The sequence below is a fragment of the Methylobacter sp. Wu1 genome (assembly GCF_036553575.1).
Taxonomy (GTDB): Bacteria; Pseudomonadota; Gammaproteobacteria; order Methylococcales; family Methylomonadaceae; genus Methylobacter.
Genome location: NZ_JAZHOC010000076.1, coordinates 57,672 through 115,342 on the forward strand (window position 1 = coordinate 57,672; position 57,671 = coordinate 115,342).

General features: G+C 52.8%; 49 protein-coding genes (2 of these 49 cut by a window edge). 19 read left to right on the top strand and 30 right to left on the bottom strand.

The window, feature by feature from the left end; all coding sequences use genetic code 11:
• Positions 1-572: the 5' portion of a methyltransferase domain-containing protein gene (locus tag V2P20_RS17830; RefSeq protein WP_331820694.1), read on the bottom strand. The gene continues 229 nt to the left of window position 1, outside the view; 572 of the gene's 801 nt are visible here — the first part of the coding sequence; the start codon lies at positions 570-572; its stop codon lies beyond the left edge, outside the window.
• Positions 573-754: 182 nt separating this feature from the next.
• Between V2P20_RS17830 and V2P20_RS17835 the strand changes: the two genes are divergently transcribed.
• On the top strand, positions 755-1,651 hold the full coding sequence (locus V2P20_RS17835) for a LysR family transcriptional regulator (RefSeq protein WP_331820696.1): 897 nt from the start codon (positions 755-757) through the stop codon (positions 1,649-1,651).
• A 268-nt stretch (positions 1,652-1,919) separates the two neighbouring features.
• Here V2P20_RS17835 and V2P20_RS17840 read toward each other — a convergent pair whose 3' ends face one another.
• From V2P20_RS17840 to V2P20_RS17850, 3 genes are all read right to left on the bottom strand, one after another.
• A complete protein-coding gene (locus V2P20_RS17840) occupies positions 1,920-2,957 on the bottom strand; it encodes a hypothetical protein (protein WP_331820698.1) in 1,038 nt (345 codons plus the stop codon).
• A gap of 192 nt (positions 2,958-3,149) precedes the next feature.
• Positions 3,150-4,226, bottom strand: coding sequence for a hypothetical protein (locus V2P20_RS17845; RefSeq protein WP_331820700.1), 1,077 nt, complete (start codon positions 4,224-4,226; stop codon positions 3,150-3,152).
• Positions 4,227-4,422: 196 nt separating this feature from the next.
• Positions 4,423-4,932 carry a hypothetical protein gene (locus tag V2P20_RS17850; RefSeq protein ID WP_331820702.1) on the bottom strand — a complete coding sequence of 170 codons (510 nt, stop codon included), beginning with the start codon at positions 4,930-4,932 and terminating at the stop codon, positions 4,423-4,425.
• A gap of 306 nt (positions 4,933-5,238) precedes the next feature.
• On the opposite strand from V2P20_RS17850, the gene V2P20_RS17855 reads away from it, so the two are divergent.
• The 5 genes from V2P20_RS17855 (at position 5,239) to V2P20_RS17875 (ending at position 9,630) form a co-directional block, all read left to right on the top strand.
• A complete protein-coding gene (locus V2P20_RS17855) occupies positions 5,239-6,099 on the top strand; it encodes a DUF2092 domain-containing protein (RefSeq protein ID WP_331820704.1) in 861 nt (286 codons plus the stop codon).
• Positions 6,096-6,905, top strand: a complete 810-nt coding sequence (locus tag V2P20_RS17860) for a hypothetical protein (RefSeq protein WP_331820706.1) — start codon at positions 6,096-6,098, stop codon at positions 6,903-6,905. Before V2P20_RS17855 ends, V2P20_RS17860 begins: the two co-directional genes overlap by 4 nt.
• A 129-nt stretch (positions 6,906-7,034) precedes the next feature.
• Positions 7,035-7,745, top strand: coding sequence for a DUF4410 domain-containing protein (locus tag V2P20_RS17865; protein ID WP_331820708.1), 711 nt, complete (start codon positions 7,035-7,037; stop codon positions 7,743-7,745).
• Positions 7,746-7,749: 4 nt separating this feature from the next.
• Entirely contained in the window at positions 7,750-8,724 is a 975-nt protein-coding gene (locus V2P20_RS17870) for a transporter (protein WP_331820709.1), read from the top strand.
• A 78-nt stretch (positions 8,725-8,802) separates the two neighbouring features.
• Positions 8,803-9,630, top strand: coding sequence for a hypothetical protein (locus V2P20_RS17875; RefSeq protein WP_331820711.1), 828 nt, complete (start codon positions 8,803-8,805; stop codon positions 9,628-9,630).
• A gap of 455 nt (positions 9,631-10,085) precedes the next feature.
• Here the strand turns inward: V2P20_RS17875 and V2P20_RS17880 are convergent, their stop codons facing one another.
• The 7 genes from V2P20_RS17880 to V2P20_RS17910 all read right to left on the bottom strand — a co-directional run bounded on the left by V2P20_RS17880 (position 10,086) and on the right by V2P20_RS17910 (position 17,088).
• On the bottom strand, positions 10,086-11,282 hold the full coding sequence (locus V2P20_RS17880) for a PepSY-associated TM helix domain-containing protein (RefSeq protein WP_331820712.1): 1,197 nt from the start codon (positions 11,280-11,282) through the stop codon (positions 10,086-10,088).
• A gap of 426 nt (positions 11,283-11,708) precedes the next feature.
• Positions 11,709-14,156, bottom strand: coding sequence for a TonB-dependent receptor (locus V2P20_RS17885; protein WP_331820714.1), 2,448 nt, complete (start codon positions 14,154-14,156; stop codon positions 11,709-11,711).
• Between the two features lie 363 nt (positions 14,157-14,519).
• A complete protein-coding gene (locus V2P20_RS17890) occupies positions 14,520-14,804 on the bottom strand; it encodes a type II toxin-antitoxin system RelE/ParE family toxin (protein ID WP_331820716.1) in 285 nt (94 codons plus the stop codon).
• Positions 14,801-15,079 (bottom strand): antitoxin of toxin-antitoxin stability system, encoded by a 279-nt coding sequence (locus V2P20_RS17895; protein WP_331820718.1) that lies wholly within the window; start codon positions 15,077-15,079, stop codon positions 14,801-14,803. The genes V2P20_RS17890 and V2P20_RS17895 overlap by 4 nt, the downstream gene beginning before the upstream one ends.
• Positions 15,080-15,138: 59 nt before the next feature.
• Positions 15,139-16,104, bottom strand: a complete 966-nt coding sequence (locus V2P20_RS17900; protein ID WP_331820720.1) for a FecR domain-containing protein — start codon at positions 16,102-16,104, stop codon at positions 15,139-15,141.
• Positions 16,105-16,110: 6 nt separating this feature from the next.
• Complete coding sequence (locus tag V2P20_RS17905; protein ID WP_331820722.1) at positions 16,111-16,614, bottom strand: sigma-70 family RNA polymerase sigma factor; 504 nt, start codon at positions 16,612-16,614, stop codon at positions 16,111-16,113.
• 312 nt (positions 16,615-16,926) lie between these two features.
• Positions 16,927-17,088 carry a hypothetical protein gene (locus V2P20_RS17910; protein WP_331820724.1) on the bottom strand — a complete coding sequence of 54 codons (162 nt, stop codon included), beginning with the start codon at positions 17,086-17,088 and terminating at the stop codon, positions 16,927-16,929.
• Between the two features lie 361 nt (positions 17,089-17,449).
• Here V2P20_RS17910 and V2P20_RS17915 point away from each other — a divergent pair, with 361 nt between their 5' ends.
• Positions 17,450-18,622 carry a patatin-like phospholipase family protein gene (locus V2P20_RS17915; protein WP_331820726.1) on the top strand — a complete coding sequence of 391 codons (1,173 nt, stop codon included), beginning with the start codon at positions 17,450-17,452 and terminating at the stop codon, positions 18,620-18,622.
• 547 nt (positions 18,623-19,169) lie between these two features.
• Complete coding sequence (locus tag V2P20_RS17920; protein WP_331820728.1) at positions 19,170-19,448, top strand: Lpp/OprI family alanine-zipper lipoprotein; 279 nt, start codon at positions 19,170-19,172, stop codon at positions 19,446-19,448.
• Positions 19,449-19,720: 272 nt separating this feature from the next.
• On the opposite strand, the gene V2P20_RS17925 is transcribed toward V2P20_RS17920, so the two are convergent.
• Complete coding sequence (locus V2P20_RS17925) at positions 19,721-20,905, bottom strand: hypothetical protein (protein WP_331820730.1); 1,185 nt, start codon at positions 20,903-20,905, stop codon at positions 19,721-19,723.
• Positions 20,906-21,472: 567 nt separating this feature from the next.
• Here V2P20_RS17925 and V2P20_RS17930 point away from each other — a divergent pair.
• The 3 genes from V2P20_RS17930 (at position 21,473) to V2P20_RS17940 (ending at position 25,687) form a co-directional block, all read left to right on the top strand.
• Positions 21,473-22,921 (top strand): carotenoid oxygenase family protein, encoded by a 1,449-nt coding sequence (locus V2P20_RS17930; RefSeq protein ID WP_331820732.1) that lies wholly within the window; start codon positions 21,473-21,475, stop codon positions 22,919-22,921.
• 172 nt (positions 22,922-23,093) lie between these two features.
• Positions 23,094-23,996, top strand: a complete 903-nt coding sequence (locus tag V2P20_RS17935) for a hypothetical protein (protein ID WP_331820734.1) — start codon at positions 23,094-23,096, stop codon at positions 23,994-23,996.
• Positions 23,997-24,268: 272 nt separating this feature from the next.
• Complete coding sequence (locus tag V2P20_RS17940) at positions 24,269-25,687, top strand: glycosyltransferase (RefSeq protein ID WP_331820736.1); 1,419 nt, start codon at positions 24,269-24,271, stop codon at positions 25,685-25,687.
• Between the two features lie 66 nt (positions 25,688-25,753).
• On the opposite strand, the gene V2P20_RS17945 is transcribed toward V2P20_RS17940, so the two are convergent.
• From V2P20_RS17945 to V2P20_RS17955, 3 genes are all read right to left on the bottom strand, one after another.
• The gene (locus V2P20_RS17945) at positions 25,754-27,388 is read right to left on the bottom strand and encodes a hypothetical protein (RefSeq protein WP_331820737.1); all 1,635 of its coding nucleotides are present in this window, start codon (positions 27,386-27,388) and stop codon (positions 25,754-25,756) included.
• 194 nt (positions 27,389-27,582) lie between these two features.
• Complete coding sequence (locus V2P20_RS17950; RefSeq protein WP_331820739.1) at positions 27,583-28,098, bottom strand: aspartate carbamoyltransferase; 516 nt, start codon at positions 28,096-28,098, stop codon at positions 27,583-27,585.
• Between the two features lie 313 nt (positions 28,099-28,411).
• Positions 28,412-28,756, bottom strand: a complete 345-nt coding sequence (locus V2P20_RS17955) for a hypothetical protein (RefSeq protein ID WP_331820741.1) — start codon at positions 28,754-28,756, stop codon at positions 28,412-28,414.
• Between the two features lie 578 nt (positions 28,757-29,334).
• Between V2P20_RS17955 and V2P20_RS17960 the strand changes: the two genes are divergently transcribed.
• From V2P20_RS17960 to V2P20_RS17975, 4 genes are all read left to right on the top strand, one after another.
• Entirely contained in the window at positions 29,335-29,949 is a 615-nt protein-coding gene (locus V2P20_RS17960) for an Hsp20/alpha crystallin family protein (RefSeq protein ID WP_331820743.1), read from the top strand.
• A gap of 425 nt (positions 29,950-30,374) precedes the next feature.
• Positions 30,375-31,766: a DUF6861 domain-containing protein gene (locus V2P20_RS17965; protein WP_331820745.1), complete on the top strand. Its 1,392-nt coding sequence runs from the start codon at positions 30,375-30,377 to the stop codon at positions 31,764-31,766.
• Positions 31,767-32,240: 474 nt separating this feature from the next.
• Positions 32,241-32,660 carry a hypothetical protein gene (locus V2P20_RS17970; RefSeq protein ID WP_331820747.1) on the top strand — a complete coding sequence of 140 codons (420 nt, stop codon included), beginning with the start codon at positions 32,241-32,243 and terminating at the stop codon, positions 32,658-32,660.
• Between the two features lie 106 nt (positions 32,661-32,766).
• Positions 32,767-33,165 carry a hypothetical protein gene (locus V2P20_RS17975; protein WP_331820749.1) on the top strand — a complete coding sequence of 133 codons (399 nt, stop codon included), beginning with the start codon at positions 32,767-32,769 and terminating at the stop codon, positions 33,163-33,165.
• 264 nt (positions 33,166-33,429) lie between these two features.
• Here the strand turns inward: V2P20_RS17975 and V2P20_RS17980 are convergent, their stop codons facing one another.
• The 4 genes from V2P20_RS17980 to norR form a co-directional block, all read right to left on the bottom strand.
• A complete protein-coding gene (locus V2P20_RS17980; protein ID WP_331820751.1) occupies positions 33,430-33,807 on the bottom strand; it encodes a DUF4186 domain-containing protein in 378 nt (125 codons plus the stop codon).
• 91 nt (positions 33,808-33,898) lie between these two features.
• On the bottom strand, positions 33,899-36,031 hold the full coding sequence (locus V2P20_RS17985) for a molybdopterin oxidoreductase family protein (RefSeq protein WP_331820753.1): 2,133 nt from the start codon (positions 36,029-36,031) through the stop codon (positions 33,899-33,901).
• Positions 36,032-36,405: 374 nt separating this feature from the next.
• The gene (locus V2P20_RS17990; protein ID WP_331820755.1) at positions 36,406-36,576 is read right to left on the bottom strand and encodes a hypothetical protein; all 171 of its coding nucleotides are present in this window, start codon (positions 36,574-36,576) and stop codon (positions 36,406-36,408) included.
• Positions 36,577-36,780: 204 nt separating this feature from the next.
• A complete protein-coding gene (norR, locus tag V2P20_RS17995) occupies positions 36,781-38,313 on the bottom strand; it encodes a nitric oxide reductase transcriptional regulator NorR (protein ID WP_331820757.1) in 1,533 nt (510 codons plus the stop codon).
• A 12-nt stretch (positions 38,314-38,325) separates the two neighbouring features.
• Between norR and V2P20_RS18000 the strand changes: the two genes are divergently transcribed.
• The 4 genes from V2P20_RS18000 to V2P20_RS18015 all read left to right on the top strand — a co-directional run bounded on the left by V2P20_RS18000 (position 38,326) and on the right by V2P20_RS18015 (position 43,010).
• Positions 38,326-38,658, top strand: coding sequence for a hypothetical protein (locus tag V2P20_RS18000; RefSeq protein WP_331820759.1), 333 nt, complete (start codon positions 38,326-38,328; stop codon positions 38,656-38,658).
• Between the two features lie 132 nt (positions 38,659-38,790).
• Positions 38,791-40,371 (top strand): DHA2 family efflux MFS transporter permease subunit, encoded by a 1,581-nt coding sequence (locus V2P20_RS18005; protein ID WP_331820761.1) that lies wholly within the window; start codon positions 38,791-38,793, stop codon positions 40,369-40,371.
• On the top strand, positions 40,371-41,816 hold the full coding sequence (locus V2P20_RS18010; protein ID WP_331820763.1) for an efflux transporter outer membrane subunit: 1,446 nt from the start codon (positions 40,371-40,373) through the stop codon (positions 41,814-41,816). Before V2P20_RS18005 ends, V2P20_RS18010 begins: the two co-directional genes overlap by 1 nt.
• A 6-nt stretch (positions 41,817-41,822) precedes the next feature.
• Positions 41,823-43,010: an efflux RND transporter periplasmic adaptor subunit gene (locus tag V2P20_RS18015; RefSeq protein ID WP_331820765.1), complete on the top strand. Its 1,188-nt coding sequence runs from the start codon at positions 41,823-41,825 to the stop codon at positions 43,008-43,010.
• A 382-nt stretch (positions 43,011-43,392) separates the two neighbouring features.
• Here the strand turns inward: V2P20_RS18015 and V2P20_RS18020 are convergent, their stop codons facing one another.
• The 11 genes from V2P20_RS18020 to V2P20_RS18070 form a co-directional block, all read right to left on the bottom strand.
• The gene (locus V2P20_RS18020) at positions 43,393-43,725 is read right to left on the bottom strand and encodes a hypothetical protein (protein ID WP_331820767.1); all 333 of its coding nucleotides are present in this window, start codon (positions 43,723-43,725) and stop codon (positions 43,393-43,395) included.
• A gap of 18 nt (positions 43,726-43,743) precedes the next feature.
• A complete protein-coding gene (locus tag V2P20_RS18025; RefSeq protein ID WP_331820769.1) occupies positions 43,744-45,258 on the bottom strand; it encodes an FAD-dependent oxidoreductase in 1,515 nt (504 codons plus the stop codon).
• A gap of 187 nt (positions 45,259-45,445) precedes the next feature.
• Positions 45,446-46,174, bottom strand: a complete 729-nt coding sequence (truC, locus tag V2P20_RS18030) for a tRNA pseudouridine(65) synthase TruC (protein WP_331820771.1) — start codon at positions 46,172-46,174, stop codon at positions 45,446-45,448.
• The gene (locus tag V2P20_RS18035) at positions 46,171-46,443 is read right to left on the bottom strand and encodes a GIY-YIG nuclease family protein (protein WP_331820773.1); all 273 of its coding nucleotides are present in this window, start codon (positions 46,441-46,443) and stop codon (positions 46,171-46,173) included. The genes truC and V2P20_RS18035 overlap by 4 nt, the downstream gene beginning before the upstream one ends.
• Complete coding sequence (locus V2P20_RS18040; RefSeq protein WP_331820775.1) at positions 46,443-47,138, bottom strand: VIT family protein; 696 nt, start codon at positions 47,136-47,138, stop codon at positions 46,443-46,445. Before V2P20_RS18040 ends, V2P20_RS18035 begins: the two co-directional genes overlap by 1 nt.
• Positions 47,139-47,254: 116 nt before the next feature.
• Positions 47,255-48,580, bottom strand: a complete 1,326-nt coding sequence (locus tag V2P20_RS18045) for a sensor histidine kinase (RefSeq protein WP_331820777.1) — start codon at positions 48,578-48,580, stop codon at positions 47,255-47,257.
• 38 nt (positions 48,581-48,618) lie between these two features.
• Positions 48,619-49,077 carry a hypothetical protein gene (locus V2P20_RS18050; protein ID WP_331820779.1) on the bottom strand — a complete coding sequence of 153 codons (459 nt, stop codon included), beginning with the start codon at positions 49,075-49,077 and terminating at the stop codon, positions 48,619-48,621.
• Between the two features lie 64 nt (positions 49,078-49,141).
• Entirely contained in the window at positions 49,142-51,076 is a 1,935-nt protein-coding gene (locus V2P20_RS18055) for a heavy metal translocating P-type ATPase (RefSeq protein WP_331820781.1), read from the bottom strand.
• Between the two features lie 35 nt (positions 51,077-51,111).
• On the bottom strand, positions 51,112-51,678 hold the full coding sequence (locus V2P20_RS18060) for a cytochrome b/b6 domain-containing protein (RefSeq protein WP_331820783.1): 567 nt from the start codon (positions 51,676-51,678) through the stop codon (positions 51,112-51,114).
• Between the two features lie 154 nt (positions 51,679-51,832).
• Positions 51,833-55,351: an EAL domain-containing protein gene (locus tag V2P20_RS18065; protein WP_331820785.1), complete on the bottom strand. Its 3,519-nt coding sequence runs from the start codon at positions 55,349-55,351 to the stop codon at positions 51,833-51,835.
• A gap of 115 nt (positions 55,352-55,466) precedes the next feature.
• Positions 55,467-57,671, bottom strand: the 3' portion of a protein-coding gene (locus V2P20_RS18070) for an EAL domain-containing protein (RefSeq protein WP_331820787.1). It continues 1,179 nt past the right edge of the window; 2,205 of the gene's 3,384 nt are visible here — the last part of the coding sequence; its start codon lies off the right edge, out of view; the stop codon is at positions 55,467-55,469.

Consider the following 57,671-nt stretch of genomic DNA (forward strand, 5'->3'; position numbering starts at 1 on the left):
GGATCAAAGCCGATGTGAATCAACTGTTCCTTGAGCGGATCGATTTGGTGGCAGGAAACCGGATCGAATAGAAACCGGGGGGTGTCCGACGGAAAGTATTGCTTGAGGACTTCGAAGCTCAAGCTGGCGAAGGGATTGTAGCGTTCGGAGTCCCAGACGCGGAACAGGTAGCGGCCGTTGGGCTTCAAGGTCCGGTAAACCTCGCGAAAGCCTTTTTCCCGGTCAAAGAACATAATCCCGAATTGGCAGACTACGGCATCGAAGGCTTCGTCATCGAATGGCAGCGCGGTAGCGTCGGCGTTCTGGAAAATGACTTGTTCATCGGGAAGAAACTTTGAGCGAGCCATATCCATCATGGAATCGCTGATGTCGATCGCGGTCAGGCGGGCCTGTTTAGAAAGCAGATTACGCAGATGCCGGGTCACGATGCCGGTGCCGGCGGCAATTTCCAGCACATCCATCGGCGATTGTTCGGCGACGCGTCTTGCGGTATCGGCACCATAATGCTCGAATAGTACCGGCCCAAGATCACGGTCATACGGAATAACGACATCATCAACATAGCCCGCCATAGTAATTTTCCTCGATTAAATCTGAACACAAACGCGGCCTTCAGGCGCAACAAGTGGTTGAAAGCAGCCCGGAATGCGGTGGCATTTCCCGGTTTCTTCCAATCCATAAAACATTGTAGCGCATGTGGTTAATGATTAAAATGCATAACTAATATTGAATTTAGCATAAGGTTCTTGCAAATATGCATGATTTAAATTGGGACGATCTGCGTTACTTCATCGAAGTCATCCGCTCAGGAAACGTCACGGAAGCTGGCTCGCGGCTCGGCGTTAATCAATCGACAGTGAGCCGTCGGATTGCTCACCTGGAAAGCCAATTGGGTAGAGCTCTGTTCGACCGCACCGCAAAAGGCTGGGTAATTACGCCTGCTGGGGAAAAGATCGTCATGCTTGCCGAAGAGATGGCGCACAAAGCCAATGCCATCCATCGAAAAATCGAGAGTGACTCCGAGGACGTTTCAGGGCTAATCAAAGTCACGGTTTCCGATGTTTGCTCCAAGCGTTTTGTGATGCCGGTAATCCGCGATTTCAAACGAGACCATCCCGATGTCGATTTTGAGTTGATCGCTGCCGAAGAAGTCTTGAATCTGGCCGGCCGGGAGGCCGACATTGCGATTCAAGCCATTATCGAGCCGCCGCCGAATGTGGTGGGCAACCGTATCTGCAGGCTCGCGTATCATGTCTATGGCCACCCGGAATTATTGAAAAACCTTTCGCCGGAAACGCCGCCCTGCATCACCTGGATGGGCGACGGGGTCACCATGCCTTACTGGATCAAAAAAAACTTTCCCAAACTCAAGCGGGCATATCGGACGAATTCCAGCGTGGCGATGTTTGAAATGTGCAGGGAAGGCCTGGGATTGGCTTTGCTGCCCTGTCCCTTGGCTGATGAGGCGGATGAGTTAGTGCGAGTGCCTGTAGACCATGTCGAATCCGGGTATGACGTCTGGGTTCTCAGCCATGTCGATCTACGCACAACGGCAAGAGTTCGTATCTTTCGAGACCGCATGGTCGAATTTCTGATTAAAGAAATCGACTTGCTGGAAGGCCGAAAGCCAAGGAAAAATGAGTTACGCTGAAATTCAGCTTTAAGCTGATCTTCGGGCATTTTTCAATAGATGATGCGATCCTGTTAATGCCCCTGTCTCGGGGAAGCGTTTCGTGGCGAATATCCCAAAGGGTGCAAAGGGCTACCGTTGAATTCAAACAACCGTCGCGCTGGCGGTTGTTTGAATTGAAATCGATAAATGGATGGAAATTAATGCGCTAGCGGATTGCCGGGACTATCTTCATGGCGAGTTGGCAGCCTGGACAACCGGCCAGATGGGGTGAAAACCGCAATGCCCATCAATGGCAATGCCTCAAGACTCCGCAGAGCCTTTCAAAAGACTTGAGCATTTTGTTTTTCAGCAATTTCCGGCCTATCAAATGCCTGACATCGGTTGCGACTCCTGACAACTGATCGGCGTAACTGCGCACTTGCTGAAAGACCACCGTGCCGTCGCGATACGCAAGGCATCCGGTTACCCACTGGCTAGCATTATATGAATGGGATGCATAGAATTCCCGGGTCAGCACTAATTCCCCGCCGTTCCAATCATGATTGACGTGGTGCCTGAGAATGAAGGCCGGCCGGTTTTGCACATTTTTTTCGACCCATTGAAATACCTCATTCGTTCTGGGCGGCAAGGCTGCCGGATAGTTTATCCAGGCTTTGTGCAAGGCCGGAACGAAGCGCGCCAGGATGACGCTTGCGTTTGCGGCCTGGTTCAGTTCAACGGAAGGTTTAACGCTCAGATTGTTGTCACGCGCATAAGGCGCTATGGCATAGGTTCCATCGCGCCGATAGGCTTCAAACCGATCGAAAAGCATCGTGCGGTAGCGTTGCCCGATTGCGTCCCGGATAGCTTCATCAGGGGTGCCATTGGCTGTCCGTTTGAGCGTTTTAAAGTTCTCGATTTCATCGCTGGAGAGATTGAATTGGTCGCCCGGTTCGGCATCCAATAACGCTTCGATTTCTTCGCTGGGTAAAACCACAGGCGGCAAGGCATCCGCTTTGCCATGCGTCATCAATATCCCGTGCGCAGTGACATCGACGTCGAGCAAATCCGGGTCATCCGTCCGCAACTGTCCGGCCACTTTAGCCAAAGGAACCGGCAGATACCAGGCGATGCCGGCAGCGATCTCGTCGGAACGGCCTTCGCTCAAGTCATAAACGATTGGCTGCCTTTGTGCAAGTTCGTTAATTTGAGCCTTATTCATTCCCAGCACGCTCAAGATCTCCTCGATTGCGGGCTGTTCAGCAAAGGCGGGAGTTCCGTTCACAACAAAACTGACGCCTAACAGCCATGCGATGATGGCGGCATGCTTCACTATTCCTGGCATTGTGCGCTTCCTGTCGGTAAACGATGTGATGAGTAAAATAAACCAGTTGTAGGGTCGAATTCATTCGACCCAGGATAAACGTCCGTTGCCGGTCTCTGTTGTGCGAATGAATTCGCACCTACACGGGGCAGAGATCGATGCGTAACTATAAGCGCTCACAGGCAGGAAACACAATCGGATTAAATAGCCATTTCAGCTGCCGGTATCCAGCTTGAGAGCCTCAGCCAGAGCGATCCAGTCTTCAGGGCTGAGCAAGGCGTTGATGTTTTTATCCAGTAGAATCAGAGTATCGTCATCAAAGTTGGCTTTGGCCAATTTTTTATTTCCGATCAATTTGCGCATCGAGTAAAGCAGCGCTTCATTGCCAGGCGTATCAAGGCCCAAGCCGGCTTCAACGAATCTCTGGGCCAAATAATCCACTGAACTGTTCGACCCCGGCCAGATCTCTTCATCCCGTCCTTCCAGCAGATGGACCAAACCATCAGGCTGGCGGCTGTTCAGAAGCCCCATCGCCACAGTGTTTAAAAAGCGGACCAATGCCGTGCCCTGGCTGGCCAGCATGGGATCTTTTATCACATGCCGGGCGTAGGCCAGAATTTCAAAGGTATGGGCTATCAATTCCTCCCGAATGGATAAGCGGGCATCCTGATGCAAGACTTCATGCCCCAGCAATATGCCCAACAGACGAATATCTTCATGTTGGTAGTTTTCGTTGATAATGATTTTGAAGTGTCCGGTTCCATCGTCAATGACATGCGCAGCCACGCTGTCGCCCGTTGGCAGATGTCCGAAGGCAACGCTGGAATAGACAGCGCTTTTGATTGCGTCAACAGTTCCTCCTAATGTGCTGTCTATGGTCGTTGCCAGGGCCGCCCGCAACCGAAGATCCTGGGTTTTTGCCTGAATTGCAGGGTTATCCATGACTTTCAGCCCGGCTTGCCCGGATAGCTGGCTGACTTGCATCCGCAACTGTTGCTCCGTAATTGGCGGAATAGGGGGAGCGGCGGGATTTAAAGGCCGATTCGAAGGGTAGACTTTGGACAGGAACATGGACTCGTCGGTCGGCGGAAAAGCGGGACCTTTCAGAAGTTCTTCTACGCTGGCCGGCTTGTTGTCTTTGAGCCAGGCGTCATAGTCGGCCCTGTATTTACTTGCTCCCCATATGATCGAATCACTGGCGTATAGCGACAGGCTCGCCGCAGCGATCAGCATTGCTATGGCTGTGTGCTTGGTCTTTATGCTGCAAACTTCGCGGTAGGATTTGTTCATGGCGTGAGATCCATCCTGTTGCCTATTGCCGAAATGGTTAATCCGAAGCAGTGCTTCGGCAAAAGATACAAGAAAAACCCAGCCAAAAAACTTAGGTCGAATACCTACTGTATTACTCAGGAACATGCGGTCCCTGAAAATGATAATCGGACAACTGAGGCGCATTTCCGGCATTTTTTCAAACTGTGGCGCGGCGCTAGCCTTGTCTGGCTTTTTCGCCGAGAAGAAATATACGGATGATTTCCTCTCGGCCGATCACGCGCACCAGTTCCCGCAGGGAGCAATAAAGAAAGAACACGACCGCCAGCCACATCTGGATTATCCAGAAATGGGGCCATATGACTTCCGCCACTAGGTGCCGGTGAGCTTCCATGATCGCTCCATACTTTCGCAGCAGCGGAAAGAGATGTTCGATATAACGTACAACAAATGTGGCGAGAAAATAAACGCTGCTTTTCCAGGCAATGTTATAGAGCAAGGGTTTACCGGGAAATTTATTCATAAAAGGCAGGCTGTCAGCGATCAGGACAACCTTCCCGACCAGCAGAGCGCCGATTGCCGCTCCGCCAAATCCGCTCAGAGGAATCCCGTATTGGCGTTGAATCAGACGCTGGGTGATGGCAAGCAGCAGGAAGGCGAAGAAAAAAAAGATCACTGGCGGCAAGACGAGCAGGAACTCGTGCTTTATTTTTTCTAATAGTTTCATTTGAGCAACCCTTTCATTTATTGTCATGTCCGTATTAAGACGGTCAATCCTGGAATTCGTTTAAGCGACATGTGAATAAGGCAAACCTTGAGCCGGAGCGAGATAGGGACTTGCACACTGCGGCGTTCCATCCTGACTTTGCACAACTCGTCAAGGCGGAACCCATCACATCGGAACGACGGGCGCGGCAGGGTGTCAATGTTCAAAAGGAGGAAAATAGAGCAAGAAGGCCATGATCGATTGTAAGAGCGTGTAAGAAGACAGTGAGCTAGCGAAATTTCAACATGTCATTGAAGGAGGCGGTTCATGAAGACGACACGATATCCGGGCATAGGCGCCGTATTGTGCGTGACATTCTTGGCAATATTGGCGGGCTGTGCGGAAGAGAAGGCGGCGACGCGTCCTGAACGGTCGGCAGTCAAGTTATTGGTGGAGGAGCAAGCCGCAGAAGAGCCGGCGGACGCGGACGCTATCCTCATGCGCATGGCCGAGTTTCTGGCCAAGGCGCCGCGCTACAGCGTGAACATTCAGGAAAATTACGACACGGTTCAGCCATCCGGCCAGAAAATCGAATTCGGCGAAACGCGGCAGGTCACCGTGAGCCGGCCCGACGGACTGCGCGTTGAAGCGGCGCATAGCGATGGCGAGAAGCACGTCGTCCTGTACGACGGCAAGGATATCACGGTCTTCAACCCGTCCCGGAACGTCTATGCGCAAGTCTACAAGCCCGGCGGTATCGATGCGGCGGTTACCTATTTTATCAAGGATCTCAACATGAGATTGCCGCTGGCCGTGCTCCTGGTCAGCCGGTCTCCGGACGAACTCAAGCGTCGGACCCAGTCGCTCGACTATGTAGAGAGAACTGAAATCTATGGCGTGCCTGCGCATCATCTGGCAGGGCGCACCGAGACGGTAGATTATCAGGTCTGGATCAAAGAAGGCGCCCAGCCGCTGCCGCTCCGCATAGTATTGACTTACAAGAACGCCGAGGGGCAACCCCAGTTCCGGGCACATTTTTCCGATTGGAATCTCTCGCCCGAAGTCCGGGATTCCCTGTTTGCATTCACTCCGCCTGAGGGAGCGAGGAAAATTTCCTTTCTTGCACAGCTGCCACAGGTCGCGCTTCAGAGGGGAGCGGCCCCGGAACAAACCGGAGGACAGAAATGAATATCAGACCTTCAATATGCGTTTCAGTTGTTATGGTCACAATCGTTTTACTGATAGGGTCCGTGGATGAGGCTGTCGCCCGCGGTCGCGGAGGCGGCGGAGGCTTCCGTGGCGGCGGGGCTGGAGGGGGCGGTTTCTCACGAAGCGGGGCTGCGGCTAGCGGCAGCTTTGCCTCCCGCTCCTCAAGCTTTCAGGGAGGTAGGGCAGACGCTGCATCCCGGCAGGCTTACGCCGGCTCAGCGCAGCAGAGGCGTCAACAATTACAGCAGAGCCCTCCGCAATACGACAGGCAGCAGTTGCAGCAGAGTCGGCAACAATACGGACAACAAACGCAGCAAAATCGGCAACAATACGGCCAACAAGCGCAACAGAGCCGCCAGCAATATGGACAGCAATCACAGCAGAGCCGGCAAACACAGCAGCAACAAGCGCAGCAAAGACGACAACAAGCCGCGCAGTCTTATCCTCGCGGTTACTATCCACCCTCAGGCTATTATCCGCCGTCAGGCTATTACTATGACCATGACAACTGGGACGACGGCGAAGTCGCGGCCGTGGCGGTCGGTGCGGCGGCGCTGGGTGCTGTCGGCGGCTATGCGGCGGGCGAGTCATCGGAGAACACTGGCGAATCGTCCACGACAGTGGTCCAGACCGCGCCTCCGCCTTCAGGCTATGCGAGCCTGCCTTGCGCGGCTACCACCAAGGTTATTGCCGGCGTGACGTATTATCAGTGCGGCTCCACTTGGTATACCCAGGCTTACAGCAACAGCGGCGTCATTTATGTGCCCGTGCCAGAGCCGCGCTAGATAACCAGTGCAGGACGTAATTACCCTCTACAGAAGCAAATTGAAATTTATAACCCTATGATCGGGCCGGGGCAATGTCCCTAGCCCTTTTTCAATTCATTGCATTGAATCTGTCACTGGAGGATTGTCATGAGACGGCTTAACCTTACTGTGTCAAGTTTATTTGCCCTGACCATTCTGGTCGGATGCGCATCCGGTACCCAGATTGCTGCACGCCAACCGTTCATGGGCGAAAAGATTGACCGGCCCGACCGCATCATTGTTCATGACTTTGCCGCAACGCCGGGCGATGTTTCATCCGACTTCGCTCTCGCTGGCCGATTTGCCGGATATCCGGCGCTGCAAACGCCGGAGCAGATCGAGACCGGCCGCACATTGGGCGCTGAAGTCGCGCAGAATCTGGTTGCCGAGATTCAGGACATGGGCCTGTCGGCCGTGTACGCCGCCGGCCAACCCGCACCGCAGATAGGAGACCTGGTCATCAGAGGCTATTTTGTCTCTATTGATCAGAACTGCCTCGGCGAGCGTATGCTGATCGGATTAAGCTCCAGGACTGCCGACCTGAGAACATTGGTCGAGGGACACCTGGAGATGGATCAGGGTTTGTTCAGATTTGGAACGGGGCAGCTTGAGCCCGTGGGCAGCAAATCGCCGGGCATGCCGATGGGTTTTATAAGCCTTGCCGCGACGGGAAGCCCTCTTGATCTTATCGTCAATGGCGCGTCGAGACTGGAAGGAGAAAGGAAAGGTCCGGCAACGCTGGTAGATGCTGCGCAGGCGACTGCCAAGGAGATCGCCTACCAGCTGAAAGGGCGATTCAGAGAACAGGGCTGGATTTAATCAAGTGATATGGGAAGCCGTTTCAGCGATTGGATGCCTGGCCGGATACAAGAAGAAATCCCGGCGCAAGAGCTTGCGGATCGTACAGTTTGCCGCGGTGTGGCTTGCCGTGGCGGCTCCTGCTTTGCACGGCCAGGAACTCGAGCCGCGCACCTACGCCAACACGCCCGTCGGACTTAATTTCCTCATCGCCGGCTACGGCCACTTGGAAGGCGGCGTGGCGATCGATCCGGCGCTGCCGATAGAAAACACGCAAGTCGAAGTCCATTCCGTCGCGTTTGCCTATGTCCGCTCTTTCGGTTTCCTGGGAAAATCCGCCAAGTTCGATGTGGTGCTGCCTTATGCCTGGGCCTCGGTCAGCGCCACTGCCTTAGGGCAGCTCCGGGAACGCGATGTATCCGGCTTGGCCGACCCAAGAGCCCGCTTTTCGGTCAATTTTTACGGCGCTCCTGCGCTTTCGCTGGAAGACTTCAAAAATTACCAGCAGGACGCCATCATCGGCGCCAGTGTCGAAATAACTGCGCCCGGAGGCCAGTATGACGCCGGCAAGCTGCTCAATCTCGGCACCAACCGCTGGTCAGTCAAGCCGGAGATTGGCGTTTCCAAACATCTGGGGCCGGTGACGCTGGAGTTGGCCGGCGGCGTCCGTTTTTACACCGACAACGACGACTTTTTCGGCGGCAGACTGCGCGAACAGGAGCCGATATACTCCGTACGGGGGCATCTCATTTACAGCTTCAGTCATGGCATCTGGGCGGCGCTGGACGGCACTTTTTATACCGGCGGACAGATAACCGTGGACGGCGTAAAACGCAACAACAGGCAGGAGAACACGCGTCTGGGCGCCACAGTCGCGCTGCCAGTGAATCGCCAAAACTCAGTCAAACTGTATTTCAGCACGGGCGTTTCCACCCGTGCCGGCACCGATTTCGATGCGGCCGGGATTGTCTGGCAATACCGATTCGGCGGAGGGCTTTGATGAATGTATCGATCAAGAAAGGCCGATGATGAACGCAGTCTTACCAACAACCTTTGATCCGAAAACAAGGCGGCTGACATGAGTATAAAAGGCGATTTGTTCCCGTTTTTCAAAACCTTGGCTCTGGTGGCAGGCTTGGCGGCGGCATTCAGTTTGCACGGCGCCGAGGCTACTGAAGAGGGCGCCGTCAACAATCCCTGGGCTTTCAATCTCACGCTCTATGGCTGGTTGCCCGGCGTGGACGGCGATTTCTCCGCAGGCCGGTTTAGCAAGTCGGTCGACACCAGCTTTATCGATATTGCCGAAGAGCTAAGGAACTTCCCGCTGGCTTTTATGGGCAGGCTTGAAGCCCATTACGAGCGGCTGGGGCTGTATGTGGATGGCAATTACATGGGGCTGGATTTCGAGCCCAGATTCGACCAAGGGATCAGCAAGGGCTTGTCAAGCCAGCTGGGCATCATGGAGTACGGGGTCATGTACCGGCTGTTCGGCGCGCCGGCTGCGGACCAGGTTGGCCACTGGACGGAAAAGACGAGGTCCAATATGCTCGAAGTCTATCTCGGCGGGCGAACCATCTGGCTGGACAACCAGGTTGAGTTCGGGGGCATAGGCAAAGCCTCTTCCAGCGAGAGCCTCACCAGCCCGCTCATCGGCGGACGGTTCACAGTGGAATTCAGCCCGGAATGGTTCGTGCTGGTGGACGGCAATGGCGGCGGCTTTGGCATGGACGACGTCGATTTTGCCGGCTCCGTGATGGGGATGGTCGGCTATCGTACCACTCTGTTCGGCGTACCTGCCTCGCTGGAAGCCGGTTACAGAGCCCTGCGCCTGGATTTGAAAAAACGCCTCATCGAAACCAACGTCACGATGAGCGGGCCATTCATCGGGCTGACAGGCTATTGGTAAAGATCAATGTGTCTGGTTTAAGTCACTGATGTTATGCAAAGGGGGGGGGAACACCTTATCCATGACGAAACAGATTATCGACAGCACGTCGATTACATTCATTGGCATCCGGTGAAGCATGGATATGTAGAACGCGTTAAAGAATGGCTGTATTCCAGCTTTCACAGCTATGTCGCGCATGGGATTTATCCTGAAAATTGGGGTGATGCGATCGAGTTATTTCCGGCAATGACAGGGGAATAACTCGATCGATGCGGTTCGTGCCTCACCGCATCCTACCGCGCTCTGGCAACTCATGGGTAAGCTGGTGGATGAGTTTCAGGCTGATGAATGCCTCAATCTCTTCAGGCATTCAGGCTATATTTCTACGTAATAGATAATCGCTCTAGCGGAGAATCCACCTTACATTCCTCCGCCGTACGGACGTGGATTAACAGCTTTTCCGTTAACCCAGCTCATCCAAGCACCAAATGTCCGTTCCGCGTCCGCCGTTTTCTCAGCCAATGCAGCAATCCAGTCACATAAAGAGTCGGCAAAATCAGCCCAGTTAAGCAAACCAGAATGCGGCCCGGCAAGCCCAAGGCTTCGCCGTTATGCAGGATAAACATTAAATTGAGGAATATATCTCCAGCGGTAAAATTTTCCGGTGTCTCCATCTTGAGAATCTTTCCACTGTATTGATCCACCCACACCTTACTGCGCGGTCGACGAATGTTAAGCTCACCCTGCTGCCGTTTTTCCACTGCATAGTAACCATCAGGACCATTCGGAGTTGCAATCCAACGCAGTTCGGCGTTGGGAAACACCTGATCAGCGACCGCCACAGCCTGGTCTAGAGTAATGGCTTTAATGCCGGGTAGCGGGATCGATTTTAATTCCGGAGGATTCTTGAATGGCGGCGCGTTGACCGGGGACAACTTAACCACAACCGGCTGAACCCAATCCCGGTAGGGAAAGGAAAAACCGGTAAAGGCCAGAACCAGCAATACGATGGATGAGTAAATACCCAGGCTTCTATGTACATCGTAGTTCAGGCGTGCAGCACTGGCGCCTCGTTTGATTGTCAGGGCTTTTCGCAGTTTGCCGCGCTGTGGCCACCAAAGATAAATGCCGGTGCCTAAGGAAATAAAAAGCAACAGGCCGAGAAAGCCAACGATCTTGAAACCAAGCCTTCCAATATCTGCATTGCTTAAAACACCTAAAAGCAAACTCGTGTGTAACTCATAAATCTGCGTCATCAACGTGTCGCCCCAGAATCGGCTACTTATTACTTCAGCCGTATAGGGATCAACATCCACCATAAGTGGTCCATAATATTTGTCGGCTGTTTCCTCAGGTTTTGGATATATCGCCCTTAGCGTCGGCTGCCCCGGCCTGGGCATAAACATCATCCATAAACCATCACGGTGAGGGTGCTCCGCGCGCACCGAAGCCATTATCTCGTCCATTGGCCGGTACGTTTTCTCGCCTTGCTCGATATGTACGGCTGGATTCAACAAGACATCCAGTTCCAGAAAAAAAACATTGAGACTACCGGTCACGCCCAACAGCGCAAAAAAGAAGCCCACACTAAACGCCAGATATAAATGGATATTAAGCCAGAATTTGCGAAAATACCGACGCGAAGAGACAACCTTGAGTTGGGTTATCATGATTACCGTTCCTCCTGTAATTGAGTATCTTGCAGTAGCGCATGGGATTGCTCATCGGAAGGCTTATCGAGCTTTTCGATAAGCGCTTGCTCGACTAACTGGGCCATCCGCAACAATGTGTGCGCCTCGAAGAAGCCTCGCCATTCCGTTAGATATTCAGCGCTTCTTTCCAGATATCGGCCAGTTCCCCTTCGGCTGGATTGCGCGGCGCTACATAAGCATAGTCGCGCCCGGTCATATCCGGCTCTGGGGCAATGCTTTGCGGTCGATTTTGCCGTTAGCACTAAGCGGGAGGTATCCAGTTGCAAAAAAGCCGATGGCGTCATCGCATTTGGTAAATGGGCGGCTAGATGCTTGCGCAGTTTTCCAATTGCCAAGGATGGCGGAAATGTCGCATTGTATTTAATATCCATTGTGTTAAACGGACTAATATTTCAGAGATACTCGTCCCATAATCGTCCTGGGATCGCCGGGGAACACCGTAAATCCCGTATCGTTGGCAATGAAATAACGCTTATCAAGAATATTGTTAGCGAACAATTCCAGTTTCACCTTTTTATAGGTATAGGACGCACCTAAATCCCAAGTCGTATAACTGGGAAGATCGACGGTGTTGGCATTATCCAGCGGACGGCTGCCGACGATATTTAGACCGGTAGAAAGGGTCAGGTTTTGCAACAGCCCCTTGTCGAATTGATAGTGGGTCCATAAATTTGCCTTATGCTCCGGAATATTTTGAAAGCGATTGCCAACATCGTTGGCGTTACTCTTGGTGATTTTCGCATCGGTAAAGGCATAGCCGCCTTGAATGAACCATTGATCGTTAACCTGATAAGCCAATTCCACTTCCGCGCCTTGGGAGTCGATTTCCCCGGACTGTACTTGAAAGCCCGGATTATTCCGATCCGGCGTGCTCACGTTGGTTCGGGTAATATCAAAGTAGGATGCCGTTCCGGTCAGCCCCCAGGGGAAGTTAACTTTGACACCGGCTTCCACCTGTTCCGATTGTCCAAGCTGGAAGGGTTGACCATCAGCGGTGCCGAAACCGACCGCATCGGCTACGTTGAAGCCCGTACTGAAACCTGAAAACAGATGGATAGAATCGGTCACATGAAATGTTCCACCGACTTGGTAGGTGGTGATATCCGTATCGGTTTCTGTCACGACTCCGTTAATAATTCTTCTTTCTCCGTCAACTCTGGAATGCCGGACACTGCCCAGCAGGTCGAAATAGCGGGTGATGGAAATGAGATCCTGGAACGCAACCGCCCCCACGTTCCAATTGCTTGCAAAGGTCAGCCGATTTGGGTTCATCACCGGAGGCGTGTCGGCATAACTGGGATTAAGGGCATTAATACCGGAAACGTTAAGTCGGGGATTAAACCCGCCATGAGTATGATGGTTGGTGTAATCGCCACCGAGATAGATCTGGTGTTTCAACGGTCCAGTCTCCAGTGACCCGGTAATATCAATCTGGCCGATAAAATTTCTGTTGCGCTGGATAAAGTCGGAACGGCCCGAACGCGCCACGTCGATGCTTTGATTCACAGGATCGAGCGTCGTTGCACCCAGAAACATCTGATCCTGGCGACCATGAAACTCGTAATACTGAAACCGTGGCGACACCGTCCAGTTCTTGGCCACATCTATGTCCAGCCAGGCTTGCACCAAGGGCACGTCAATATCTAAATTATCAAACTGGGGGGTGCCGAGATAGGTGTCATGCGATACCTTACCCAGGCCTCCGCTGCTTTGAACCGTACCTTGCACGGGCAGTCCAGGATTCGACAACGACTGCCTATGCTGATACTCGGCATTGAGGAAAGCGCGCACCGGACTGCCATCATCGTAGGTAAGCGTCAAGCCGAAATTCTGCCGATTCAGCTTCTGAAAATTGATAAACGTATCGGAGCCCTCTATTTCACCGGTAAAACGCGCTTTCAAAGCGCTATCCGAAGTCAGCGGACTATTTAAATCGAATTGCCCGCTAGTGATATCGCCGTCGAACCCATCCCAGCCACCTCGGGTAAAACTGACTTCCGCACCCAATCGATCATAAGGGCGTTTGGTGATAATGTTGATAATTCCGCCGCCATCGCCGCCATCGCCGAAAATCGAACTGCCCGGCCCTTTTAATATTTCGATATTTTGAATATGACTGAGAGCGGAAAAATCGGCGTCGCCGAAAAATAATTGTCGAATGCCGTTGCGAGTCTGCTCGGCCTGAAAGCCTCGAATATTCACTTTTGCAAAACGACTATAACGAGATCCGAATACGCTGGCAGAGGGTGCCTGTTCCACAATATTACCGATGCTGCGGGCGCCTTGTTCTTCAAAGGCTTTATTGGTAATGACCTGAATGCTTTGCGGCACTTGGGTAATTTCAAGCGGCAACTTCGAACCTGCCGTGGAGGTTTCGACTTGGTAAGGCATGGCATCGTATGTTTCATCGGATTTACCAGTCACCATCACCACCGGCAAAGCCACCACATCCATTTGACTCCGATTCTCCACCACTTTCAACGTGATAGTATTGTCGCCAGTGAGTATGTGAACCAATCCACTACCCGCCAATAGCTTTTGGAAGCCTTCTTCCACCGTGTATTCACCATTCAACCCCGGACTGCTTTTACCATCAGTCAATCGGGCATCCGCCGATAACAAGATGCCTGCGCTCCCGGCAAACTGGCTGAGCGCATGGCTTAACGAGCCGCTACCGATGAGGTAATGGCGCTTGGTGGTGTTACCGCCATTGCCTTCCGCCATGGCGGAAGGTACGACGATTAAAGCAGAAGCCAATAGCAAGCCGTTGATGGTTTGCAGCAAGCGGGACGGCTGTCGTCCAAGATTCCGGTTGTTTTTTCGCTTTGACATGGTATTTTCCCTTTTAAAAATGTTGCTCTCATCCCTATTGCCAATCGAAAACGAAAAAGGGGAACTCAAAAATGGAAAAAATTTTAAATAATTTTTAACCTATTGGTTTTGCTTGAAAAATAATTTCAATTTTTTGCCTGAAATCTTGGCTAACTGGCCGGCAAGCCTGGTTTTAAAGAGTTGATAGCTCAGCAGAAGAATGGCAAAAAAGGTGTGAGCCGCTTGGTCCGAGACTGTCGGATTGATTCGCGGCAGGGATGGCGTCAAATTGTGCGCCTTAACGAGGCAACACGGATATTCAGAGCGGTAATGGTTTTGAAAGTGAATGGGTGTGCTATAAACGTTAGGCAATGGCTTGTCAGTTCAATGGCGAACTGGCGGCCATTGCCGCGCGGTATGAATCAAAGCCAAGATCCATACGGTTTCCTGCTGGATCTCATAGACTATCCGGTAGCTTTCGTGTGGAATTAACTCACGGGTTCCTGGGATTTTTCCTGGTTGGCCTGGCTGAGGAAAATCGGCTAGCTTGGCTACCGCATTGCTAAAAAGCTCATCCATGCGAATAGCTGCTTGCGGGTTGTCCAGCACGATGAAGTCCCAAATCTGTTCACGATCTTGTTGGGCTTCCGGCGTCCAAACAACCTTCACATTTTGCCTTCAGCTTGAGCGCGGCGTGCGGCAAAGTTGCTTTCAACGCTGTCGTTGGTTGCGCCTATGCCAGCGTGCATCGACGCGCGGGCCGTTTCGACTTTATTGCGCAAAAACTCGTCATATTCCCTTGCTTCACGCTGGTGCTGAATAAACTGACGCATTAATTCGCGCATTACTTGAGATGCCGGCCGATGAGCAGCTTCTGCTTCAGCCATAAACTCGGCGCGTAACTCGGGTTCCAGTTTCATTGTAAAGACCGCTTCTTTCGACATCGGATATCTCCTAGGAAATTACATACTGACTTAGTATATACCTTTTTAGTATGAATGCCCTAACGAGGCAACACTTTCACCCACAGCGGCAGTGGGTTTGAAATTTTGACCGGCAGCGTTTCTTCCAGCATGGCCAGAACACGCTCGGTATCGTTTATCGGGAAGGCGCCGACGATGCGCAGAGCGGCAATCCGCGGATCGCAGGTGATATAGCCGTGCCGGTAGCGATTGAGCTCCAGGAGAAATTCACTGAGAGGCATGTTGTCGGCCAACAGGAAGCCTTGCGTCCAGGTAGGACGGTCAGCACGCATGGCGGTTACGGCCTCGATCTGTTCCGCATTGAAACGCGTGGTTTGTCCGGCATGCAGGGTTAGTTTGCTTGATTTCGGTTTGCTTGGTTGAATCTCGACGGCATCGGCAAATACGCTTACTTGGCTATTGCCGGGTAGCTGCCTGGCGCTGAAACGCGTGCCTAACGCACGAACCCGGCCTTCCTGGCTATCGACGACAAAGGGTCGATGTAATCCGGTATTATCCGGCGCGGTTTCGATGTAGATTTCGCCGGATACCAATTGCAGTTTGCGTAGGTCGGGCGTGTATTCCACATTGAAGGCGCTGTCGGTATCCAGGATAACTTTCGTGCCGTCGGCCAGGGTGATGGTTTGTGTGGCGCCTACCGCCGTTTGGTAATCCGCCGTCCAGGCCTGCAAATAGCGGCCTTGGGAAATTTGCCAACCGAACAGACCAATAGCGCTAAATATTGCCAAGGCTTTCAGTGTACGTCGCCGGTAAAGGTCGGGCTGATTGAGGGCGGCAGAGGCTGCCTGCGACGGCAGGCTTTGCAGTTTGTGCGTAAAAAACTCGACCCTTGACCACGCTGCCTGATGGTCGGGGTGGGCGTTCAACCATGCCTGCCATTGCTCAATTTCGGTTTCGGATACTTGGCCCGAACCTAATATTGCAAACCATTCGGCGGCTTCCGCAAGAATGCCGGGATGAATGTCTGTGCGGTCGGACTTTAACACTTGTTTTTAAAATTCCGCGGTCAGAAGATGGAGCATGGCGCTGGACATGTATTTTTTGACCATGCGATCCGTTACGCCCAGTTGCTTGCCAATTTCGACATAGGTTAAGCCATCCAATTGTGCCATTAAAAATGCCTTGCGCACCTTGGTCGGCAGTTGATTGAGCAGATCATCCATTTCCTGAAGTGTCGCCAGGATAATCGCATTTTCTTCAGGCGATGGCATCAAGGCTTCGGGATAGGCGGCGATCCTCTCCAAATAGGCCTGTTCTATCGCCGATTTGCGCCAATGATTAATGAGCAGGCCTTTGGCGATGGTGATTAAGTAGGCGCGCGGTTCGCGTATGTCGTGAACACCGTTTGAGGCGATAACACGCATGAATGTATCGTGGGCATGATCCTCGGCCTGCAAGCGGCACTGTGCCCGCTTCTGCAACCAGCCGAGCAGCCAGGAATGATGCTCGCGATAAAGCTGAGTCAACGCATCATTGGCAACTAATTCAGTCGTCATTGATAATGCCCGTCCATGGTTGAAACACTTGATTTGAATGCATAATACCGATTATTGATCATGATCCTCGTTGTCCTGCTTCGTTCTGTTGATTGCTGATTTGGCTGTCCTCGAACAGTTTGCATTTTGAGCAAAAAACATTCCATGTATTCGCTGTCGCGTTTTACTCTTGAGGGCGGCCTGGATATTTGTTTAAAAAATCAATTTATTACAATATTTTTGGCATTAAGGCCAATTGGCCGTAGCAACGATTTTCTAGGCACAGCCGAAAAATTAATAACGAAAAAGTGTGTCATATCACCTATTTTTTATTTAAAAATAGGTGATATGACGTAAATGTTGAGAAAAATGAGCGCCATTATTCAGCCGGATAATGGCGGCGTGGTAGGATGTGCCAAGTGAGACAAGCGGCAACCGGGCCGCCTGCTGATTCGTGGCATCCAGGCACTCGCGCTGCGCGTGCTTCGCATCCAAATCCGCTCCTGCGTTTTCGACATTCGCCACATTCCTGTGGCTTAGCAACGCAGGAGCAGTTGCCGAGGCCGCGCAAAAGATAAATTCGCCAGGAGCGAATTTGGTCAGCTTTAGCTGACCCGAAGGGAGAAGCCCAAGGATGGGCTTCTCAGCGTAACTCGCCTTCGGGTGCGATAAACCCGATTAACACAACCGTCGCGTTAGCGACACTTTTATTAAATCTCTACTAACTGCGTAATATCAGTTAAGTCATTCGTGTCGAAGTATTGAAGCAAGACTGTCGTGCTATAGGTGGCATTGGATTTTAAGGAGTGTTGCTATGATCAAATTGATTGCTTTGCCGGTGTATTGGAGCTTGATTATGACTGCATTGTCCGGCTGCGCCGCCCTCCGGCCCCATTCTCCGCCGCCGCAGCAGGTCGAGGCGCTGGTGCAGGTGCCGGGAGTGCCGGGCGTGCGGGCCTGGGGCGATGAATTCAGCCCGGTATTCCAGAAGGACTTGATCGAGTCCCTCCGGCAGGAAGAGCGGAGCGGCCTGTTTCGGGAGGGTGAAACTGTCGATATCCTGGCGATCTCGGGCGGCGGCGGGGATGGCGCTTTCGGCGCGGGAATGTTGTGCGGCTGGTCTGCCGCCGGCAACCGCCCGAGCTTTAAGCTGGTCACCGGCATAAGTACGGGAGCATTGACTGCGCCGTTCGCATTTTTGGGGCCGGCCTATGACGAGAAATTGAAAAAGGTGTACACGACGATTTCCTCCAAGGAAATTTTTAAGCTGAAATCCTTCTTCGGTATGGTGCAGACGGATGCCATCGCTCTTAATGATCCTCTTGCCAAACTTACCACGAAATATGTCGACGAGAAGATGCTCAAGGACATCGCCGCCGAGCATCTCAAAGGGAGACGGCTCTATATCGGCACTACCGCCCTGGATGCACAGCGGCCCGTGATCTGGAACATGAGTGCCATCGCGGCCTCGGGCCATCCGGATGCGCTCGAGCTGTTCCGTAAGATCATGATTGCCTCCGCAGCTGTGCCGGTGGCTTTTCCCCCGATATATATTTCCGTTGAAGCCGGCGGGGATCGCTATGACGAAATGCATGTCGATGGAGGCGTGACCAATCAGGTATTCCTTTACGGTCCTATGCTGAACCTGCCGGCAGGCAGGAAAGTGCTCGGATTTGACCGGCCCCGCCGCATACCGCGAGTCTTCGTTATCCGCAATACGCGGCTCAAGCCCATCTGGCTTGACGTGAAGCCGGTCATGCGCTCCATCGCCCCGCGTTCTGTTGCTTCGCTGATCAAGGCCCAAGGCGTCGGTGATATCTACCGCATTTACGTGGTCGCCCAACGGGACGGCCTCGATTTCAATCTGGCCCACATTCCCGATGAACTGGACACGAACCGGAGCGATGAATTCAACAATCAGGTGATGAAAGTTTTGTTCGATACCGGTTACAGCCTGGCCCGCTACGGCTACCGCTGGAAGAAGAGCCCGCCAGGATTCTTTCCCGAGCATGGGGCCGATCATGAATAGCATCCAGCCCGGGCCGGAGCAGCCGGATGGGATAGGTTGCAGCGGAGCAAGGCTGATTATAAAGCCGGAACACAAGGCTTAACGGGTGAGCGTACTGAAGCTCCGCTGGAGCATTAAATCGGGCAAAATTTTATAAATCCAATATTACTGTTTAAGGCTTTTCTATAAATACTATTCGATGGAGTTTGTTTTTGATCTCAAAAAACGATTAAACAGCAGCCCATATCTATAACCCTGATCGGTGAAATTATTCCTTAAATATTTAACTGATGATCAATGGTGACAGGAATAATATTTTATGGGATATATTCTTCACAAAATATCCAAAATTCATTGAGCAAGCTCAAATTAAGCATAATCCAGTTATTTGCATGAAACTTTGTGGAATGAAGCCTATCCAATAATTGCCAGTAAAAAGCGTTAAAATCATTGGTTTACTGTTTCTAAATAATATTGATGAGATAAATCAGTAAAGATAAACACTGAACGAGGAAAAATTGAAAGTTGTTTAACATATTTAACGATAATTTTCAGTGAGGAAAATCCTATGAAAAAAATAATAAAATTATCAATGATTACTTTGGCTTTCAGTATGGTTACGGCTTGTGCGACGAGTGGCGATGTTGAAAATATACAGTCACAAATCGATGGCTTGAATGCTAAAGTTTCTCAAGCATCATCCGATGCGGCAAGCGCACAATCCGCAGCGTCTGACGCAGCTGCAAGAGCCCAGGCTGCGGAAGATGCAGCTAATCGGGCAGCCCAATTAGCTCAAGACGCCAATAGCAAATTGGATAGCGGTTTCAGAAGATCAATGATGAAATAAACTCTTGCCGTGCAAGAGCAAAAAGTAGCCCGATGGGAAAAATACCCGGATTTTGGGGTGATTTTCGCTTATCAAGACCGTGAAACAGCGACAGCTATTTGCCAGTCAGTTACATCATAGCTGGCTGGCAATAATCTATATCGCTGTTCCAATTCATATTTTAAAAACTGCCAGCAGATCTTCCGGCTTTATTGAAACGAGCGCCTGTACTCCGATTCTGCCACTCAACAAATCTTCTGGGTAAATGCCTTCTTCTCCGCTAACTTGCACGATTAGATAAGGATATTGGCGATCTTCATCAGAATGTCCTTGAGCGGAACTTGAATGGAGAACAGTGCGGCGATGGGAATCAGGGCCGGGATTGCGATGGCAAGCAATGAGAACCTGCTGATAGGCACTATGCGCATAGTCCTGATCGCCTGGTAAAGTGTCAGGGTGTCGGCTACCGGCCCGAGTTCATCCGCATGCAGGATCGGATCGTCTACTTCCGTTTCTCCCAATATCCAGCGCCGGCGCACCAGCCGTCCATGGCTGCCGACCATGGCTCCGTATTCCAGCAGCGCACGGCGCCTGGCGGCAGCGAGAGGACCGATGAAGCTAAGGAGCGGCGCCAGGCAAATGGCGATCAGGAGGACCAGAAAAACTGTGAGCATTGTCTTTAAGGATTGAAGGTCGGCGCCATGGTAAACAACATTATGGGCCAGACGCGAACACAGCACCGCCGATACCGCGAAGGCGAACAGGCTGAATGCATTCGGCAGACGTCCCAGGAAGCCCAGTCCGCCGGCTCCATCCGGATGAGTGGGCACGATATCGAGGTCGAGCCGGGCGATGCGCTTCAGCAGGACGAACACCAGTATCAGGCGCCAAAGCCAGGCCAGCATGAAGGCGCTGAAGATAGGGCGGCTCACGTATATAAACCACCAGCCTCCGAATCCGAGGTGGCCTGCGCCGCCGTTTGAGGCCCAGTTGACTTCATGGCCGAGTTCGGGGTCGGCGGTCGCCGCCCCCAAGACCGTCCATATAATGACGAGCGCGGCGATCACGATCCAGGGCAAGGGGCGGTTGCGTAATTGCGTTATTTGCCTGATGATGTCCGTGAAATCCTGCTTCTGAGCGGCCTGCACCAGTCCTGAGCTCAGAAAATAGGGGATCAGCGTCGTGCTCAACCGGTGCGCCATTCCCTCGCCCAGGATGAACAGCGGTACGGCGAGCAGAAAGCGAACATGTACGCCGAAGTGTCGCAATAGAGGGTCATCCACGACGCCAGGCAATATCCGGCCCGCGGCTATGGCCCAAATGACAATGGGCAGCCAGGTAAGCAAAGCGAAGAATACCGCCCGGCGCATTAAGCCCAATCCCTGTTCGGGGATCAGTCCCACACGGCGTTGGAGCCGAAACGGCAGGTCATCCCGGATCAGGGAGAACGCCAGCGATTCGTCGTCGGTTTGTTTCATGGCTTGACCCCTCGGTGACCAACGCGGCAGGCGGTTCGGTCAGCGTAACGCTACTGTTTTTTGAAACGCTTAATAAGCGTCATTAAACGCCCCTATGTGACTGCCATTGATGCGATAGCGTTCCACTTTTATAAAGAGCATGCATAATTAAATATCTGATGTTACGCAGACAATTGACTCATACATCTGAGGATTCGGCTAAAAATAACTTCCGATGTCCCTTCAGGTCAAGGCCGTCCCCGTTGGAGCGATGCCTTTATGCCCTTTGGGTATACATCGCGATTTAAAATCGCCCGACAAGCCGCGATGTAGGCATCGCTCCCACCCCCGCGTTACCCAAATTGAGAGCTAGGCCATTATCAAACGGCATAACGGCATAACAATCCGCTTCTGCGCAACATCAATTAAATAGGCGGGCCTGACGCCCCATTGGTTAATTGATTTTTTTGATCAATTCTTTATGGTTATTAAAGCGTTGAATATGGTAGTTATATAGAAACTCTATAATTCCTCGCACGCATCCTTCAGTTCCAGGGATGGAAAAAACGGCACCTAAGGCGGCAGACCATGAATCATTCACCTTATCGGCTAGGCTTTACCACGCTTGGCATCGAGACTTGCATTGACGATTTGCCTGTCCAGGGCGCTGTTCCCACATGGCTGCAAGGCACCCTTTTTCGAAACGGTCCGGCCAAATTCGAGGTAGGCGGGCAGCGATATAATCACTGGTTTGACGGCCTCGCCATGCTGCACCGGTTCGCCTTCTCCGACGGCCGCGTTTCATACGCCAATCGCTTCCTTCATAGCCAGGCCTACCGGGAGGCCATGGAACTGGGGAGGATCAGTCGGCGCGAGTTCGCGACCAATCCCGTCCGGACACCTCTGCAGCGCGTCGCTGACCTGTTCTTCTCGAAATTTACCGATAACTGCAGCGTCAACATCAGCAAATTCGGGGATGAGTTTGTGGCTCTGACCGAAACCCCGCGGCCTTTCCGGTTCGACCCGGAAACACTGGAGACGCTCGGCGCCTATGATTATCAGGACGGGCTCACAGGACATGTTTCAACCGCCCACTTGCACTTCGACTTTCAGCGGATGCGCCACTATGGCTATCTGCTGGAATTCGGCCTGCAGAGCCGGTATCACCTCTACAGCATGGCTGCGGATGCCGGACGGCGAGTACGGGTTGCTACCTTGCCGGTGCGGAAGCCTGCTTACATGCACTCGTTCGGGATGACGGAGCGATACCTTGTCCTCACTGAATTCCCATTAGTGGTAAATCCGCTAAAGCTGCGGTTCAGCGGCAAGTCTTTCATCCGGAATTATAACTGGGAACCGGAACGCGGCATTCATTTCCATGTGATCGACAAAGAGACGGGGCGCCTGATGAAGTCGGCCCGCTCGACGCCGTATTTCGGCTTTCACCACGTCAACGCCTTCGAGGAAGACGGCGAGGTTGTGGTCGACATTGTGACCTATCCCGATGCCGGCGTCATAGATCTGCTCTATCTGGACCGCCTTCGCTCGGACCAGCCATTGACGGCCCTGGGCAAGCTGACGCGTTTCCGCATCGATTTGAACGGCGGGGAGAATGTCGCAATTGAAACGCTTTCCGAGACCCCGATGGATTTTCCCCGCATCGACTACCGAAACCGAGCCGGACATTCTTACCGCTACGCCTACGGTGTAGGCAGCGAGATCCCCGGCAATTTCAACGACAAACTGGTGAAGCTGGATCTTGAAGGACGGCAACACGCATCCTGGCACCGGAACGGCTGCTATCCGGGCGAGCCGGTGTTTGTATCAGCGCCTGAGGCGTTGAAAGAAGATGACGGGGTCATCCTTTCGGTCGTACTGGATGCCAGGAAGAAAACTTCTTTCTTATTGATCCTGACGGCTTCCGGTTACGAAGAGCTGGCTCGCGTGGAGGCGCCTCATGCTATTCCTTTCGGATTCCATGGCAACTATTTGAACGAGGGGAATGGACCAGTGTCATTTCGTACGCTCCACAGTTGAGTCATGTCGCAATGCGCGCTGGCGCATACGATCCAAAAGAATCTGCATAACCCGGCAAGCCAACCGACTCGCTAAAGCGATCAGCTGATTTTTTACCGTTACTGTAATTCAAATTACTTGCGAATAACCGTCAGTCTTCACACTGACTCAAAGAAACAACGGAGTAAACGCTATGAAGAAAATGAGGCTTGCCATCATCGGTCCGGGACGTCTGGGACGTAAATGCGCCGAGGCCATTTCAGCCGATCAGACCCTGGAGCTGGCAGGTATTGTGCAGCGTGCCGATACGGATACTTCCTCGGATTTCGGTAAGGGGGTGCCTGCCGTTACCCATATCAGCGAGCTTAAAAACGTTGATGCCGCGCTGATCTGCGTTCCTCCCGATGAGGTATTGGGCGTTGCGAGAGGTCTTCTGCAAAGCCGTATCCCGATAGTAGAATGCGCGCGCCTTCATAACGAGGACTTCCTCAAGCATAAGGCGGAAATTCATCGGGTTGCGCTGCATCACAAAGTACCGGCTGTCGTCGGTGCGGGATGCGATCCGGGCATACTGTCATTGTTTAGAGGCTATTTCGCGTTGCTGGCTCCGCACGGGCATACGGAAACCACACTGCACGCCGGATCAAGCCTGCACCATAGTTTGGCGGCGGAAGGCATTAAAGGCGTCAGGAAAGCGCTGGCGGCAGAGCTCAAGCCGGCAGGAGGAACCGTCCAGCGCTATGTTTATGTTGAATTGGAACCTTCAGCCGATGCGGGCGAAGTGGAACGCCTCATCGTCAATGATCCGCTGTTCCTGGACGAACAAACCTTGGTATTTCCTGTACCCAGCATTGATGCGCTGGAGGAGACAAATCGCGGCGTGGTGCTGGAACGTCATGGGAAACCGGGTGCGGCCGGCCATGCCTCTTTTTTGCTGGAAGCGCGCTTTGACGAGATAGGGCTTGCTGCCCGGATGATGCTTACTGCCGCGCAATCACTGACCATGCTGCACGCGGGAGCCTATTCTCTGCTGGACCTGCCGTTGAGTGCGCTTTGGGGGCGGCAGGGAACTGCTGAGGAAAAGGAGTGGATATAACGCGTCAATTATTTTTGTATTGGTTTACTGATGTTAGGCAGTTGTAAGGGCGAATTCAATTGCGCCATAAAGCAATCGAGGCGATCAGTTTATGGGCATGAATAAGGCCGCTCATTTTCTCTCCTTATTTGGCTGTATTGCAGGCTCTGAAAATAAGCAGTTGCACGGATTTATGTTTACACCTTACTTTTTTACAATGATTTAAGTTAAGCAAAATTTGATGGTCAGTAGTTACAAATTCTTTCATGTAATCAAGCAACTGGAGAATTGGTATGACCCTAATGCGATATTTGCTTGTCGGCGTTGCGAACACGCTGATCGGATTGAGCACCATTTATTTTGCCATGTATATTTTGCAGCTGGGGGTTGTATCTGCAAATGCATTCGGCTATTCAGTCGGCATTTTGCTGAGTTTCGCTTTGAACAAGACCTGGACTTTCAGTAATGACGATCACGTCGCTGCCAGTTTTCTGCGTTATATGCTGGTGCTGGCCGTAGCGTACTCGGCCAACCTCGCCACGGTCCTATTTGCTGACGCTCATTTTGATTTAAACCAGTATGCTGCGGTTCTGTCTGCCAGCACTCATTTCGATTTCAATCCCTATATGGCTCAAGCAGTCGGCATTATTCCCTACACGGCCATCGGTTATCTCGGCAGTCGTTACTTCGCTTTCCGGATACCGAGAGACGCAGAGATAACGACGGATCATCCGGGTGAGATAGCCGTAGTGAATACGGAACCTCTGATTTCTCGGCCGATTGATGCAAGCATTGTTGTGCCTTGCTACAACGAGGAGGCTGTGTTGTTGGAAACGACCCGGCAATTGGCAGACTTGTTGCAGCCGCTTATTGCCGAGGGAAAAATTGCGCCAAGCAGCCGTGTGTATTACATCGACGACGGTAGTCGCGATCGGACGTGGGAATTGATAGAAACGTTATCCGAGACCCACGAATTTGTCCACGGCATCAAGCTGTCGCGCAACCGCGGCCACCAAAATGCTTTATTGGCGGGTCTGTTGACAACGGAAGGCGAGGTGGTCATCAGCGCAGATGCCGATCTGCAGGATGACCTGTCCGCCATTAAGAAGATGATCGATTATTATGCGGCCGGCTACGATATTGTGTATGGCGTCAGAGATTCCCGCCAAACCGATACCTTCTTCAAGAGCGTTACCGCAAAAGCCTATTACCGCCTGTTAAGCGCCATGGGCGTGGAGATTGTCTACAATCATGCCGACTACCGTTTAATGAGCCGTCGAGTCATCGAAGCGCTGAGAGAATTTGACGAAGTCAATTTGTTCCTTCGCGGAATTATTCCTCAATTAGGGTTTTCGTCAACGCTTGTCTATTATGATCGCGCCGAACGTTACGCGGGTGAGTCGAAATACCCGCTGAAGAAAATGCTCTCATTCGCATGGCAAGGCATCACGGCTTTCTCGGATCTTCCTTTGCGCCTTATTACAGGCTTAGGGCTGGCAGTATCGCTGATCAGCTTCTTGTTTTCAGCCTGGGCAATTACGATCCGTCTGTTTACTCATGACGCGGTTCCAGGCTGGGCTTCCACTGTTTTGCCTATCTATTTTCTCGGCGGCATACAGTTATTATGCCTTGGCGTCCTGGGCGAATACTTGGCGAAAGTTTACTCGGAAACCAAACGGCGTCCGCGTTATATCATTGAGAAAGTTATTTAACCGTATTTAATCCGGGCTGTTTTAGGATGCAGTAAAGCGCCGCTAATAAGTATTTAGAAGAAATACTCATGTTTTCTCAATTGCATAGATTTGATAATTTAATCCATTATAAGCCAGTTTATATCCATGCCTCTTCAAACACTCAGCAATTAAATAGCCATTCATGTCCACAGGCTCATCAGGATAATCGAATATAAGAAACACATACGGCCTTGCACTGTTTTCAGATAGATAGCCCGACATTCTTTGTTCGTCTTCCTTATTCTGGTAGGTCATATAGAAAGGGGTGGAATAGGGAATTTCTGAGTCGGTTAAATAAGTAAACAAATAGGCCTTGCTGCCATAAAACATAAAATTGGAATGGGGATTGGATGCTCTTAATTCATTCACCTTTGATATTACGCTTTCAATCTGGTCTTTTCTTTCTCTGCTGGTTTTAATCCACCTTAGCTTCTTATGATCAACCTCCGCAGTTAATTGCCTTATAGGTTTGTCCTCGTATGTTCTGCCTAGCCCTGCTTTATTGAAAATCGACAGGCCGATCACAAAAAGAGCCAGTAAACGTATATTAATAACGTCCTCTTTTGGCAGGCGGAAATTTCTGAATTGATATAATAAGACAGGCATCAGAATTATATATCCACTGCTCAATTTGAGCAGGCCTGTATCGGAACCGAGAGCAGGTACAAAGCCTAACATGATGCAGAACAAATAGACTGCAGTATCATCCTGATTGTTTTTGCGGTAGGAATCGTACAGCAACACCAGCAGAATCCATAAAACAATCGCGGAATAAAATAACGATATGTTCCAGTTATAGGCGGGCGGAATGATACGGACCAAAAGATAGAGAGAGAGAATTACAGAGAGTACGACGCGGATATAAACCGCCGACATCGATAATGTTCTAAGCTTGTTGTAAATCAGAGCCAGAAGGGATAAAACCGCCATCATTTCAAAGAGTATAGCCCCGTCTCTCGCTTCGGACTTTAATACATTAAATAATGAATGGGTGGCTCCAAGCTGCGGCGACGATGTTGCAGTTGTAATAAACAGTTTTCTTAATAGAAAAAATAGAACGGAAAAAGTAGTTATGTAACACCCTGTTAAAATAATCCCCTCCCTGGCTGATATTTTTTTACTGTAAATCTGAAAGCATAAAACGGACAGTACCGGAAAAATTACGACAATGCTTGGCAAGCGGGCTGACGCAACGAGCGCCGTTAAAGCGCCTGTTAATACCAAAAGTAAATACCCACCGTCTTTTAAATAAAGTAAAAATCCCGTTGCTATTAACGATAGGAAGAATAATGAGATGACGTCATAATTCAATATATAACCGTTTAATGTAGTGTAAAAAATTACAGCAAGTGCTAGATAACGCAGCTTTATCTTTATGTAATCATTTCGTGATAAAAAAAATACCGGGATTGTTATGGATATAATCTCTAACAGAGTTGCAAAGATTCGAAAGGATATGATGCTGTCACCAAAAATGGATGCCCACCATGATCCTATTAAGACTGACAAAAATGTCACATTGAAAAATTCAAACCCATGACCAGCGTAGCCAATGTACGTAAAAGGGCCGTCGGTATAATCCAAGCCGTATCGAATGAATAAAAACGGATAAATAGCTATAAAAAAAATATAAACCGAATATTCTAAATATCTGTTAAATTTCAAATAAAGCGTGTCCATATGGATTACTCCGATATAGAGGGCATGGTCGGCATAAATCGGACGCCTGTTCAGGCAAGGTCTATAAAAAATTCCGCTCAACGGCCGAAGATTGGCTGTTTGATGTAGCTTGGCAGGAAAGTGGCGCGACTCTATGCAGTTGTCATTGAAAGGCCGCTTTAACAGCCTTTCAATGCCTGATTTCCAGTTTTAATTTATTCCGCCGGCGTTGCATGGTGCTTGCTGTGTTCCGGCACGGTATCGTTGCCGTGTTCGCTCGCCTGGGCGTCGAACCATTCATGGAGCGCCTGGACGTACTGTGGATATTCGGTCGAATAATGAATCTGCCCGCCGTTTGCCAACGCTTTATACTCAAATTTTATATCGTCGGCTTCAGCCTTTTTCAGCTGGGCGAGGCCCGGCATGTTGGGCCCGTGTATGCGTTCCGTCACGGAAAAATCGCCTTTCCTGAATTCATCGGCAATTTTTTGCAGATGGTCCTGGATTAACTTTATTTCCTGGGTATTGTTTGGTGATTTGGCGATGACATGCTGCACGCCGCCGTGAACGGTCTTGGAAAATGTCTGCAAGGTTTGGCCCAATGAATAAGGCACCACTTGCTGCTGGTGCTGATTCACTTCAGCCTTCTGGTCCGGGCTGGCTTTTTCGAGAGCCGGCGCCATTGGAGAAAAAAACAAAAGTCCAACAAATAATAAGAGGTAATGTTTCATAATCGCACTTCACGTTGAGTTAAAACCAAATGGAAACACCGTATCTTGAAACTGCACCATAACAGACACGGTTTTTGTTGATCAGGTTCAATATCGGCTGTGCTTTAGCTTCGGTCGAGTTGGAACTTCACGGAAGCCAGGCCTGAGGGACAAGTGGCGCTCTCTATGATCATGAGCTGATCAGGATTGATCAATCGCAACAAACCTAGGGCGCGCGCTGTTTCACGGTTCTATCGCCATAAAGCATAAAGTCTGGCCCGTGCCAGCTCGGGAATGATGAGTTTCGCGTGATGCCCGGTTGGCGTAATGGATCTTACAGCATCGCTGCGCTTTGTGAGGCTTGTGCCAAATAACGGGCAATTTCCGAAGCAAGGTCAAAATCAGGGACGGTCATGCCAATGTCTTCCGCCTCTTGCTGCAATACGCCGCATTGCTGTTTTAAAGCATCAGTCGCTGTTGTAAAAAACGCTTCGTCTGAAAGTGCGAGCGCATGCAAGACTTGAGACAAATAGGAATCCAAGGCCGAATATTCAATGTGCAGCTTAATCAGTAGCTCCAGATCGGAAGTTTGTCTGCTGGCCTGTGCAAGCAGAAGCTCGGCAGAGCGTATGTTGGCTACGATGTCGTTAAGATGCTGTCTTGCGGAAGCTGGTTTCATTTTCTCATCCTCATGTTTGGCGATTGTTGTTCAATTCAATGATTTCAGGATTATCGAGGCGGTTTGAGCGGGCTTTGTTCCGGAGTCTTTTCCGCCGGCATGGATAATCGTACGGGTTGAATTGATGACGTCAGCAAGCATCAACCTGATGGCGTCTGTTTTCCATGCTTTACTTTTGCATTTGTTGACCACCAGCCGTTGATTCAGTTCTCGGGCGCTATAAGGCTAGAGTTGCGCCTGCAACCTAACAAGATGAATTATCGAATTCTCAACGCTTGGGGATCAGGCAAAATGCTTAAGCGATCGGCTGCAAGACCGAATTAGGTAATGGGACGAATTTATTTTTTTAGAGAAAGTGATCACAATTACAAGATACGTTAGAGGAGTTTTTGTTGTGCATGGATTGCTTAATCATACGAATCACAGCTCAGAATTCAGATGGTTTGGACCAGGTTAGGCGCTTGATCGCAGGGCGGGAGCAGAATACGAGTGATGAAGCGGTGGCAAGCGCATGACTCAATTCCATCGATTCCGAGTTTCTGGGCAATTTTATAGTGCGAACTGTTTAGGAGAATGTCATGAATAGTAGCAGACCCGGTACAGAGAGTGGCGAAGTTAACGTAAAAAAAGGTAATGGTGGAGCTAGCGCCCAGCAAGGTCAACAAGGACAGCAAAGCATGCAGCAAGGTCAACAAGGGCAGCAAGGCATGCAGCGTTCGCCTTCAATGGGCAGAGGGTTAATGTCATTTGATGAACTCGATAATTTGTTTGATGATTTTTTATCGCGCCGATGGCCCCGATTGTTCGACTGGAATTTGCCCACGATGGGCATGGAGAGAGGCTTGGGCGGTCGGGGTATGATGATGGGAAGGGGTGTTCCCAAAGTCGATGTCGTGGAACGTGACAAAGAAATCGAGGTTCAGGCGGAGTTGCCTGGCGTTAAAAAGGAAGATCTGGATGTGTCGATCAACAACCAGATCATGACTATCCGTGCTACCACCCAGGAAGAAAAATCTGAGGGAGAGGGCCGATATTTACGCCGAGAAATGACGCGGGGCGAATATCAGCGCACATTGTCTTTGCCCGACTATGTCGATGAAGATAATGCTAAAGCAACATTTAAAGATGGCATATTGTGCGTGACTATTCCAAAAATGGAAAAAAGCCAGCGTAAATCTATACAAATACAGTAGTGGCCAGACTGGCTTCGAAATTCAGCGAGAGACAAGATATTTATCCTGTCTATAACGTTAAAATGTCATCCGATATTGGATAAACGCTACGGACGGGATAGATATCCCGTCCGGCTCATTTAATGAGCAAATTGGCTGAGATTCTGCGAAGCTTCATATTCTCAGTCTGGGGCTACAGCCTCGTTTATCGCGTTATTGAAAAATAACGCAACAGAACGGTTGTGGATTGGAAAGGGCTTTATAGACTCCTGGGTGACACCGCCGATACGCATTCATTCCAACAGCTGAGGCAGGTAAGAATGTTTGTCTTGGATATAAACGCTGTGCTAGAGTTGTTGCACAACCTGTGAGCCTGGCAGCGGTATTTTATAGCGCCAGCTCTGTTCAGCAGTTAGTAACAACACCCGTCAGTGAGAAGGACTTCCATGGCCAATGATTTCCCCAAAACCCCTTACGATGCCTGGCAGCAGCAACGCTGCCATCCCAATGCGCCTGCCGGCGGAGGCGGGCCCGGCTGCTTCACCAGCGCCGATCCTTTTCGAGCCAGCAGTTCTGGCTGGCAAGATCTGCCCCATCCCGACTCGCCGGCGGCACGCTACCTGACGCCGCAGGAGATCCGCGCTCCGGCCCTCGCCGAACGGGTGCACGCCGTCGTCGAAGCCTATACTCGGGCTCTGCGCTTGGCGCCTGCGGCGGTGTACCGGGAAACCGGCTGCCAGTTGGATCAGATTATTGACGGTTTACTGCCTGGCCTCCTGCAGATGCTGGCGGCGCTCGGCATCAGCGCCATGGCAGGCGCCAGCACCGGCTCGGCTGTCGGCTTCTTTCTCGGCGGCGTAGGCGCCGCGCCCGGCGCGATAGTCGGCGGCGAACTAGGCCTGGAAGCCGGCACTGCGGTGCTTGCCTGGATGGGGCTGGGCTTTCTTGCGGCCGCCATCGGCCAGGGCATGGGCGAGTTGACGGGTGTTCTCAGGCGTGCCATCCGCTGTGCCTGGTATGCGCCGGAACATCGTTACCCGCCCTTCGAAATCGACAGGGCGGCGGAAGATCTGGCCCGGGCGGCGGGCATTTTATTCCGCCTGATACTCCAGGGCCTGCTGGCTTATGTGCTCAAGAACGGCGCGGTCAGTGCCGGCCAGGCCGCGGCATCGACAGGCCAGGCTGTCATCAGAAGCGGCACTCGCACTGCCGCCGACGCCACTCTGGCCGAAGTCTCCGCGCTGCTGCGGCAAAGCAAGCTGCCTGACGGGTTTGCCGTCTGGCTTGAAAAGAACTGGGACGATCTGAAACAGAATCCCAAACTGGCAAGCAATAAAACCGACACGCATAGTTCATCTCAATCATCATCGGCAGCGACGCCATCGGAACTGAAAGCCATGAGAGAAAGACAGGGGCGTGATGATGTCGCGGAAACTTCCGGTAATCAAAGTCAACCTGTCGTTGAAAGGACCAATCATGAGAAGGTTGCTTCCGGTGAACGAAGCGCTCGTGATAATACAGCTTTGATTAAAGAAAATAGTACTACCAAAAATCCTGCCAATGCCGTTAAATTGAGTAAACAATTAGCTAGTGAGCAACAGCTTGGTGAAGCCGGTATTCCAGTAGCTGGAGCAGGAACGAAGACTGTCTTGAGAGATGCAAACAGGCTTGTTAACGAGTATGGTGGTAATGCTTCTGATTGGGCTAAGCGCTCAAGTACACAACATACAGCAACAGATGGTCGTAAATTTGAAACTCATTGGTATGAAAATTCTGTAACTGGACAAAGGGTTGAGCCAAAAACGATTGTCGAAGAATATCTTAAAGGGCCTAAATAAAATGGAAACTATTAATGAAAAGTCACGAAAAGAGATTGTGGATGCCTGTCTACGAATGGTTAATAACGATGTCGATTTCATCGACGGATGTAGAAAGTTAGTCTCTTTGAGAAACCGACTTAATTTGGAACAGGACTCAGATTTTCTCCCTTTCGTAGGAGTGGTATCTGAAACGGATGACTATCCTAGCCCAAATATTCGCACCAATTTTAGTAAGGATTATCTAGATCAAATTGATAAAGAGATCGCAGAATATGTATCTCAAGTTCGATTCTCAATTATTGATGCATGTAATGTTCTCATTATGAAATATAAATCCTGATGGCCGTATGACGGATGCTTCGTATGATGGATTTGCCTTGGCATCCACCAATAAACGGAGCCTTAAAACCGTAATGTTCCATGATATTACCGGCCTGCTTGAAATGGCGGTTTGCTGCGCTAAACTGCCTTACCTCACTAATGAATCTATTCTTGAAAGCATTTGGTAGCAAATTTGAACCGCATCTTGATAAAGATGCGACCATCAAATTCATTTTAAATACTTTATTAATGGATCGAGATATTGATCGATTGATTGAGCTGTTAGATATTTCCCAAAATGTAGGAGGAATTGAAGGAGAACCAAGTTGGGAGCTTGAGCAGGCAGAAGATAAAGATAGAAGTTTACCCGGTTATTCTGAATGGTCAAATTGGGCGTATTTTAGGGCAACTGTCGATCCAGATTTTTATGAGTTAAGTCATCCAGAAGCCTATTATACAACAGAGGACTTTTTGAGATTTGTGAATCTAGCTGTTGCTGCGCACTTGGAAACTTATCCAGAAGAGCGTAATCGCTTAGCGGCTTTAATTACTTTATTTAAAAACTATGACCATATGATGGATGAATTGTAGTTCGTAGGGTGCTGTCGACGGCAGCATCATTCGCGATGCCTTAAATAAGGACAAATATGGAAATGTTTACATCGACAATGTTCATCCCAGATAGGAAATGAAGTAAATGAGAAAAGAACCTTTTGATCTTCGTTCAACAAAAGTAGCTGAGCCAGGCTGGGCAAAAAAATATTGTTTGAATAGGCTGTCAGAATTTAGAAATATTGAATCGGTATTCCACCATCTTATCAAAGACGGCGGCATCGGCGGAGATATCGAATGGGGCATTCATAGATGGGATGAAAATACAGAAACTGATTTTGAAGTGGGTAAGTTTGAAGGATATAGATATTATGTCGGAGAGCTTGAGCATGGTATACAAGGTCGTGGGGATATCGAAGAGTTTTCTTCGGATGAAGAGTTAAAAGATTCGCTGTCTTTATTAGCTAAGTTATATATAGAGACTCATTCGGGAGATCTGGTGAAGATTAAAAAGTTGGTCAAAGAATTAAATATTCCTTTTTAGAAATATTTGGGATCAAAATATTCGGAGTCAGAAAAACCTGACCAACAAAACAAACACATCTCTAGTCTAGAAAATACGATAAGATGCGCCAGTTCGGGATGCTGCCGACGACAGGAAACCTATCGTTCACGATCGATGCGCTTCACTATGTTCAGCGCAATAACCGAGGAGCCCGTATATGGGTTGCAGCATCAGTGAAAACCCAGCCATTAGAAAACAAATTGGCTGGGATTTCCTGAAGTTCCATCCCATCCCGGCCTGCGGCTACACCCCAGCTTGCCGCGTTTTATTAGCCATCTCGCCCTGGAGCCAGCGTTCAATCACCTTGATTGCATAAGCCTCCTGATCCGGCGTCAGAACATGGCCTTTAGGGATTCCATGCCATTTCTCCAGGCAGCCGCGGCAGCAGCAGGCGGTCGCGTGCTGGGCGACGAAAACCGGATGCCCGCGAAAAGGGGTTTGTTTGCCGTCATTGTCAATTACGGCCGGCGCCAGGCGTTTGGCGATAAAGTCCCGGGCATGATTGATGACTGTGGGCAGGCCTTTGGTTTTCAGATAAACGAGGTCCTTGCTCTGGAGATGGAATTTACGGCGGAAAGCCGATTTTGATAGAGCCGCGAAGAGTTCGTCTAAGTCACGCATTTTTTGAATTTAAACCACGAAGACTACGAAGTACACGAATTTTACCTGGATTTTTCTTCGTGTTCTTCGTAGTTCATCAATCCCCTTAAGACTAGCGCGCCACCGCTTCCACTTGCACCAGATTATCCGAAAACGTCGGCGCATGGCCCATGTTGACGAATTCGGCGGAGCTGATGACATTAACCGTGCCTTTGTTCAATTGCCGCCAATAGCCCAGTGTAGCGACAACGATGCCGGGATTGACGTCATCGGTGATTTTGGCGTCGCCCTCGAAACCGCCGCGGCCGTTGAAGACGCGGACCTTGTCGCCGTCCCTGATGCCGCGCGCCTCGGCGTCAACGGCATTGATCAGCACGAACTGTTCGCCTTGGCCGCGGATTTTCTGCGCCATGTTGGCGTAGCAGGAATTCAAAAAGCCGTGGCTCTTGGGCGAGATGATATTCAGCGGATATTTTTGAGCCAGCTCCGGATTGGTTGCAGCGGTTTCTCGGGAAGGCACATAGTCGGGCAGGGTGTCGAGCGGTTCGCCGGGCTGAAAATCAGCATACATCTGCCGGAAAGGCCCGGCTACGAAATTTCCGTTGGCGGCCGACTCAGATTTGAGCTCGCATTTGCCGGACGGCGTCGGGAAATTGCCTTCCTTGTGCGGCGCGCGCGTATCGGGTGTGCCGACTTTCAGGCGGGCATAGCCGTGCTTGCGCAGATAGGCCAGATCGATGCCTTCGCAAACCGGTGAGCTCCAGTCGATATAGCGTTCAAGGCATTCGGCGTCGGACCATTTGAACTGTTCCTCCTCAAAACCCATGCGTGCGGCCAGCCGCCGGAAGATTTCGTTGTTCGGCACGGCTTCGCCGGGCGACTCCACGCATTTGGCGTTGTAAGTCAGATAGAAATGGCCCCAGGACAGGATGATGTCTTCCATTTCGGCGCCCATCGAGGCTGGCAGGATGATGTCGGCATAGGCGGCCGTGTCGGAGATGAAATGTTCGGCCGACACCAGGAACAGATCCTCGCGCAGCAGGCCCTGGACGATCTTGTCGGTTTCGGGCGCCTGGGTTACGGGATTGGAATTCCAGCACATCATGGATTTGATCGGCGGGTCCAGCGGCAATTCGCCGGTCAGTGTGCGGCCGATCTGCAGATTGTTGACGACGCGCGTGCCTTTGGGGATCAGGTCCGGACGGCAGATCTGGTCGAACTTGTACGGATGCTCCCAGACCGGCATCTGGTAGATGCCGCCGCCTACATCGCGCCAAGCGCCGGTCAGGGCCGGCAGGCAGCAGACTGCGCGAATGGTCTGGCCGCCGCCGCGATGGCGTTCAAGCGCGACGCCGATGCGCATGGCGGCGGGCTTTGTGGCCGCGTATTCGCGCGCCAGCGTCCGGATGTCCTCGGCCGCGATGCCGGTGATCTCGGCGGCCCACTCCGGCGTGCGCGTTTTGGCGCGCTGGGCCAGTTCCTCATAACCGACGGTATGATTGGCGACGTAGTCCCGGTCGATCAGGCCTTCTTCGATGATCGTGTGGATCATGGCCATGGCCAGAGCGCCGTCGGTGCCGGGCTTGGGCGCGATGTGCCAGTCGGCCTGCTTGGCGGTCCTGGATGCGTAAGAGTCTATGACCACGACCTTGGCGCCTTTTTTCTTGGCGTCCACGACGAAATGCCAGTGGTGCAGGTTGGTGCTGACGCTGTTGCAGGCCCATATCACGATGTACTTGGCATGAACGAAACTCTCCGGGTCCAGCCCGCCGGTCGGGCCATTGGTCAGCAGCCAGGCCGTCGCCGAGCCCTCGCCGCAGAATGTGCGTTCGCAGACGGTCGCGCCCAGCCGGTTGAAGAAGGCATCGCCGCCGTTCAGTCCATGAACGAGGCCCTGGTTGCCCAGATAGCTGTAAGGGATGATAGCTTCGGCGCCGTATTCGGCAATGATGGCTTGCCAGCGCGTGGTAATTTCATCGAGGGCTTCATTCCAGGTGATGCGTTCGAATTGCCCGCTGCCTTTGGGCCCGGTGCGGCGCAGCGGATAGAGCACGCGGTCTGGATGGTAATGGCGTTTTTCAAAATCCTTCAATTTGACGCAGAGGCCGCCGCGGGTCATGGGGTGACCGGCGTTACCGGTGACGCCGGTCAGCTTGCTGTTCTCGACTTCAAACACCATGGCGCAGGTGTCTGGGCAATCGTGCGGGCAGGCTCCGGGATATGTGGTTTTTACGGCGGCGGCCATCTCAATCTCCTCTTGCGTTATTTAAGTTGTATCGATTCGCGACAATCCTGAGATGCTATCACGAATCTTTCCAACATCTCAACGAGGAGCAGGGCAGGGCCGGGCAATTGCGCTATGTTTTCTTTTTTCCAAAGATCAGTTCTGCACGATAACGGCCACTCAAACAAGCCCCCGGAGCTTGCGCTGGCGCAGGCTGTCTTTGCTAGGCCCGCTGTTATTGAACAGATTCAAAGCCGCTCGTCCGATTGAAGCCAGGTTTTCCGGCGAATGATCTTTCCGGCTCGGTTGTCGCCTTCGCCGAACTGAACATCCAGCCCCAATGCTGCTGATTAAAGCCAGCTTCAGCCATTTTCTGAAATGATTAATTATCACTGCTATTCCTTGTCGGCATAAAGATCGTCAACAAGCTTTTTGAACCAGACGGGAAGAAAAATGACGAGAAACAAACCGAGCGTGCTGGTAAGCGGGATGGGACCTACGCCCAACACGGTAAAAACTGTCAAAACTACAGCGCATTTGAGTCTGGCTCGGGTAGAAGGCTTCATAATAGGGCTTTTTCCTATTTGGGTTTACCGGATTCAATCATGACGGTATGACGCCTGAATTAAGAATGTTTTACCACGAAGAGCACGGGGAATACGAAGTTTTTCTTCAGCTTTTTCCGCAGCTTAAATGTAGGGTATGCATTGCGTACCTTTATTTAGATCTGAGTGATTTTAAAAGGTACGCAATGTGTAAATACGGCGCTATTACTTTATCTCCAGCCGCCTGGCTAGCCGGTGCAGGTTGCCGCGGTCCAGGCCCAGGCGGCGCGCCGTTTCCGACCAGTTCTGGCCGGCTTCGGCAAGCGCGGCGAGAATGCGTTCGCGCTGGAAATTCTCGACCGCCTGAGCGAGCGATAGCTCGGCGTTTTTGGCCGTTGTTCCGTCCGTACCTTTTTCGTTTTCGGTCATGATATCGAGATCGGCCGGTTCCAGCACCACCGATCGTCCCTGAATCGAAGCGGCGCGCAGGACGGCCCGCAGTATGACGTGCTCTAGTTCGCGGACGTTGCCGGGCCAAGGATAAGTGTTGAGCAATTCGATGGTCGCCGGCGCCATGCGGACATGATCCAGGCCAAGGCGTGCGCGGGCCTGGGCCAGAAAGTAATCGGCCAGCAGCGCGATGTCGTCGACCCGCTCCCGCAACGGCGGCACATGCAGCGGATAGACGCTGAGCCGGTGGTAGAGGTCGGCCCGAAACCGCCCTTCCTTGACTTCCTCGGCCAGATGCCGGTTGGTTGCGGCAATGATCCTGACGTCGGCGCGGTGGCTTTTGTCCGAGCCCAGGCGCTGGATTTCCCCGAACTGGACCGCGCGCAGCAGCTTGGCCTGGATCGAAAGCGGCAGTTCCCCGACTTCATCCAGGAACAGCGTGCCGCCGTTGGCGAGTTCGAACTTGCCGGCGCGGTCGGTGTTGGCGCCGCTGAAGGCGCCGCGCACGTGCCCGAACAGTTCGCTCTCGGCCAGCGACTCGGGCAGCGCTGCGCAATTCACATAAACCAAAGGCTGGCCGGCCCTTAGCGAGCGGGCATGAATGACGCGGGCGACCACTTCCTTGCCGACGCCAGTTTCTCCCAACAACAGAACCGTCAGATCGGATTTGGAAACAATATCGATTTCACGACTCAAACGCTGCATGGCCGGACTTTCTCCCAGCGCCTGGTTGCTGCGCTGCAAGGTCTCATTGACCAGTTCGCTGGCGACCAGCTCCCGATGCTTGGCCAGACGCTCCAGCGTACTGATATAGGTCTCGTAGCGCAATGATACGGTGGCGAGCGCGGCGAAAGTCTGGAAGACCTGGTCGTCGATATGATCGAACGCGCCGGGCTCCAAGGCATCGGCTGACAGTACGCCGAACAGCGTGTTCTCGTTATAAAGACTGCAGCCGACGCAGGCGTGAACGCCCAGCCGGCCGCCGGCATCGTTCAGCAGCATCGCATCGTAAGGATCGGGTTTGCTGTCATTGGCGGCGAACCGGACCGGTGTTCGCGATTGAATGATGGCGGCCAGCCGCGGATGCTGCTCCGGCCGGAATGTCTGTTCCTGCACTTTCGGCGACAGACCGTAGGTTGCGACCGGGACCAGGACGCCATCCTGATAGCGCAGCAGGGCACAGGCATGGTTGCCGGTGATTTTCGCAAAGATGTTCAGAAATCCGGTGTAGCGATCCTTCATGGAAAGATTCGCTGTCAGGCTCAGGACGACGGCGCGGATGGCCTCGTCCAAGGGGGCAAATTTCAAAGCGGTATTCATATGAAGGCAAGTAGTCAATTTGATACAGAGTGTGTCAATAAGACATCACCATGTCCAGCTTTATCTACGCTGGTTTGTCTATTAATGAATGAGGGCATTCGTTTGCTGGTATTGGTTGATGTGATGTCATTTAGACATCATCTCAATTTGGTTGTTAAAAATATCATGCAAATACAACAGCTTAAGAGTTGGCATGCATTGTGCTATATGGCTTTGGATTATCCGGTCAGCGTTATAACGCGTGTGCCGAATTTATATTTCATGAGCTTAGGACCCTTTTACAGAAAAGGGGACTTAGATGCTCAGCATAACTTATGGACGGCAATGCCGTAAAAAGCCTGGGCATGGCATTAGTTGTATCGAATCGATATTTATCGATACAATTGCAGCGATACGGGCGACGAGAAATCTGAAATCTTTAAACGGCAGGCTGGCGCCTGCAGGGGAATAGTAAGTCAGGCACTCATGGCGATCATCTACAGTAAACGGCTTCGCGGCTGGCGTTTTGGTTTGTTCAATCTCTGCATGGGTCTGGGGCATGCCGTCGTTATTTTCAATGCCGGCGCCTATATCGCCATGCTGCCGCGCGTGGCCGGAGGGTTGGGCATTCCTCCCAGTTTCGCGACCTGGACCCAGACCGACTACATGATCGGCCTGGCCCTGGCTTTCCCGGTGGGCGGCTGGCTGTCGCGCCGCCTCGGCGAATACCGGCCGTTCGTGGCGGCCTTCATCGTTTTCGCGCTGGCTTCGTTTATCTGCGCCTATGCCACATCGTTATACGTTTATCTGGCCGGGCGCATTCTGCTCGGATTTTCCGGCGGAGTGACGCTGCCTCTGGGGCAGTCCATGATCATAAAGGAATATCCCGACAAGCGTAAATCTATAGGAATCGGTGTCTGGAGCCTGTTTACATTGACGCCTTTTACGTTCGGACCGCCGATCGGCGGCTGGATAGCCGATAACCTGGGCTGGCGCTGGCTGTTCATGTTCAACATTCCGATTGCGCTGGCGATCGCCGGCATCGTCGGCGCGCTGCTGTACCGGCGAGGCTACAAGCCGATCCAGCGCCGTTTCGACACGGTCGGCTTTGCGCTGCTGGTCGTTGTCCTGGGCGGTTTTCAGACTCTGCTGAATCAGGGCAATGACTGGGACTGGTTCAATTCAAGCTATATCACAACCTTGACGGCGGTTATAGTCATTACCTTGATGGGTTGGATAGTCTGGGAATTGAGCATCAAGCATCCTTTCCTGGATCTTACCCTGTTCGCGCACCGGAATTTTACGATCGGCGCCCTGATCATGTTCACCGGTTTTTTGTGCTTTCAGGGGCTTCTGTCGCTATTGATTGTACAGCTTCAGCTGGCGCTGGGTTATTCCTCCTGGCTGGCAGGACTGGTATTTTTGCCTATGGCGATTTTCGCGAAGCCCGTGGCCGGGGTGTTTCACGAAATCGTCAAGCGCTTCGATGCGCGCCTGCTGGCTTTTTTTAATTTGCTGGGCTTCGCGGCGACTTACTTCTGGCTGAGCTGCTTCTATGTGAGCGATGCCTATGATCAGCTGTTCTGGCCCAAGCTGCTGGAAGGGGTCTGCCTGGGCAGTTTCTTTGTGCCATTGACGGCGCTGCTGCTGCATGGATTGCCGCCAGAGCGCCAGTGGCGGGCCGTGGAGCTGGCCAGCCTCATGCGCATCGCGGCCGGCGCTATCGGCATCGCGTTGAACGGTATTGTCCTCTACCGCCGGGCTCCGTTCCATATGACGCGCTTCGCCGAAGAGCATACTGTTTTTGACCCGATTTACGACCAATCATTGGATATCCTGGTCGAGGCAGGCTTTACAGAGTCTACGGCCCTCGCCAAGTTTGCAAAACTGGCGGCGCGTGAGTCGGCCATCCGGGCTATCAATGACGCCTACTGGATTGCCGGTTGCATTTTCGTCGGCATGGCGATTCTGGTCTGGTTTGCGTATCCGACCCGGCAGCCTGCCAAGCGCACGCGGGAACAGGCCCTGCGGCGCACCGCTCAGGAATTACTCGACGAGGAGCCGTGATGAGCAAATATCATACAATCCGCGCTTTGCCGTTTACAGTCATATTGGTAGCGCTGTCCGGCTGCGCCTGGTTTGGAGAAGAAACCAAGCGCGCCGAGATGATCGCCATGCCGGCCATGGAGCGGACATTATCGGAGGCGCATGGGGCGCTGCCTGCCGATGGCAAATGGCCGGAGCAGGTCTGGTGGCAGATTTTCGGCAATGCGGAGCTGAATCGCCTGATTGAAACGGCCGTGGCCGATAATCCGGGCTTCAAGGCCACAGAGGCGCGCCTGCGTCAGTCACAGGCCATGGTTGATGCGCAGGCGGCCGAGCTTTATCCGACTGTCGACGCCAATGTCACTTTTACCGCCCAGCGTTTCTCGGCCAACAGCACCGAAGCCAAGCTTGCCGGTGATCACTTCCGCAAGCTGGTGATCAACCCGTTCATACTGCGCTATCATATTGACTTCTGGGGACAGGACAAGGCGGCGTTGGATGCAGCCGTCGGCGAGGCCTTGGCCGCCCAGGCCGAGCTGGCCGACGCCCGGCTGGTGCTGTCTGTGGCTGTCGCGAACAGCTATTTCGATCTGGCGGCCGCTATTGAAAAACTGAATATGGTCAAGGCGATTGTGGCCTACCGGGAAAACCTGACAAAGCTGGAGCAGGTGCGTGTGGATACAGGCCTTGCCGCTACGACGCCATTGCTGTACTCGCAGACGCAGCTGGGCGTGGTGCGAGAAATCGAGGCCGCTAGCAGGGCCGAGGTCGAGCTGCAAAAGAATCTGCTGGCCACGCTGGCCGGCAAGGGGCCTGACTGGGGGCGGAGCATCACGGTCGAGCGCTCCGCCTTTCCGAAGCGCCTGGCATTGCCTGGCAATTTGCCGCTGCATCTGCTGGCGCACCGGCCTGATGTCACGGCTGCACGGCTAAGAGCGGAAGCTGCGGCCCATGAAATCAAGGTCGCCGAGACAGCCTTTTACCCGGATGTCAACCTGATCGCTTTTGCCGGCCTGCACAGCGTCAGCATGACGGATGTGATATTGCAGGGCTCCAGCCTTGCCTATGCAGTCGGTCCGTCTATCGATTTGCCGATATTTGAAGGCGGTCGGCTGCGCGCCAATCTGAGTTATAAGGAAGCAGCCTACGATGCCGCCGTGGAGCGGTACAACAACAGCCTGCTTCACGCCGTTCAGGAAGTCGCCGATTCCCTGACCCGCTGGCGCGACATCGACACGCGCCTGACCGAACAGCGCCAGACCGTGGACGCCATCGCCGGAACCAGCCGCCTTGCAGAGACCTTGAACCGCACCGGGCTCAACAATCGCAGCGAATTGCTGGAAGCGAGCGCCGTCGAATATGAGCAACGCTATCGATTAGCCGTGCTGGAAGGCGAGCATTTCAAGGCCGCCGTTCAGGTCATCAAGGCATTGGGGGGCGGCTATTCCAATGATAAGGAGCATTAATTAAATATGGGCAATAACATCATCCGCCCCAAAGAAATCATGCGTGCGCGTAGCCGGCGCCTGAAAACGGTGACGCTGATCGTCTTGCTGGCGAGCGTCGCTTATTTCGGCTATTACTGGTATGCCAGCCGGAATTGGGTATCCACCGACGATGCTTTCGTCACCGGGCATCTGGTCACGCTGAAGGCGCAGACGGAGGGGACGGTCGTCGAGATTCTGGCCGAAAACACGCAGGCTGTGAAAAAAGGCGACGTATTGGTCCGGCTCGACGGCAATATTGCCCAAATCGCTCTGCAGCTGGCGCAGGCCGAACTGGGCGAGACTGTGCGCGACATCATCACGCTGACGGCGAAAATCGATACGCTGAGCCAGCGCATCATCGCCCGGCAGGCCACGTTGAACCAGGTACGGCACGATCTCAAGCGCTTTATCGCCGCCGCGCAGGACGGCGCGGTTTCAGACCAGCAAGTGCAAAACGCGCAGGACAAGATTCGCGAACTGGAGGCCGCGATCCAGGAGGCCCGGGCCGAAAAAGCCGGTGTCGAAGCCCAGGTCAAGGGCGTGCCGGTCGAGCGCCATCCGGCTGTTGAAAAAGCCAAGAGCCATGTGCGGCGCGCCTTTCTGGATTATCACCGCCGCAACGTAGTCGCGCCGGTGTCAGGCTATGTCGCCAAGCGCCGCGTCCAGGTCGGCGACAACGTCAAGGCTGGCGCTGTGCTGCTTGCGATCGTGCCGCTGGACGACCTGTGGATCGATGCCAATTTTCTGGAGACGCAGATCGCAGGCATTCGCCCTGGGCAGTCGGCTGAAATCAGGGTTGACGCCTACGGCAAGGACCTGATCTACCACGGCAGGGTAGAAGGGCTCAACCCCGGCACCGGCAGTACGTTTGCGCTGTTGCCCACCGATAACGCTACCGGCAACTTCATCCATATTGCAGAACGCCTGCCGGTGCGCATCGGGCTGGACCCCAAGGATCTGAAGGAAAATCCCCTGCAGCCGGGCCTGTCCACGCTGACGCGCGTCAATATCAGCGAAACGGGCGAGCCATTGTTGACATCTTCGGCCAGTACGGCTGGAGATGCTTACCGGACCAGCATTTACGATAATGAGCTGGATGGCGTGGAGTCGTTGATAAAGCGGATCATCGAAGAGAACAGCGTGCCGGGCAGTCAGATTAAAGCCCTGCAATAAAGAGCCGCATTGCGGGGGCGACTTCGCCTGCCAACAGTAGGCGCTTTAGGCGAAGCGCCTACTGTTGGCAGTCGCCTTGATGTCTTGCAGCAGATTGCAGTCGCAGTTGGACGGGGCATGTTGTCCCGTCCGGAACGTTTGGCGATGGTTAAGCGCAGCCATTTAGCTCAAATACCGCAAAACGTTAGGGACGGGATTGCAAATCCCGCCCTTCTCCTGGCTCCCCAGCCTGCTCTATAGCTGGACGGGACATGTTGTCCCGTTCGGAATGTTTGGCGATGATTAACTGCAGTTGTTTAGCAAGTATCGTAGAAACGTTAGGGCGGGGCTACAAGCCCCGCCCCGCTATAGGGAGCGCAGCCATTTAGCTCAGATATCGCTATCAAAACGCAAATTTCAACAGCAAAATAAAGCCGGCCACAGCAATCAGCCCATGAAGCAGGGCTAACCATTTAGGCATGGAACTGGTAGTTAGGTCGCGGGCTATCAGGACGAATCCGCCGAGCGCCGCGATAATGAACAAAATCAGGCTTGCGGTGGGCGCCGGGCTGTATTGAAAGGCATAGACGATAAGCAACACAAGCCCTGCGGCGGCCAAAGGCCCGTGTATGAACGTTACGGCTTTGGGCGTTTCTTTCCCTCTCAGCACGAAGGTCAACAGAAAAATGCCGAGTAGAGCTGCAAGTGAAAATAAGACGATGGCTGCAATAATCATTGCCTGGCTCTCCCAAAATCAGTGCTGGTTGTTGGCTTTTTTTTTCGGCAAATTCACTATAGCGGGTCCTTCGATCACCTGGCCATCAATCGTAAAACGGCTGCCGTGGCAGGGACAATCCCAGCTTTTTTCTTCTTCGTTCCAGTTGACGATGCATTTCATATGCGTGCAAACGGCTGAAACCTGGTGCAGTTCGCCGGCTTCATCCCGGTAGACGGCAAATTTTTCGCCTTTTATATCGATCGTTTTGCCTTCATCGGGCAATATGCCGGAAAGCCGCTCAACTTCAGCTTTATAAGGGATATCTTTCATGTAATCCATGAACACGTGGATGCTCTCTTTTATGAAGCGGCCCGCCGATTTGAGCGGATTGTGCCGGCGGGGATCGTAAAGCTTGGACCAAGGGTTTTCGATGCCCAGAATCAGGTCGCTGATGATCATGGCGCCCAGCGTGCCATACGTCAGCCCGTCCGCGGCAAAGCCCGTGGCAATGTAAACATTGGCTTTATCGTTAGTGGCGCCTATGTAAGGCAAGCCGTCGGCCGATTTATAGCTCTGCGCGCTCCAGCGGTAGTCGACGGACTTCACATCGAAGCGGTCTCTGGCATAGGCTTCCAGGCTCTGATAACAGACTTCATTGTTTTTCTTGTGGCCGACTTTATGCGATTCGCCCAGAACAAGCAGATAGTTTTCACCGTTTCTGCTGGTGTACGAGCGTATGGAATAGTGATTGGAATCGCTTCTGACCCAGAAAATGCCTTCAGGATAGCTGCTTGAGTTCAGTTTGACGGCAATCGCGTATTCCCTGTAAGGCCCCAGCAGAGCATGAATGGCGAAGACGCCTTTGGGGGAGTGCGTGGCATGGATGATTTTACCTGCCGTCACGGTGCCGTTTTCTGTATGCAGAATGTTCGGGGAGCCCTCTGTAATGCGAGTGACCGGGGTATTTTCGAATAGTGTGCAGCCTGTCCCGTGAATATGTGCGGCCAGTGCTTTTACATACTGCATGGGATTGAATTGCGCCTGACCCTCGACACGAAGGGCTTTGCTGATAATGAAAGGCAAAGGGGCTGCGCTGTCCAGATAAGCATCCAGACCCGCATCGAGACAGGCTTTATATTCTTTTTCGACAAGTTTATCGCTATTCCCGGTTTCCGATAATAGACGCCAGGGCCGCCTGTGAAAGTCGCATTCAAGAGAGAAGCCATGAATGATATTTTCTATCTGTTGGACGGCGGCGGCCCGTGAGGCGGCCACGGCCTGAATCGTTTCCGTATCGAACTTGAGCTGGAGTTTTTTCAACATTTCTCCAACAGTGGCGTAGAGATTGCCGGTAGAAAAACCGGTCGTGCTGCCGCCGATATCCCGCGCCTCAAGCACGGCGACGCTTTTGCCCGCATTCGCCAATAAGTAAGCAGCAGTTATGCCGGTAATGCCGCCGCCGACAATGGCGACATCTACGTTTAAATCTTCCTGTAGAGAACTGTAACGGCTGGCTTCGGCATCGTCTTTCCAAAGGGAAGTCTTCTTCATAAATACCTCTGTCCATGAACAAATCAGGGAAAATTTACTGAAGTTTACCGGTTAAAAAAGTGCTGTATATGATAAAAATCAGAGGAAGTAGATCGGTCAAATTAATCGTAGGGCACGGCATTGCGTACCTTTCTATGAGCGCAGTACTTGGGCAGATTCTAAAAGATACGCAATGCGTGCCTTACATCTAAAACTGGCCGGGTAAATTTTCCCAGCCCAGTTCCGTTATGACACGGCTGTAAACCTGATCAAGCGGAGCTGTAATGTCCACTGGCCGGCCGGAATAGGGATGGGCGAACGCCAGGCCGGTCGCCGCCAGAAGCAGTTGACGGCAGTCGAAATGCGTCCTGAAAAAATCGTTGTGTCGGCCGTCGCCGTGCGTGGTGTCGCCGACGATGGGGTGGAAAATATGCTTCATGTGCCGCCTGATCTGATGCTTGCGCCCGGTTTCGGGCGATAGTCGGAGCAGGGAATAGCGGCAGCTCGGGTAGCGCCCTACCGCGTGGGGCAACTCGACTGTCGCCAGGCGCCGGTAATGGGTCACGGCAGGTTGCGCCTGCTTGTTCGGGTCGGCTTTGGCATCGGTCATTTTGTCCAGTTCTTCCTTCAGGGGATAATCGATGGTGGCCATTTCAGAGGTATGTCCGCGCACGACGGCCAGATAGGTTTTCCTGATGCTATCGCTCATGAATGCAGCCATCATGCGTCTGGCCGCTTCGGGTCTCAATGCGAACAATAGTACCCCGGCGGTCGGTTTATCGAGCCGGTGCACCGGAAACACGCGGCGGCCGAGCTGGTCACGCAGCATTTGCACGGCAAACCGGGTTTCATGCCGGTCGATTTCGGAACGGTGCACGAGCAGACCGGCCGGTTTATTGACGGCGACGTAATAGTCATCCTGATAAAGAATTTTCATAAGATAAAATCGATTATTCGGTTCAAGTCTGAGGAGATCAACTGTAATTTATCGGGGCGGGGCAGTTTTTTGATGGCGAATTCGCGTTTGCTGGCGGAGCTGCGGTCGTGGCCGGTTTCGACATAAACCAGCTCTTTGGGCTGGCGTCCGCGAAAATACTTGGCGCCCAGTCCGCTGGTATGCTCATGAAAGCGCCTGTGGACGTCATTGGTAATGCCCGTGTAGAGCGAATCATCGGTGCAACGGATGATATAAACGGACCAGCGCATCAGACGGCAGTGCCGAAGACAGAACCGACAGCGGCCGTCAAACCCATGGCTAGCGCGCCCCAGAACGTGACGCGCCAGGCGCCTTTGAGCCGGCTTGCGCCGCCGGTGTAGGCTGCAAGCATGCCGAGCAAGGCGAGGCATAGCAGCGATGACGTAATCACCGATGCCAACAAATAGGCGGCAGGGGCGATCAGTATAACCAATAAAGGCATGAGCGCGCCGACGGCAAATGTGGCGGCCGACGTCAACGCGGCCTGAATCGGGCGGGCGGACACCGTCGACGAGATGCCCAGCTCATCGCGGGCATGCGCTTCCAGGGCATCGTGTTGCATCAGCTGTTCAGCAACCTGCTCGGCCAGGCTTGGTTCCAGGCCGCGTTGGATATAAATGGCCGCCAGTTCATTTTTCTCATAGGGTTCATTTTCATCGAGTTCCCTGAGTTCTCGGGCCAGATCGGCCTGTTCGGTATCGGCCTGGGAACTGACCGATACGTATTCTCCCGCGGCCATCGACATGGCGCCGGCTACCAGCCCCGCCACACCGGCCAATATGATTTCGTTAAGGGCTGCGTTGGAAGCAGCAAAGCCGGCGATTAAGCTCGCGGTGGATACGATGCCGTCGTTGGCGCCTAAAACGGCCGCGCGCAGCCAGCCTATGCGATGGGTGCGATGGGTTTCGGGATGATGGCGGGGCATGGGCTGTCCTTAAATAAAGGAGATCGGTTCATCGTGGCGGCGCAGCTTTCAGAAGTGCCGGCTCATGGCTCTGTAAAGGTACGCGATGCGTACCTACAAAACTTCGTGATTTATGGTCATAACGTCGAAGCCAGCGGCAAGACGACTTCCACACAATAGCCGCCCAGATCATTGGACTGGCTGAGTTTCAGCTGGCCGCTATGCTGTTGAGCGATCAGTCGCGCCGTAGTCAGGCCCAGGAGATAACCGCTTGTGGCTTGATCCAGCACAATGTTCTGCTGGGCAAGATCGATCAGGCCGGTTTCGGAAATGCCCGGCCCGTCATCTTCAATCCTTAAATGAATGGACTCGTCGATTTCAACGCTCAGCAAAACTTTGGACTGGGCCCATTTGCACGCATTTTTGAGCAGGTTGCCAGACAGTTCAAGCAGGTTTTCACCATCTATTAGCAAAACGTCGGTTTGCGGCATGATAAAGGTGATGTCCAGATTCTTTTCCTGATACATGCTTTCCAGGACGCTGATCAGCGTCAATATTTCCTGCTCAATATCGCATTCTATAACCGATGGATTCGCGGGGACCTGGGAAATTGTCTCAAGCATGCGCTCCGCGTTTACATATTGCGTCGGCAATGGATGATTAATTGCGGGATCGGGCTGTACGGTCTCTTGGGCCGGCAATTGCTGCAGCTCGGCTAGAGGACGTTTTGTTACGTGTTTCAGCGCTTCAGGATTATCGCGCGGGTGCATTTCGGGGTGCTGATCCAACACATCCAGCAACTGATTGGTTACTTCGACCAGTGGTGATACTTCCTTGGGCACATCAGTATCGAACCGGTCTATTTCGCCCTGATCCAGCGCACTGATCTGCTTTTTTATGCGTTTTAAAGGTTGGAACATGTGATTAAGGATAATGATCTGCATAGCTATAAGCAGCAGCAACATAGCCAGTGCTATCAGCATGAACCGGGATTGGAAAGGCTTGATGAATGCCAGTGTCGGCGACAGGTCTTCAGCGACTGCAACGGTAATGGTCCGGTCATGTTTATTGTAACCGTAGGCCATGACCAGCAGGGATTGCTGCTGCGGTCCGGATAGATAAAGCCGGCGCTTTTCGCCTTCGCTCAGGTCCGGAATAATTAATTCCTTATCCCACAGCGAACGCGAGCGTATTAGGTCATCATTGCTGCGCAGCTGATAATATCGCCCTGAAAAGGGCTGCAGGTAGACAGGATTGATTTGCTTCGTATTCAGCGTGATTTTTTCATCTTTATCAACCTGAGTTGCAGCCAATACGCTTTCGGCTTCCTGCGCCAGATGCGACATCACATATTTTTCGGCTATATCCTGCATGGTGCTGTCGGTCAGCCACCATAAAGTTGGAAATATAATGATTAAACTAATCACTAAAGCAACGCTGAGGCGTTGTTGCAATGATTTCATGCAAATTGTTCCTTCAATTTAGTCAATTCCACTTATTTTCAATTTGTAGCGGTTGCATTTTTCTTGGAGCCCTTTTTTCTCGCTAATATTAATGGGTCGGATTGCAGTAATTGGCCGGATTGCGCGTTGACAGTCAATGTCTGAACGATACCGTCTCTGTCAGTGATGTCTATTTTATAGAATATCAGCTTATTTTTCGTTTCTAATTTGATATCCATAACCGGCCCAGGATATTGTTCCGTATACAAGTTCAGAATGCTTTCCAGCGGCTGCACGATACCGTCATCAAGCAGCTTTTTAGCCTGGTCATGATCGTTCACGGAGGCGCTCATGGCCATGCAGCTTTCACACATCAGAACGGAAAAAACGCTGAGCAACAGCAGTTTCCGCAAGCACTGGAAAATGCCCGGCAAATAGATATGACGGCCCGCATGCAGGCGGTTAACGTGCTGTTGCCGAGCGTGCGAGGTTTCAGAGGATAAAATGGTCGTTATCATTTTTCAGCCCAATCTCATAAAAATTAACGGTATTCTTTCCGGTAAATTCGACAAATTCGCCGTATTAAAAATCGGAAAGCGTTTTCGGCGGTATCGCCGCCCGTAACGCATTCAATACTGCAATGACATCAATAATCTCCTGGGTGATGGCGCCCGCGACTGGAGTCAGATAGCCCATTCCGGCCGCTATCATACCGATTATGCTAAGCGACATGCCACCTATTGCGCTTTGCAGCGCGATAGCGCGCATGCGTTCGCCGATATGAAAAAGCTCGTCGACTTTCAGCAGCGAACTGTCCATGATCACGGCATCGGCGGATTCGCCGGTAATATCGCTGTTCTGGCCGAAGGCGATGCCTATGGTCGCAGCAGTCAGTGCGGGCGCATCGTTGATGCCGTCGCCCAGGAAAACGGTTTTCGCCGCTTCGGTTTCCCGGCGCACAATGTCCAGCTTCTGAGTTGGACTCTGCCCGAAGTAAACATGTTCAATCCCGACCTGCTCGGCCAGATAGCGGACTTCCGATTCGCGGTCGCCCGAGACCAGCATGACCCGATCAAATAGATGGCTTGGCCGCAGGTGAGTGATAAAGGATGAGCTGTCAGCGCGCACTTCATCGCGAAACTGCAGCGTGGCGGCGTAAGCGTCATCGATCAATACGACGCATTCCAGGCCGCCGCCGACGGGCGGCAATTCCGCTGCCGGCTGAAGGGCAAGAAATTTCTGGCGGCTGGTGATCTGGACCCGCTTGCCTCCCACGTCACCTTTTAAGCCCTCGCCGGGCAGTTCCGTGATATTGGTGACCTTTAATAAGGGCAAAGCGGATTCTTCGGCGGCTTTGATGATGGCGCCCGATAAAGGATGCTTGGAGTAGCGCTCCAGGCTGGCGACCAGGATCAGTACGTCGCGCTCATGATGACCATTGCCGGGAAGCAGGGCGGTCAGCGCCGGGCGGCCGTAGGTCAGCGTGCCGGTTTTGTCGAAAATCGCCGTGCGGCAAGTGCCTATAGTCTCCAGAATGGCCGGATTCTTGATGATAATCTCGCGCCGCGCCGCCAGTGAAATGGAGCTGATGATCGTTACCGGAATGCCGATCAGCAAAGGGCAGGGGGTGGCGATGACCAGCACGGCCAGAAAACGGATCACCTCGCCGCTGGCCAGCCAGGCAAACAGGGCGATGGCAACCGCCACCGGCATGTAAACCGCGCCCAGTTGATCGCCCAGGCGTCTGAGCTTGGGGCGATGCTGCTCGGATGAACGCATGACTTCCATGATCTTGGCATAACGTGAATCGACGGCAAGCTTGTCGGCGCGAATGGTCAATGCCGTATCGCCGTTGACGGCCCCGGACAGCACTTGCGAGCCGCGGACTTTCGACATCATGTACGGCTCGCCGGTCAGATAGGATTCATCCATCGTGCCGGCGCCTTCCAGCACTGTGCCGTCGACCGGACAGATCTCATGCGGCAGAATCAATAAAGTATCGCCGATAACGACTTGCTCGGTAGTAATGTCGATGAGCGTATCGGCTGATTTGCGGTGTGCGACGGACGGCATGCGCCTGGCCAGCGCTTCCAGCACTGAAGAGGCCCGGCGGACCGCGTAGGATTCCAGCACCGCGCCGCCGGCCAGCATTAGCACGACCAGGCTGCCGGCCAGATATTCATGCAGCAGGACGGCCGTGACAATGGACATGCCGGCCAGCAGGTCGGCGCCCAGATCGCGCTGCAACAGCTTGGCGAGCAACTGGTAAAGCAGCGGCACGCCGCCCAGAACCAGGACGGCGATCAGCGGCAGTTCTGCCAGTGAGATGCGAAAACCGAACTGCCCAGAGTAAATGCCTGCATCCGGCGCAGTCAGTGAGACATTGCCCGACAGCGTATAAATTTTATGGCCTGTATCGAGCGCATAGCGCATTACCAGGTAAGCGCCGATGCCGAGCAGGCTCAAAACGGAAATGAGGGTTTCCGATCTTGAGGTTGCTTGTTGGGTATGGGCCATTTTTTAAGTTTATGAGTGAAGATCAATGTCCTCGGTTATTTATCTGATAGACGCTTATAGCCATGAATCATCGCTTTTACCAGGCTTTCACGGTGGATATAGCTTCCGACAGCGACACCCACAATATGCACAACAACCAGCAACAGCGCGAAGTTGGCGAAAAATTCATGAACTTCTTCCCACAATTTTTCATGGCGGGAGTCGACGATTCCGGCCAGAGGACCTGCTCCCTGATCGGCTCCGTAAACCGCAAAACCCGAGATAACGGTCAACAGCAAACTGACCAGCAAAAGCACGATCATGGCGGCTCCGGCCGGATTATGGCCCAGGTAGCGTCTGGATTTCAATGCTATCATGTCTTTGAGATAGCTGATCGACTGACCGGGACTGCACAGAAAATTCGAAAACCTGGCGTATTGATTGCCGATAAATCCCCAAACCAATCTGAAAATCAGCAGCCCGGAAACCAGATAGCCGGCCCAGACATGCGGGGTCAGGAAATCATCCTCTGTCAGATAGGCGGCAAAAAAAGCCGCTACCAACAGCCAGTGGAAAACTCTTAAAGGCAGATCCCAAACCTTAACCCGTTCTTGCGAGTTCATAGTGCTACTCCTTAAGTATAGACAGATATTACTGTATCAAAGCCGCATGAAATAAAAATGAATTCTGTCCTCAGTGAGCCTCGAAAATATTGAGGCAAGACAATTTATAAGCATTTTTTATTGAAGTTGCCCACAGAAGTGGTTGACATGCCCTTTAAATGTACATCTTTGTGGTTCTTCCGGTCTCATCATGCAGATTCATCATCTGAACTGCATTCTGGTCATTGAGCAAGCGTTCAAATGCTTCGGCCGGCAAGGGTTTTGAGAACAGGTAACCTTGCCCAAAGTCGCAGCCGACGCAGGTTAGCAGGTCGCGCTGCTGGGCCGTTTCCACGCCTTCTGCGACCACCTTGATGCCGAGTTTGTGCGCCATGACGATAATGGCTTCGCAGAGCGCCATGTCTTCGGAGCCGGGCGCCAGGTTGCTGACAAAGGCCCGGTCGATCTTGAGGTAGTCGATGTCGAATTTTTTCAGGTAGGACAGCGACGAGTAACCGGTGCCGAAATCGTCCAGGGCGACTTGCACGCCGGCATCGCGGAAATCGAGCAATTGATCGGTGATGGCCGTGCTCGCATCCAGCAATAAGCCTTCAGTGATCTCGATAACGACGCATTGTCCAGGCAGTCCCTGTTGTTGCAGATAATCGAACCAGGCGGCATGGTTGTTGGTTTCATTATGGAACTGAATGGGCGATTTGTTGATGCTGACCTGGAAGTCCGGGTGGTGCCGTTCTCGCCAGTGCTTGACTTGGCGGACGGTCTCGCGGAAGACCCAATCGCCGATGTCGATAATCAGGCCGGTTTCTTCGGCGATCGTGATGAATTCGGCCGGACTGACCATGCCGCGGGTCGGATGCTGCCAGCGAATTAGCGCTTCGGCCTTATGGATAACGCCGGTCGCCAGTTCGACAATGGGTTGGTAAACCAGACTGAACTGGCCGGCGTCGAGTGCGCCGCGCAAATCGTTGGCCAAGCGCATGCGGTTTTGCGCGGCCTCCTGCATGGACGGAATGAAATAGTTGTAGCGATTGCGGCCCTGATTTTTGGAGGCATACATGGCCTGGTCGGCATTCTTGAGCAACGTATCGCAACTGGCGCCATCGATCGGATAAAGGGTGATGCCGATGCTGGCCGACACATAAGCCACTTCATCTCTCAGCTGAAACGGCTCAGCCAGTTTCTTGAGAATCGTGTGCACGACACGTTCGATGACGCCGGCATCATCCAGTTCACTCAGAATGATGGTGAATTCATCGCCGCCCAGACGCGCCACGGTATCGGTTTCACGCACGCAGTGATGCAGACGCTGTGCCGCATCGATCAGCAGGATGTCGCCCATGTCGTGCCCCAGCGCGTCATTGACTTCCTTGAAGCGGTCGAGATCAAGGAATATCACGGCCAGAGGCCGGCACGTACGGCGGGATTTCTTGCATGCCTGTTCCAGGCGATCCTGCAACATGCGCCGGTTTGGCAGACCCGTCAGCGTATCGAAATTGGCTTGCTGCCAGATCAATGCTTCAGCCTCTTTTCTTTTAGTGATATCGCGGGTAATCGACAGTTGGACCAGTTTATCGCCCGGTTTGCCTGAAAAAGGCACGGCATGGGTTTCCATCCAGCGGCGCGTGCCGTGCAGGCCGATGATCTCGAATTCAAGCGTGCCTTTTTGTCCCTGGCAGACTTGCTCGTTTAACTCCTGAAAGGCATCCAGATGCTCGGGGGCAATGACAGAATAGAAGTTCTGGCCGATGACGTCGGCCTCATCGTCTGACTCGATCATTTTAAGGCCGGCTGCATTCATGGACAGCAGTATGCCATCGCAGTCTATGATCTTCACGCACTCAGGCGAAGTTTCGATGATTGTGCGCAAATATTGCGAGCTTTCGCGTAGCGCATCGCTGGCCAGTTGTCTCTCGATCGCAATGCCCGCCAGCTTGGCAGACTGCTCAATCAGGTCGATTTCTCCGGCAGCCGGTGCTTTGACTACATGATGGTAAATGGCGAAGGTGCCGAGCACCTTGCCGTCAGCGGCCTTGATGGGAACCGTCCAGCAGGCGTGCAGGTTGGCTCTGGCGGCCAGTTTCTTAATCGGCTGCCAGTAGGGATGCGAGGCAATATCCTCGACAATGACATTCCGGCCCGTAAAGGCCGCAGTGCCGCAAGAACCTACGCCCATGCCGATGGGCAGGCCATGAATGGCGGCATTATAGAAATCCGGCAGGCTGGGTGCGGCGCCCGTCAACAGACGCTTGCCCTCGTCATCCAGCAACATGATTGAGCACAGAATGGCAGGGTTTTGCGATTCCATGCTCAGCGCCAGGGCTCTCAGTATCTCCGGCAGCGGCAGGCTTTTTGATATCAGCTCCAGCACATGACTGCGCGAGCGATTACCCATTTCCACGCGCTTGCGCTCGGTAATGTCGGTTTGCGTTCCGATCATGCGCAGCGCCTTGCCGGCGGCATCGCGGCTGACTACCATGCCGCGCGTCAGCAGCCACCGCCAGCCGATATCCCGATACCGGGCGCGGTGCTCGTTATTGAAAGCGAGCGTCATGCCGTCCAGGTGCGCGTACAGATCTTTCATCATGCGGGCATAGTCCTCCGGATGGATGGTCGATCTCCAGTGGCGGTATTGGCTCTGTCGCTCCTTGTCGGCAAATCCCAGTATTTCATGGCAGCGCTCGGAGAAGAAGACTTCGCCGGTCTGGAAGTTCCAATCCCATACGCCATCGCCGGCGCCTTCCAGCGCAAATTTCCAGCGCTCTTCACTGGTGCGCAGCGCGGCTTCGCTTTCCCGGCTCCTGGAAATGGTCAAGGCCTGTGTCATGCCGACTATTGTCAGCACGAACAGATAAAGCCATAAATTGACCAGCCCTGTTTGTGCGATGTCTGTGGCAAAATAACCGATGCCGTTCATCGCACCCTGCAGCGCTTGCAGCGCCGTCATGCCGATGACCAGCAAGACGCCGTGACGGCCAAAGCGGGCAGCGCTCCAGGTAATGAAGGGAAATATCAGAAAGCCTTTCGGGAAATCGCCCAGGCTGTCATGAAACCAGTCCATATATACGATCTGTCCAGCGATAAAAGACAAACCGAAACAACTCGCGGTTTCTAATGCGCGTTGGCGCTGGAACCAGCCGCGAGGCATTCTGCGCCATACCAAAATCAGCGGTGTTGCCAGAATGATGCCAAGCATATCGCCCATCCACCAATGAAGCAGGTTCGGCATCATCGTTTGCTGTGTCAGGAGCCCGGTCAACAGCAAAGCCGTAGCGACAGTCGATGCGCTGACGCTGGCGCCGGCAGCAGCCGTCAGCATCAGCCAAAGATAATCGCGGGGATGAGTCAGTGCGGAATTGAAGCGGCCCGGCCGGGACAGCAGCCAAAGACAGACAAACGCCTCCAGCGTATTGCCGGCCGCGATGAACAGCGACGCCCAGGCAGGGCTGCCCGCCATCAGGCTGCCGATGAAAGCGCCGACAAAAATGCCGGGCCAGTATTTCCTGCCGCCGATCAACAGCGTAGCAAGCGCCAGGCCGCTGGGCGGCCATATGACGGAAACCATGCCGTTTACAGAAAAGTAAACAAGCACGATAAAGGCAAGCAGCGCATATACAAGCGCCAGGGCAACAAGCCCTAGTACATCAGTCCAGCGATAAATCAATAATCCATTCAAGACACTTTTACCCAAGAGTGCGTTATCGACGGCGGCAAGTTGTGCAAAGGCCGAAATGCCGGGTTAAACAACAGCAAAATTTTACCCGGTTATCCTGGAGTTTTATACCCGTCTCTTAAACGGTTTCAAGCAGCTTTTCAAATTCATTAGCCGGCAAGGGTTTTGAAAACAGGTAACCTTGCCCAAAGTCACAGCCGATGCTGGCCAGTAGATCGCGCTGCTGGGCCGTTTCCACGCCTTCCGCGATCACCTTGATGCCGAGCTTGTGCGCCATGACGACAATGGCCTCGCAGAGCGCCATGTCTTCGGAGCCGGGCGCCAGGTTGCTGATAAATGACTGGTCGATCTTGAGGTAGTCGATGTCGAATTTTTTCAGGTAGGACAGCGACGAGTAACCGGTGCCGAAATCGTCGATCGATACCTGTATGCCGGCATCGCGGAAATCAAGCAATTGATCGGTGATGGCCGTGTTCGCATCCAGCATGATGCCCTCGGTGATTTCGACGACGATGCTTTGCCCGGGCAGTCCTTGTTGCCGCAGGTAATCGAGCCAGGCGGTATGATTCTCGCCTTCATAGTGAAATTGGACGGGCGATTTATTGATGCTGACCTGGAAATCCGGTTGGTGCCGTTCTCGCCAGTGCTTGACCTGGCAGGCGGCCTCGCGGAAGACCCAATCGCCGATGTCGATAATCAGGCCGTTTTCCTCGGCGATCGCGATGAACTCGGCCGGGCTGACGATGCCGCGGGTCGGATGCTGCCAGCGAATCAACGCTTCGGCCTTATGGATAACGCCGGTCGCCAGTTCGACAATGGGTTGATAAATCAGGCTGAACTGGCCGGCGTCGAGCGCGCCGCGCAAATCGTTGGCCAGGCGCATGCGGTTTTGCGCGGCCTCCTGCATGACCGGTATAAAATAATTGTAGCGATTGCGGCCCTGGTTTTTGGAGGCATACATGGCCTGGTCGGCATTCTTGAGCAATGCATCGATGCCTTTGCCGTCGTTCGGATAGAAGGTGATGCCGATGCTGGCCGAGACATAAGCCACTTCGTGCTTCAAATGGAACGGTTCAGACAGCTTTTTCAGGATGTCCTGGGCAATGCGTTCCACGTTGCCGGGATCGTGGAGATCACTCAGGATAATCGTGAATTCGTCGCCGCCTAGCCGGGCTACGGTATCGGTTCCACGCACGCAGCTGCTCAGCCGTCGGGCGCTTTTCTTGAGCAGGATGTCGCCCATGTCATGGCCTAAAGTATCATTGACTTCCTTGAAGCGGTCTAGGTCCAGAAGCATCAGCGCCATCGGCAGGCCGGTGCGGTCGCTTTTCTTGATTCCCTGTTCCAGGCGGTCCTGGAACAGGCAGCGGTTAGGCAGGCCGGTCAGCGAGTCGAAATTGGCCTGCTTCCAGATGGTTTGCTCGGCCAGTTTCTGATTCGTGATATCCGAGAAGATGGCGATGCGCTGATGCACTTCACCGGCACTGTCGTAAATGGTGTTGATCATCAGCCATTCGTAGTACTCTTCGCCATTTTTACGCCGGTTCCAGACTTCGCCCTGCCAGCGGCCGGTTTTTTCCAGCTTATGCCACATGTCCCGGTAGAAGGCGATGTCATGCCGGCCGGACTTGAGCAGTTTGGTAGACCGGCCGATCGCTTCCTGCTCGGTATAGCCGGTCAGCTGCGTAAAAGCGGGATTGATGGCGACAATGTGATTGGAGGCATCGGCGACCATAATAGCTTCGCCGATAGCATGGCAGACTGTGGCTGAAAATTTCAGCTTCTGCTCGAATTGCTTGCGCTCGGTAATATCGATGACGCTGGCGATGGTGTTCAGACGATTGTCGAGTTCGATAACGCTCATGCCGATTTCGACGGGAAATTCGGCGCCGTCTTTGCGGACGCCGGATAGCCACTTAGGGATGCCCGCTGGCAGCGGATGCCGGCTGCGCGCGGATTCGGCGCGGCGCCGGCTATGGCCGGCGCTGGAGAACTTTGGCACCAGCAGGTCGATATTAAGGCCGATCAGCTCGGGGAAGGGGTAAGCGAATGTGTGCACGGCAACCTGGTTGGCGAATAGAACAGTGCCATCATTATCGACCAGAAGCATGCATTCCTGCGATGCTTCCAGGAGGGTATGAACCAGTGACCACTGCATCTGCTTGATCTCGCTGATGTCTCTGTATGTGCCGGTCATGTGCAACGGATTGCCGGCGGCATCCCGGCGGATTACCCTGCCACGCGCACCCAGCCATTTCCAGTTGTTATTCGGATATCGGATGCGGTGTTCAGCGACAAAAGAAGCGGTCCGTCCTTCGAGATG

Bases quoted from the DNA above. Each gene is read 5' to 3' on its own strand.
- V2P20_RS17835 (WP_331820696.1), top strand. From the start codon at position 755: ATGCATGATTTAAATTGGGACGATCTGCGTTACTTCATCGAAGTCATC.
- V2P20_RS17840 (WP_331820698.1), bottom strand. From the start codon at position 2,957: ATGCCAGGAATAGTGAAGCATGCCGCCATCATCGCATGGCTGTTAGGC.
- V2P20_RS17845 (WP_331820700.1), bottom strand. From the start codon at position 4,226: ATGAACAAATCCTACCGCGAAGTTTGCAGCATAAAGACCAAGCACACA.
- V2P20_RS17850 (WP_331820702.1), bottom strand. From the start codon at position 4,932: ATGAAACTATTAGAAAAAATAAAGCACGAGTTCCTGCTCGTCTTGCCG.
- V2P20_RS17855 (WP_331820704.1), top strand. From the start codon at position 5,239: ATGAAGACGACACGATATCCGGGCATAGGCGCCGTATTGTGCGTGACA.
- V2P20_RS17860 (WP_331820706.1), top strand. From the start codon at position 6,096: ATGAATATCAGACCTTCAATATGCGTTTCAGTTGTTATGGTCACAATC.
- V2P20_RS17865 (WP_331820708.1), top strand. From the start codon at position 7,035: ATGAGACGGCTTAACCTTACTGTGTCAAGTTTATTTGCCCTGACCATT.
- V2P20_RS17875 (WP_331820711.1), top strand. From the start codon at position 8,803: ATGAGTATAAAAGGCGATTTGTTCCCGTTTTTCAAAACCTTGGCTCTG.
- V2P20_RS17880 (WP_331820712.1), bottom strand. From the start codon at position 11,282: ATGATAACCCAACTCAAGGTTGTCTCTTCGCGTCGGTATTTTCGCAAA.
- V2P20_RS17885 (WP_331820714.1), bottom strand. From the start codon at position 14,156: ATGTCAAAGCGAAAAAACAACCGGAATCTTGGACGACAGCCGTCCCGC.
- V2P20_RS17895 (WP_331820718.1), bottom strand. From the start codon at position 15,079: ATGTCGAAAGAAGCGGTCTTTACAATGAAACTGGAACCCGAGTTACGC.
- V2P20_RS17905 (WP_331820722.1), bottom strand. From the start codon at position 16,614: ATGACGACTGAATTAGTTGCCAATGATGCGTTGACTCAGCTTTATCGC.
- V2P20_RS17915 (WP_331820726.1), top strand. From the start codon at position 17,450: ATGACTGCATTGTCCGGCTGCGCCGCCCTCCGGCCCCATTCTCCGCCG.
- V2P20_RS17920 (WP_331820728.1), top strand. From the start codon at position 19,170: ATGAAAAAAATAATAAAATTATCAATGATTACTTTGGCTTTCAGTATG.
- V2P20_RS17925 (WP_331820730.1), bottom strand. From the start codon at position 20,905: ATGAAACAAACCGACGACGAATCGCTGGCGTTCTCCCTGATCCGGGAT.
- V2P20_RS17930 (WP_331820732.1), top strand. From the start codon at position 21,473: ATGAATCATTCACCTTATCGGCTAGGCTTTACCACGCTTGGCATCGAG.
- V2P20_RS17935 (WP_331820734.1), top strand. From the start codon at position 23,094: ATGAAGAAAATGAGGCTTGCCATCATCGGTCCGGGACGTCTGGGACGT.
- V2P20_RS17940 (WP_331820736.1), top strand. From the start codon at position 24,269: ATGACCCTAATGCGATATTTGCTTGTCGGCGTTGCGAACACGCTGATC.
- V2P20_RS17945 (WP_331820737.1), bottom strand. From the start codon at position 27,388: ATGGACACGCTTTATTTGAAATTTAACAGATATTTAGAATATTCGGTT.
- V2P20_RS17950 (WP_331820739.1), bottom strand. From the start codon at position 28,098: ATGAAACATTACCTCTTATTATTTGTTGGACTTTTGTTTTTTTCTCCA.
- V2P20_RS17955 (WP_331820741.1), bottom strand. From the start codon at position 28,756: ATGAAACCAGCTTCCGCAAGACAGCATCTTAACGACATCGTAGCCAAC.
- V2P20_RS17960 (WP_331820743.1), top strand. From the start codon at position 29,335: ATGAATAGTAGCAGACCCGGTACAGAGAGTGGCGAAGTTAACGTAAAA.
- V2P20_RS17965 (WP_331820745.1), top strand. From the start codon at position 30,375: ATGGCCAATGATTTCCCCAAAACCCCTTACGATGCCTGGCAGCAGCAA.
- V2P20_RS17975 (WP_331820749.1), top strand. From the start codon at position 32,767: ATGAGAAAAGAACCTTTTGATCTTCGTTCAACAAAAGTAGCTGAGCCA.
- V2P20_RS17980 (WP_331820751.1), bottom strand. From the start codon at position 33,807: ATGCGTGACTTAGACGAACTCTTCGCGGCTCTATCAAAATCGGCTTTC.
- V2P20_RS17985 (WP_331820753.1), bottom strand. From the start codon at position 36,031: ATGGCCGCCGCCGTAAAAACCACATATCCCGGAGCCTGCCCGCACGAT.
- V2P20_RS17990 (WP_331820755.1), bottom strand. From the start codon at position 36,576: ATGAAGCCTTCTACCCGAGCCAGACTCAAATGCGCTGTAGTTTTGACA.
- V2P20_RS18000 (WP_331820759.1), top strand. From the start codon at position 38,326: ATGAAGGCAAGTAGTCAATTTGATACAGAGTGTGTCAATAAGACATCA.
- V2P20_RS18005 (WP_331820761.1), top strand. From the start codon at position 38,791: ATGGCGATCATCTACAGTAAACGGCTTCGCGGCTGGCGTTTTGGTTTG.
- V2P20_RS18010 (WP_331820763.1), top strand. From the start codon at position 40,371: ATGAGCAAATATCATACAATCCGCGCTTTGCCGTTTACAGTCATATTG.
- V2P20_RS18015 (WP_331820765.1), top strand. From the start codon at position 41,823: ATGGGCAATAACATCATCCGCCCCAAAGAAATCATGCGTGCGCGTAGC.
- V2P20_RS18020 (WP_331820767.1), bottom strand. From the start codon at position 43,725: ATGATTATTGCAGCCATCGTCTTATTTTCACTTGCAGCTCTACTCGGC.
- V2P20_RS18025 (WP_331820769.1), bottom strand. From the start codon at position 45,258: ATGAAGAAGACTTCCCTTTGGAAAGACGATGCCGAAGCCAGCCGTTAC.
- truC (WP_331820771.1), bottom strand. From the start codon at position 46,174: ATGAAAATTCTTTATCAGGATGACTATTACGTCGCCGTCAATAAACCG.
- V2P20_RS18035 (WP_331820773.1), bottom strand. From the start codon at position 46,443: ATGCGCTGGTCCGTTTATATCATCCGTTGCACCGATGATTCGCTCTAC.
- V2P20_RS18040 (WP_331820775.1), bottom strand. From the start codon at position 47,138: ATGCCCCGCCATCATCCCGAAACCCATCGCACCCATCGCATAGGCTGG.
- V2P20_RS18045 (WP_331820777.1), bottom strand. From the start codon at position 48,580: ATGAAATCATTGCAACAACGCCTCAGCGTTGCTTTAGTGATTAGTTTA.
- V2P20_RS18050 (WP_331820779.1), bottom strand. From the start codon at position 49,077: ATGATAACGACCATTTTATCCTCTGAAACCTCGCACGCTCGGCAACAG.
- V2P20_RS18055 (WP_331820781.1), bottom strand. From the start codon at position 51,076: ATGGCCCATACCCAACAAGCAACCTCAAGATCGGAAACCCTCATTTCC.
- V2P20_RS18060 (WP_331820783.1), bottom strand. From the start codon at position 51,678: ATGAACTCGCAAGAACGGGTTAAGGTTTGGGATCTGCCTTTAAGAGTT.